This window comes from Curtobacterium sp. PhB190 (assembly GCF_004365385.1).
In the GTDB taxonomy this organism is placed as follows: Bacteria; Actinomycetota; Actinomycetes; order Actinomycetales; family Microbacteriaceae; genus Curtobacterium.
This window is the reverse complement of the sequence record NZ_SODN01000006.1, coordinates 57,539-115,209: the sequence shown is the minus strand read 5'-3', so window position 1 is coordinate 115,209 and position 57,671 is coordinate 57,539. Positions and strand designations below refer to the sequence as shown.

50 protein-coding genes and 1 other RNA gene (2 of these 51 running past the window's edge) are annotated in these 57,671 nt (G+C 70.8%); 13 read left to right on the top strand and 38 right to left on the bottom strand.

All coding sequences use genetic code 11. The annotated features are described in order from the left end of the window. The 4 genes from EDF47_RS11410 to EDF47_RS11400 all read left to right on the top strand — a co-directional run. Positions 1-1,703: the 3' portion of a LuxR family transcriptional regulator gene (locus tag EDF47_RS11410; RefSeq protein WP_123937714.1), read on the top strand. The gene continues 994 nt to the left of window position 1, outside the view; 1,703 of the gene's 2,697 nt are visible here — the last part of the coding sequence; the start codon falls outside the window, past its left edge; it ends in the stop codon at positions 1,701-1,703. 480 nt (positions 1,704-2,183) lie between these two features. Beyond that, positions 2,184-3,998 (top strand): glutamine--fructose-6-phosphate transaminase (isomerizing), encoded by a 1,815-nt coding sequence (gene glmS, locus EDF47_RS11405; protein ID WP_123294776.1) that lies wholly within the window; start codon positions 2,184-2,186, stop codon positions 3,996-3,998. Beyond that, positions 3,998-4,111: a Rax2 family protein gene (locus EDF47_RS20190; RefSeq protein WP_240347339.1), complete on the top strand. Its 114-nt coding sequence runs from the start codon at positions 3,998-4,000 to the stop codon at positions 4,109-4,111. Before glmS ends, EDF47_RS20190 begins: the two co-directional genes overlap by 1 nt. A 137-nt stretch (positions 4,112-4,248) precedes the next feature. Further along, on the top strand, positions 4,249-4,962 hold the full coding sequence (locus tag EDF47_RS11400; RefSeq protein WP_166673226.1) for a M50 family metallopeptidase: 714 nt from the start codon (positions 4,249-4,251) through the stop codon (positions 4,960-4,962). A gap of 90 nt (positions 4,963-5,052) precedes the next feature. On the opposite strand, the gene EDF47_RS11395 is transcribed toward EDF47_RS11400, so the two are convergent. Further along, entirely contained in the window at positions 5,053-6,315 is a 1,263-nt protein-coding gene (locus EDF47_RS11395; protein WP_133937125.1) for an amidohydrolase family protein, read from the bottom strand. Between the two features lie 135 nt (positions 6,316-6,450). On the opposite strand from EDF47_RS11395, the gene EDF47_RS11390 reads away from it, so the two are divergent. After that, positions 6,451-7,848 carry a PLP-dependent transferase gene (locus EDF47_RS11390; RefSeq protein ID WP_132100221.1) on the top strand — a complete coding sequence of 466 codons (1,398 nt, stop codon included), beginning with the start codon at positions 6,451-6,453 and terminating at the stop codon, positions 7,846-7,848. Between the two features lie 3 nt (positions 7,849-7,851). Then, on the top strand, positions 7,852-9,159 hold the full coding sequence (locus EDF47_RS11385) for an LLM class flavin-dependent oxidoreductase (RefSeq protein WP_132100220.1): 1,308 nt from the start codon (positions 7,852-7,854) through the stop codon (positions 9,157-9,159). 36 nt (positions 9,160-9,195) lie between these two features. Here the strand turns inward: EDF47_RS11385 and EDF47_RS11380 are convergent, their stop codons facing one another. The 8 genes from EDF47_RS11380 to EDF47_RS11345 form a co-directional block, all read right to left on the bottom strand. Then, positions 9,196-10,863, bottom strand: a complete 1,668-nt coding sequence (locus EDF47_RS11380; RefSeq protein WP_207906692.1) for an APC family permease — start codon at positions 10,861-10,863, stop codon at positions 9,196-9,198. Between the two features lie 129 nt (positions 10,864-10,992). Further along, on the bottom strand, positions 10,993-11,802 hold the full coding sequence (locus EDF47_RS11375) for a hypothetical protein (RefSeq protein WP_133937127.1): 810 nt from the start codon (positions 11,800-11,802) through the stop codon (positions 10,993-10,995). Between the two features lie 160 nt (positions 11,803-11,962). Further along, positions 11,963-12,339: a transfer-messenger RNA gene (gene ssrA, locus EDF47_RS11370) on the bottom strand. Positions 12,340-12,440: 101 nt separating this feature from the next. Then, positions 12,441-12,917, bottom strand: coding sequence for an SsrA-binding protein SmpB (gene smpB / locus EDF47_RS11365; protein ID WP_123294782.1), 477 nt, complete (start codon positions 12,915-12,917; stop codon positions 12,441-12,443). 89 nt (positions 12,918-13,006) lie between these two features. Continuing rightward, positions 13,007-13,921 carry a permease-like cell division protein FtsX gene (ftsX, locus tag EDF47_RS11360; protein WP_111086440.1) on the bottom strand — a complete coding sequence of 305 codons (915 nt, stop codon included), beginning with the start codon at positions 13,919-13,921 and terminating at the stop codon, positions 13,007-13,009. Continuing rightward, entirely contained in the window at positions 13,918-14,673 is a 756-nt protein-coding gene (gene ftsE / locus EDF47_RS11355) for a cell division ATP-binding protein FtsE (protein WP_111086441.1), read from the bottom strand. The genes ftsX and ftsE overlap by 4 nt, the downstream gene beginning before the upstream one ends. A gap of 61 nt (positions 14,674-14,734) precedes the next feature. Next, the gene (gene prfB / locus EDF47_RS11350; RefSeq protein ID WP_132100217.1) at positions 14,735-15,844 is read right to left on the bottom strand and encodes a peptide chain release factor 2; all 1,110 of its coding nucleotides are present in this window, start codon (positions 15,842-15,844) and stop codon (positions 14,735-14,737) included. Between the two features lie 60 nt (positions 15,845-15,904). After that, positions 15,905-17,086, bottom strand: coding sequence for a cysteine desulfurase family protein (locus EDF47_RS11345; RefSeq protein WP_132100216.1), 1,182 nt, complete (start codon positions 17,084-17,086; stop codon positions 15,905-15,907). Positions 17,087-17,145: 59 nt separating this feature from the next. Here EDF47_RS11345 and EDF47_RS11340 point away from each other — a divergent pair, with 59 nt between their 5' ends. From EDF47_RS11340 to glgB, 3 genes are all read left to right on the top strand, one after another. Further along, a complete protein-coding gene (locus EDF47_RS11340; RefSeq protein WP_133937129.1) occupies positions 17,146-19,209 on the top strand; it encodes an alpha-amylase family glycosyl hydrolase in 2,064 nt (687 codons plus the stop codon). 171 nt (positions 19,210-19,380) lie between these two features. Next, positions 19,381-21,381, top strand: coding sequence for an alpha-1,4-glucan--maltose-1-phosphate maltosyltransferase (locus EDF47_RS11335; protein WP_173168709.1), 2,001 nt, complete (start codon positions 19,381-19,383; stop codon positions 21,379-21,381). Then, on the top strand, positions 21,378-23,933 hold the full coding sequence (gene glgB / locus EDF47_RS11330; protein WP_208320948.1) for a 1,4-alpha-glucan branching protein GlgB: 2,556 nt from the start codon (positions 21,378-21,380) through the stop codon (positions 23,931-23,933). Before EDF47_RS11335 ends, glgB begins: the two co-directional genes overlap by 4 nt. Before the next feature lie 89 nt (positions 23,934-24,022). Here glgB and EDF47_RS11325 read toward each other — a convergent pair whose 3' ends face one another. Continuing rightward, positions 24,023-25,027, bottom strand: a complete 1,005-nt coding sequence (locus EDF47_RS11325) for a tetratricopeptide repeat protein (RefSeq protein ID WP_133937131.1) — start codon at positions 25,025-25,027, stop codon at positions 24,023-24,025. Next, positions 25,024-26,766 carry a hypothetical protein gene (locus EDF47_RS11320; RefSeq protein WP_133937133.1) on the bottom strand — a complete coding sequence of 581 codons (1,743 nt, stop codon included), beginning with the start codon at positions 26,764-26,766 and terminating at the stop codon, positions 25,024-25,026. Before EDF47_RS11320 ends, EDF47_RS11325 begins: the two co-directional genes overlap by 4 nt. A gap of 184 nt (positions 26,767-26,950) precedes the next feature. Between EDF47_RS11320 and EDF47_RS11315 the strand changes: the two genes are divergently transcribed. Beyond that, positions 26,951-28,789, top strand: a complete 1,839-nt coding sequence (locus tag EDF47_RS11315) for a hypothetical protein (protein ID WP_133937135.1) — start codon at positions 26,951-26,953, stop codon at positions 28,787-28,789. 91 nt (positions 28,790-28,880) lie between these two features. On the opposite strand, the gene EDF47_RS11310 is transcribed toward EDF47_RS11315, so the two are convergent. From EDF47_RS11310 to EDF47_RS11265, 10 genes are all read right to left on the bottom strand, one after another. Beyond that, a complete protein-coding gene (locus EDF47_RS11310; protein ID WP_133937137.1) occupies positions 28,881-29,627 on the bottom strand; it encodes an alpha/beta family hydrolase in 747 nt (248 codons plus the stop codon). Then, positions 29,624-29,926: a hypothetical protein gene (locus tag EDF47_RS11305; RefSeq protein ID WP_235035894.1), complete on the bottom strand. Its 303-nt coding sequence runs from the start codon at positions 29,924-29,926 to the stop codon at positions 29,624-29,626. Before EDF47_RS11305 ends, EDF47_RS11310 begins: the two co-directional genes overlap by 4 nt. Before the next feature lie 12 nt (positions 29,927-29,938). Next, positions 29,939-30,916, bottom strand: a complete 978-nt coding sequence (locus EDF47_RS20185) for a lytic transglycosylase domain-containing protein (RefSeq protein WP_243834047.1) — start codon at positions 30,914-30,916, stop codon at positions 29,939-29,941. 60 nt (positions 30,917-30,976) lie between these two features. Next, on the bottom strand, positions 30,977-31,525 hold the full coding sequence (locus tag EDF47_RS11295; protein ID WP_111086090.1) for a DivIVA domain-containing protein: 549 nt from the start codon (positions 31,523-31,525) through the stop codon (positions 30,977-30,979). Positions 31,526-31,615: 90 nt separating this feature from the next. Then, positions 31,616-32,560, bottom strand: a complete 945-nt coding sequence (locus EDF47_RS11290) for a phosphatidate cytidylyltransferase (RefSeq protein ID WP_123294841.1) — start codon at positions 32,558-32,560, stop codon at positions 31,616-31,618. Between the two features lie 65 nt (positions 32,561-32,625). Further along, a complete protein-coding gene (gene frr, locus EDF47_RS11285; protein WP_111086089.1) occupies positions 32,626-33,180 on the bottom strand; it encodes a ribosome recycling factor in 555 nt (184 codons plus the stop codon). A 47-nt stretch (positions 33,181-33,227) separates the two neighbouring features. After that, positions 33,228-33,947: a UMP kinase gene (pyrH, locus tag EDF47_RS11280; protein WP_111086088.1), complete on the bottom strand. Its 720-nt coding sequence runs from the start codon at positions 33,945-33,947 to the stop codon at positions 33,228-33,230. 126 nt (positions 33,948-34,073) lie between these two features. Next, on the bottom strand, positions 34,074-34,901 hold the full coding sequence (gene tsf, locus EDF47_RS11275; protein WP_133937139.1) for a translation elongation factor Ts: 828 nt from the start codon (positions 34,899-34,901) through the stop codon (positions 34,074-34,076). An 82-nt stretch (positions 34,902-34,983) separates the two neighbouring features. Next, positions 34,984-35,910, bottom strand: a complete 927-nt coding sequence (gene rpsB, locus EDF47_RS11270) for a 30S ribosomal protein S2 (RefSeq protein WP_111086086.1) — start codon at positions 35,908-35,910, stop codon at positions 34,984-34,986. A gap of 312 nt (positions 35,911-36,222) precedes the next feature. Then, the gene (locus tag EDF47_RS11265) at positions 36,223-37,665 is read right to left on the bottom strand and encodes a sugar porter family MFS transporter (RefSeq protein ID WP_235035896.1); all 1,443 of its coding nucleotides are present in this window, start codon (positions 37,663-37,665) and stop codon (positions 36,223-36,225) included. A 343-nt stretch (positions 37,666-38,008) separates the two neighbouring features. On the opposite strand from EDF47_RS11265, the gene EDF47_RS11260 reads away from it, so the two are divergent. After that, positions 38,009-38,599, top strand: a complete 591-nt coding sequence (locus EDF47_RS11260) for a M23 family metallopeptidase (protein WP_132100210.1) — start codon at positions 38,009-38,011, stop codon at positions 38,597-38,599. 205 nt (positions 38,600-38,804) lie between these two features. On the opposite strand, the gene EDF47_RS11255 is transcribed toward EDF47_RS11260, so the two are convergent. The 9 genes from EDF47_RS11255 to rplS all read right to left on the bottom strand — a co-directional run bounded on the left by EDF47_RS11255 (position 38,805) and on the right by rplS (position 46,019). Then, positions 38,805-39,743, bottom strand: a complete 939-nt coding sequence (locus tag EDF47_RS11255; RefSeq protein WP_131879810.1) for a tyrosine recombinase XerC — start codon at positions 39,741-39,743, stop codon at positions 38,805-38,807. A 25-nt stretch (positions 39,744-39,768) separates the two neighbouring features. Then, a complete protein-coding gene (gene dprA / locus EDF47_RS11250; RefSeq protein WP_165918814.1) occupies positions 39,769-41,016 on the bottom strand; it encodes a DNA-processing protein DprA in 1,248 nt (415 codons plus the stop codon). Continuing rightward, on the bottom strand, positions 41,013-42,536 hold the full coding sequence (locus tag EDF47_RS11245; protein WP_133937141.1) for a YifB family Mg chelatase-like AAA ATPase: 1,524 nt from the start codon (positions 42,534-42,536) through the stop codon (positions 41,013-41,015). The genes dprA and EDF47_RS11245 overlap by 4 nt, the downstream gene beginning before the upstream one ends. Beyond that, positions 42,533-42,922 (bottom strand): YraN family protein, encoded by a 390-nt coding sequence (locus tag EDF47_RS11240; RefSeq protein WP_123294793.1) that lies wholly within the window; start codon positions 42,920-42,922, stop codon positions 42,533-42,535. The genes EDF47_RS11245 and EDF47_RS11240 overlap by 4 nt, the downstream gene beginning before the upstream one ends. 152 nt (positions 42,923-43,074) lie before the next feature. Then, positions 43,075-43,422 (bottom strand): Lsr2 family protein, encoded by a 348-nt coding sequence (locus tag EDF47_RS11235; protein WP_111086073.1) that lies wholly within the window; start codon positions 43,420-43,422, stop codon positions 43,075-43,077. 105 nt (positions 43,423-43,527) lie between these two features. Beyond that, on the bottom strand, positions 43,528-43,851 hold the full coding sequence (locus EDF47_RS11230; RefSeq protein WP_111086072.1) for a DUF2469 family protein: 324 nt from the start codon (positions 43,849-43,851) through the stop codon (positions 43,528-43,530). 239 nt (positions 43,852-44,090) lie between these two features. Further along, positions 44,091-44,789: a ribonuclease HII gene (locus EDF47_RS11225; protein WP_131846402.1), complete on the bottom strand. Its 699-nt coding sequence runs from the start codon at positions 44,787-44,789 to the stop codon at positions 44,091-44,093. After that, positions 44,786-45,529, bottom strand: coding sequence for a signal peptidase I (lepB, locus tag EDF47_RS11220; protein WP_111086070.1), 744 nt, complete (start codon positions 45,527-45,529; stop codon positions 44,786-44,788). The genes EDF47_RS11225 and lepB overlap by 4 nt, the downstream gene beginning before the upstream one ends. 133 nt (positions 45,530-45,662) lie before the next feature. Next, on the bottom strand, positions 45,663-46,019 hold the full coding sequence (gene rplS, locus EDF47_RS11215; protein ID WP_123339832.1) for a 50S ribosomal protein L19: 357 nt from the start codon (positions 46,017-46,019) through the stop codon (positions 45,663-45,665). A gap of 167 nt (positions 46,020-46,186) precedes the next feature. Between rplS and map the strand changes: the two genes are divergently transcribed. Continuing rightward, the gene (gene map / locus EDF47_RS11210) at positions 46,187-46,978 is read left to right on the top strand and encodes a type I methionyl aminopeptidase (protein WP_133937143.1); all 792 of its coding nucleotides are present in this window, start codon (positions 46,187-46,189) and stop codon (positions 46,976-46,978) included. Between the two features lie 221 nt (positions 46,979-47,199). Here the strand turns inward: map and trmD are convergent, their stop codons facing one another. From trmD to aroA, 8 genes are all read right to left on the bottom strand, one after another. Then, positions 47,200-47,892 (bottom strand): tRNA (guanosine(37)-N1)-methyltransferase TrmD, encoded by a 693-nt coding sequence (gene trmD / locus EDF47_RS11205; RefSeq protein ID WP_133937145.1) that lies wholly within the window; start codon positions 47,890-47,892, stop codon positions 47,200-47,202. Between the two features lie 5 nt (positions 47,893-47,897). Then, a complete protein-coding gene (rimM, locus tag EDF47_RS11200; RefSeq protein WP_243648761.1) occupies positions 47,898-48,497 on the bottom strand; it encodes a ribosome maturation factor RimM in 600 nt (199 codons plus the stop codon). After that, positions 48,463-48,699 carry an RNA-binding protein gene (locus tag EDF47_RS11195; protein ID WP_111086067.1) on the bottom strand — a complete coding sequence of 79 codons (237 nt, stop codon included), beginning with the start codon at positions 48,697-48,699 and terminating at the stop codon, positions 48,463-48,465. Before EDF47_RS11195 ends, rimM begins: the two co-directional genes overlap by 35 nt. Before the next feature lie 3 nt (positions 48,700-48,702). Then, positions 48,703-49,116 carry a 30S ribosomal protein S16 gene (gene rpsP / locus EDF47_RS11190; RefSeq protein WP_111086066.1) on the bottom strand — a complete coding sequence of 138 codons (414 nt, stop codon included), beginning with the start codon at positions 49,114-49,116 and terminating at the stop codon, positions 48,703-48,705. 164 nt (positions 49,117-49,280) lie between these two features. Then, a complete protein-coding gene (locus tag EDF47_RS11185) occupies positions 49,281-51,401 on the bottom strand; it encodes an FAD-dependent oxidoreductase (protein WP_208320949.1) in 2,121 nt (706 codons plus the stop codon). A 4-nt stretch (positions 51,402-51,405) separates the two neighbouring features. Further along, positions 51,406-52,251: an SDR family oxidoreductase gene (locus EDF47_RS11180; RefSeq protein ID WP_133937147.1), complete on the bottom strand. Its 846-nt coding sequence runs from the start codon at positions 52,249-52,251 to the stop codon at positions 51,406-51,408. Positions 52,252-52,334: 83 nt separating this feature from the next. Beyond that, positions 52,335-53,492: an acyl-CoA dehydrogenase family protein gene (locus EDF47_RS11175; protein ID WP_208320950.1), complete on the bottom strand. Its 1,158-nt coding sequence runs from the start codon at positions 53,490-53,492 to the stop codon at positions 52,335-52,337. An 8-nt stretch (positions 53,493-53,500) separates the two neighbouring features. Continuing rightward, positions 53,501-56,794: a 3-phosphoshikimate 1-carboxyvinyltransferase gene (gene aroA, locus EDF47_RS11170; RefSeq protein WP_133937150.1), complete on the bottom strand. Its 3,294-nt coding sequence runs from the start codon at positions 56,792-56,794 to the stop codon at positions 53,501-53,503. A gap of 119 nt (positions 56,795-56,913) precedes the next feature. Between aroA and EDF47_RS11165 the strand changes: the two genes are divergently transcribed. Continuing rightward, positions 56,914-57,671, top strand: the 5' portion of a protein-coding gene (locus EDF47_RS11165; RefSeq protein ID WP_208326060.1) for a glutamate--cysteine ligase. Its footprint extends 382 nt past the window's final position; the window shows 758 of its 1,140 coding nt (coding positions 1-758); it begins with the start codon at positions 56,914-56,916; its stop codon lies off the right edge, out of view.

Here is a 57,671-nt window from a genome sequence, read left to right as displayed (position 1 = left end):
CGTGGCACCGGAGCTTCGTCGACGACGTCCCCGACGTGGTCGCGCTGCTCAGCGCCGCACGGTCCTACGTGGTGGACGGCAACGTGCACGCCGCGATCGCCCTCACCGAGCGTGCCCTGCACGTCGGTGGTGGCACCGAGGACGAGCTCGTCGCGCTGCTCGGGGTCGCTGAGGCCCTGCTCGGCAACCGGCTGCTCGGCTTCGCCGCGCGGTACCTCGCCGCGCTCCGTCCGTTCCGGACGACGGCGCACGAGGTCCGCCGGCTGCGCCTGCAGTACTCGGCGCAGTACCTCAGTGGCGACGCCGTGCACGCGGACGAACTCCTCGTGTCGGTGGACGCGACCGAGCCGGCCGACGTGGACGCGGTCGCCGGGCTGATGGCCATGGTGGCGTGCTTCCGTGCCGAGGCGTGGGAGCTCGACCAGGCGAAGGACCTGCTGCACCGCGTCGAGCCACTCGAGGCGTCGGCGTCTCCGCACACGTTGGAGATCACGACGACCGCGCGGGAGCTCATCGCCGCGATCGACGGCACCCTGCCGTCGGACACCGACCTGCACGACGGACTCGCGACGTCGGTGCTGCTGGCGATGTCCGACCCGGCCCTGCTGCTCCTCGCCCACGCGCTGAGCATCGCCGAGCGGTACCGGAGCGCGCGTCGGGTGTTCGCACTCGTCCTCGCCCGTGGCCCGCAGACGGCGCCGGTGTGGACCGAGGCAGCCCGCTACCTGACCGCCGAGAACGAGGTGCGCTCCGGGAACTTCCGGCAGGCGCTCCGCGCGATCGACGTCTGGGAGGCCGGTTCCTCGGTGGTCGAACGGCTCCGTGAGCCGTCGCGGGCCATCGCCATCGCCTGGCGGCACTTCGCCGAGGGGCGCTCCGCCGATGCCCTGGCGGTCGTGGACCGGTGCCTCGAGCACCGTTCGACGAGCCGCCTGTGGGGTGCGACGGCGAAGCTGCACGCGCTCCGCGGTCGGGTCCTGCTGCTCGACGGCCGACTGGAGGAGGCAGCCGCCGCACTCGAAGCGGCGGACGCCATCGGTCGGTCCCTGCGGAACCCCGCGGTGCTCCGGCACCTCGGCGACCTGGTCGAGGCGTACGCACGCCTCGGACGGATCGACGACGCCCGCACCATCACCGCACGGCTCGCTGCGGACCACCACGCCCGACCGGGTCGCTGGGGTGCGCTCGTGCTGGCGAGGAGCCTCGCGCTCGTCGCCGATGACACCACCCGGGACACCGCCCGTCGCCGCGCGTTGGAGCTGTTCCAGCCGCACGACTCGCAGTTCGAGCGGGCACGGACGTTCGCGGCCCTCGCGACGGTCGGCAACCCCGCCGAGCGTCCGCGTCTCGGTGCGGCAGCAGCAGCGGCGTACGAGGCGGCCGGCATGCGCCGTCCCCTCGTCACCCCCGCACCGGCAGCGGCCATGCCGCCGTTCGGCACGGGGCCGTCGCTCCGGTCCGCACCGGTGCTGTCCGCGTCGATGCCGGGGACGCCCCGGAGCGCTCCGGACGCCTCTGCGGTGCTCACCTCACTCACGGCCGAGGAGCGCGCCGTGGTGCAGAAGGTGACGGAGGGCTACCGCAACCGCGAGATCGCCTCGTCGCTGTTCATGTCGCAGCGCACGGTGGAGCTGCGGCTCACGCAGATCTACCGCAAGGTGGGCGCGCGGTCGCGCTCCCACCTGGTCGCGCTGCTCACGTAGTCGACGCGAGCACAAGGCGGACGGGAGGCCCGGTACCAGCTGGTACCGGGCCTCCCGTCCGCCTTTTCCCTGTTTTCACGCAACCGGCCTCGCAGGCTCGGTCGGCGCTGGCGCCGCGCGCCGCTGGCGCGTCGCTTCATGCGGAGCGCGCGCGCGCGTTGCGGGAGTCCGCACGCGACCGCACCGCGGCGTCCCCCGCACGCGGGGAACCGCAAGAGCAGTCGACGACTGTTGCCGTGGCGGCGTCGCCGGGTGAGGCTTCTCATGCACCGACCGCCGTGCCCCTCCCGAGGGGCCAGACCGCGGTACCCCGTCCGGTACCCGAACCTCGTGGCCCACCCACTCCGTCGTCCGTCCTCGCCTGATCCGAGGACGGGCGCCGGTCAGGACCGCGAGGGCCCGGACGCGCGGCAGACCCGACGGCGGTCGGTGCCGAACCCCGCTCCACTCCCCCACCCCGTTCCCCCGAAGGGACAGCCGATGTGCGGCATCATCGCGGCCCGCGTGTCTGACGACGCGACGCCCTACCTGCTCGACGGACTCGAACGACTCGAGTACCGCGGCTACGACTCCGCCGGCATCGCCGTCCGGACCGCCGCCGGACGCACCGAGACGATCCGCTCGGTCTCCCGCGTCGGGGACCTGCGCACGCTCGTCGCCGCCCGGTCCGGCGACGCCCTGACCGGCGTCGGCATCGGCCACACCCGCTGGGCCACGCACGGTGCCGTGCGCGAGGCGAACGCCCACCCGCACGCCGACTGCTCGCGCCGGATCAGCATCGTGCACAACGGCATCATCGAGAACGCCGACCGCCTGCGTGACATGCTCACGGCGCAGGGCCACCGGTTCCGCTCCGAGGTCGACTCCGAGGTCATCGCGCACCTCGTCGAGCGCGCCCTGGCCGTCGACCCGGACCTGATGCTCGCCGTGCAGATCGCGACCGCGCAGCTCGAGGGGTCGTGGGCGATCGTCGTCCTCGACGCCCGCGACGGCCGGATGGTCGTGGCCGCGGACCGTTCCCCGCTCGTCGTCGCCCGGTCCGCCCGCGGCGACTTCGTGGCGAGCGACATCGGCGCGATCGCCGAGTGGTGCGAGACCTTCGTGGCGCTCCGCGACGGTGACGTCGTCGAGCTCGGCGAGGCCTGGACCTGGTCGTCGAACGGGATCACCGTCCCCGTGCCGTTCCCCACCCCGTCGCCGTTCGCCGCCACCGCGCTGGACCTCGGCGACCACCCCGACCACATGGCGAAGGAGATCGGCGAGCAGGCCGACGTCGTCAGCACGATCCTGGACCGCATCGCCCGCCGCACCGCGGACGGCAGCATGTGGGTCGGCCTCGGGCTGCCCGCCTTCCAGCGCCTGGCGATCGTCGCCTGCGGCACCTCGCTCAACGCCGGCCAGGTGATCGCCACCGCGCTGCGCGGCATCGGCGGCGTCCCCACCGACATCGTCGTCGCCAGCGAAGCCGACCAGGCCGTCCTCGGCCCCGACACCCTGGTCGTCGCGATCAGCCAGTCCGGCGAGACCGCCGACGTCCTCCGCGCGCTCGACCGCTTCGAGGACCGCCACCCGGTGCTCGCGCTCACGAACAACATGCACTCCTCGCTCGCCCGTCGCGCCGACGCCGTGCTCGACTGCCACGCCGGTCCGGAGATCGGCGTCGCCGCGACGAAGACGTTCACCGCGCAGGTCGTCGTCGGCGTCGCCGCGGTGATCTCCGCGCTCGTGGCGTCCGGCCGCATCGAGGTCGCACGTGCCCACGCACTCGTCGACGAACTGCTCGACCTGCCGGCACGCATCGAGCACGCCACGCAGGTGTCCGCCGACCGGATGCCGCTCCTGGTGTCGAGCGTGAAGGAGGCCACCGGCTTCCTGTTCCTCGGCCGCGGTGCGGGCCTGCCGTACGCCGCCGAGGGCGCACTCAAGCTCAAGGAGCTCAGCTACCGCTGGGCCGAGGCGTACCCCGCGGGCGAGCTGAAGCACGGCCCGCTCGCCCTCGTCGACGAGGGCACCCCCGTCGTCGTGATCGACCACGGCGAGCCGAAGATCCAGTCGGCGATCGCCGAGGTCCGGGCCCGCGGCGGGTTCGTCATCACCATCGGCGGCGAAGGCTCCGACATCCCGGCGCTCGGCAGCCGCGGCACCGGCGGACTCGCCTGGGGCGCCATGGCGGCGCCGTGGGGTCCGCTCGAGGCCGTCGTGCCGCTGCAGATGCTCGCCCGCGAACTCGCGCTGCAGCTCGGCTGCGACGTCGACAAGCCGCGCAACCTGGCGAAGTCGGTGACGGTCGAGTGATGCGCGGCCGGATGAACCACCTGACGACGTTCCTGGTCGTGCTCACGGCGTTCGCGATCGCCATGACGACGGTGCTCGTCGTCGTGGTGGCCGGGCCGACCGTCCTGGGCTGAGCCCGGAGCGGTCGGGCGGGCGGGCGTCGACTCGGATCGACGTTCTCGATGTCGTACGACGTCGACGGTGTCGTTCCACATCGTCCTCGCCGCCGGGTCTCGGGCAGTTCGCGGGACACGGCTGCGATGCTGGTCCCTTGACCACCGCAGCCCCGCCCCTCGTGTTCGTCGCGCTCGTCGTCGGCGCGCTCCTGCCGTTCCTGCCGTTCGTCGGACGTGTCGCCCGGATCGCCGCGACCATCGCCCACGAGGTCGGACACTGCATCGTCGTCGTCCCGTTCGGCGGCCGCATCCAGCGCATCGACCTGCACCCGGACGGCTCCGGCGAGGCCTGGGTACAGCTCGGCCGGGTCCCTGGCGGCATCCGCTGGCTCGTCCGGATCCTCAACCTCTACGCCGGGTACAGCGCGCCGCTCTGGGCCGGGGTGCTGCTGGTGACCGGGGTGCTGCACGGCTCGCGGTGGCTGCCCGTCGCCGTGCTCGGGGTCATCGGGCTCGTGGCGCTGGTGTTCGTGCGGAACTGGTTCGGGCTGCTCGTCGTGCTCGGGTTCGACGTCCTGGCGCTGTGGGTGGCACTGCGTCCGTCCGAGACCACGGTGCTCGTGGTCGCCGCGGTCGGGGCGTTCTTCGTCGTCGACGGACTGCGGTCCGTCGTGCAGGTCGCACGGTGGCTGCTCACCGGCGCCCGCGTGCAGACGGACTTCCACATCGCCGCGGCCGAGATGCGGGTGCCGGCCGGGGTCTGGTTCGTGCTGTTCGTGCTGGTGAACGGCCTCGCGGTGTGGCTCGCACGGGTCCCGCTGCTCGAGGTCTGGGACACCGTGGTGGCGGGCGTGCGCGCACTCTTCTGACGATGCCAGATCGTGCTCGCACCACGTCCGCGACGATCCACGCGGTGATCGACTGGTGCAATGTCGCAGAACGGGTGCGCAGCCCTGCGTCTACTCCCAGGGGCGCTGCGCGAGCTCGGCGGGGTCGAACACCCGGCCGCCGGCGACGACGAGCGACCGCGGCACCCGTCGCACCAGCGCGTCCATCGGGTTCTCGGCGTCGAGCAGCACCACGTCGGCACGCGCCCCCGCCACGAGGTCGTGCGCCTCGTCGGTGACGAACCGGGCACCGTCGCGCGTGGCGAGCTCCACCACGCGGGTCAGGTCCTCGTCCCGCACCACACCGCCGGCCCGCGCGTACTGCCACGCGATGCCGAGCAGGTCGCCGTCGCCGTAGGGGCTCCACAGGTCACGGATGCCGTCGGTGCCGAAGCCGAACCGCACGCCGGCCTCGTCGAACTCGTGCAGGGGAAGCTGCCGCATCCGCACCGGGGCGACGGTGGTCATCGTGACGCCGAGCGACGCCATCCGGGCGAGCAGGTCGCGGCGACGCACGGGATCGACGTCGACGATCGCGAACCCGTGGGCGATGTTGACCCTGCCCGGTGCGATGCCGAGCCGCTCCACCCGGTCGAGCACCAGGTCGAACGCGAACGCACCGAGCTCGGCGGGCTCGTGCAGGTGGATGTCGATGCCGCACCCGGTGTCGGCGGCGATGGCGAACAGGCCGTCGAGCTGCCCGACCGGGTCGCGGTCGATGAGCGACGGGTCGAGCCCACCGATGTGGTCAGCTCCGGCCGTCGCCGCCTGCCGCAGCAGGTCGAGCACACCGGGCCGCCGCAGCACGCCGTCCTGCGGGAAGGCGACGATCGACACCTCGACCGCACCGTCGAGCGCGTCGGCCGCCGCACGCACGGCCTCGATCCCCCGCAGCCCGACGCCGAGGTCGACGTCGACGTGCGTGCGGACCCGGGTGGTGCCGGTGCGCAGCCCCTCGCGCAGCACCCGCGTGGCGACGGGTCCGCTCGGGATCCCGAGGGCGTCACGCCGAGCCCGTTCGTGCGCGATGCGCCCCTGCGTGCCGGGCTCGCCGCCGTACGACTCCCACTCGTGCCCCCACCAGCTCTTGTCGACGTGGGCGTGCGTGTTGACGAGCCCCGGCAGCGCGAGCTGGCCGCGCCCGTCGACGACCCGAGCACCAGCACCGGCACCGGCACCGGCACCGCCACTGGCACTGGCACCGCCCGCGACGCCGTCGCCCGCTCCGGTCGCGGTGACCGAGACGATGCGGCCGTCCGCCACCCGGATGTCCGACCGCGCACCACCCCACGGACGGACATCGCGGATGATCAGGGTCGCTTCGTCGGTCGCCATGCCCCCATCGTGGCAGCCGCCAGGGCTCCGCCGCGACCCCGCCGCACCCCGGTTCCGCGTAACGGAACGCCGCAATCGCCTGTCCACGCAGCGAAGGCTGCGAGGCTACCGCCAGACGACTCCCGGAGGTGTCCCATGGCGAACGACGATCACGGTTTCTCGACCGAACAGGTGCACGGCGGCTTCGTGCCCGACGCAGGGCACGGCGCACGGATCCCGGCCATCCACATGTCCTCCGGCTTCCTCTTCGACGACTTCGACCAGGCGCGCGACCGCTTCGCCGGCACCGAGGACGGCTACACCTACACCCGCCTCGGCAACCCGACGAACGCCGACGTCGAGCGCCGCGTCGCCCTGCTCGAGCGGGGCGTCGAGGCGATCCTCGTCGGCAGCGGCCAGGCGGCGGCCACCATCGCGTTCCTCGGGCTCCTGCAGGCGGGCGACCACGTCGTCGCCGCCCGCAGCATCTACGAGGGCACCAAGGGGCTGCTCGTGCAGAACCTCGGCCGCCTCGGCATCGAGGTCGACTTCGTCGCCGACCAGCGCGACCTCGACGAGTGGGCACGGCTCGTCCGCCCGAACACGAAGGCGTTCTTCGCCGAGACGATCCCGAACCCGAAGAACGACGTCCTCGACATCACCGGCGTCGCCGACACCGCGCACCGTGCCGGCGTCCCCCTGATCGTCGACAACACCCTGGCGACGCCGTACCTGGTCCGGCCGGTCGAGCACGGTGCCGACATCGTCATCCACTCGGCATCGAAGTTCCTGTCCGGCCACGGCGCGGGCCTCGGCGGCGTGGTCGTCGACGGCGGCACGTTCGACTGGTCCGCCTCCCCGGAGCGCTGGCAGCACCTCACCAGCCCGGAGCGGTCACTCGGCGGCGACAGCTACGTCGAGCGTTACGGCAACCGGGCGTTCGTCGTCTTCGCGCGTGACGTCGTCGCCTCGCGCATCGGCCCCACCCCGTCGCCGTTCAACGCGTTCCTGATCCGCCAGGGCATCGAGACGCTGAGCCTGCGCGTGGAACGCCACAGCGCGAACGCGCTGGCGGTGGCGCAGTGGTTGGAAGCACAGCCGGAGGTGACGAGCGTCGACCACGCGGGTCTGGCCTCCAGTCCGTTCCACGACCTCGCCCAGCGCTACCTGCCGCGCGGTGCCGGCTCCGTCTTCGCGTTCACGCTGGCGGGCGGCGAAGCCGCCGCGCACACCTTCATCGACAGCGTCCAGCTGTTCAGCCGCATGACCCACCTGGGCGACGTCCGCTCGCTGATCCTGCACCCCGCGACGACGACGCACGCCGGCAAGACCGCCGCGGAGCGCGCCGACCAGGGCATCGACGGCGGCCTGATCCGACTGTCGGTCGGCATCGAGGACGTCGCGGACCTGCTCCGCGACCTGGAACGCGGGTTCGCCGCGTTGCGTTCCGGGATCGACGGGGAGAGCCTGGAGGCCCGTGGCGCGTCCGACGCGGAGCGTGCGTCCCTGGAACACTCGGTCCCAGGCACGCACGTGATCTCGGAGGAGCTCTAGACGATGGCACGACCGCAACACTTCGGGTACTTCTTCTCGCGCGGGTTCGGCCCGCAGGCGTGGGGGCGCTCGGACTGGGACTGGGGCCACGACTGGACCAAGCCCGACCTGTACCAGCAGTCCGTCCGCACGCTCGAGCACGCCGGCATGGACCTGGTCATCGCCGAGGACGCCATCTCGCTCGGTAACCCGTCGACGCTCGACCTGCGCATCCGCCAGGCGTACGGCGGCCCGAAGCACGACCCGCTGCTGCTCGCGCCGTACCTGTTCGCGGCGACCTCGCACATCGGCATCGCGCCGACCGTGAACGCCGGCTTCACGCCGCCGTACCTGGCCGCACGACAGTTCGCAACACTGGCGCACCTGTCCTCCGAGCGGCTCGGCATCAACGTCGTGACCGACGTCGGCAGTGCCCGGCACGCCGGTCTGCCGCCGCTGCCGCACGACCAGGCGTACGACCGTGCCGAGGAGTGGATCACGCTGCTCCGCCGGCTCTGGGGGTCGTGGGAGTCGTCCGGGTACGTCGGGGACCCCTCCGACTGGCACTTCGCTGACGGCGACGCCCTCGACGCGTTCCACCACGAGGGCGCGTACTTCACCGCCGACGGCCCGCTCAACGCGCTGCCCCTCGACTCGGACCCGGTGGTCGTCTCCCCCGGTGGCTCCGGTCGGGGCCTCGCGTTCGCCGGCACCCACTCGGACGTGCAACTCGCGCTCGCGCCCCTGTCGGCCGCCGCGGTGGCGGACTACCGCGGTCGCGTGATCGCCGCAGCGCAGGCCGCCGGACGCACGGCCGCCGACCTGCGCATCCTGTTCGTCCTCAAGCCCGAGATCGTCTCGTCGTCCGACGAGGCCGACCGGATCGTCGAGGCGTCCCGGCACCCGTCCGACGACGACCTGCGGACCGCGGCGATCGCGTGGTCGAGCGACTCCGAGACGGACCTGCTCGCGCTCGACCTCGACGCGCCCGTGCCGGACGGGACCTTCGGCGACCACGTCTCCGCCGGCACGATCCGCGGGCTGCTCGGCGACACCCCGGACGCCCCGCTGCGCGCGCTCCTGGAACGCAAGGCCCGCAAGGGGCGGGTGTCCTCGCGCGAGGGCTTCGTCGGCACCGCCGACGAGTTCGCCGACTTCATCGAGGAGCTCGGGTCGGACGCCGACAACGACGGCATCATCTTCTCGGGCGACCTGCACCCGGCGCAGATCCACCGGATGTTCGGCGACCTGGTGCCGGTGCTCCGGCGCCGTGGGCTCCTGCGGCGGGAGTACGGCGCCGGGGGCATCCGGGCGAACCTGTTCGACTTCTAGTGGTGGACCGGCTCGACTAGTGGTGGACCGGCTCGACTAGTGGTGGACCGGCTCGACCACGCCTGATTCCTCGACGTCACGGACGTCGTCGGCCGTGCGGAGGATCTCCGCACGGTCCGAGGCGGAGTTGATCGCCCAGTAGTAGATCACCAGCGAGAACACCGCGACGACGACGATGTCGATCCACAGCGGGAACACCGGGTGCGTCAGCGGACCGAAGTCGCTGAGGAACACGATGAGCCCCATGCCGATCAGGTACGGCAGCAGCCACTGCGCCGCCTTCCAGTCCCAGCGCGGCCGGACGCTCGAGGCACCGCGGAACACGTTGTTCAGGATGATCACCACGGCACCGATGAGGATCGCGACGCCGAGCTTCCAGTCGGTGTCCCACCCGGTCCACAGGATGATGAGGTTCGCGACGATGAACGCGATCGGTGACAGCACCGCTGCGGCGGGCATCCGGTAGGGGCGCTCGATCTCCGGGATCCGCTTCCGGAACGCACCGAGCGCCAACGGGGCACCGGCGTACATCAGGACCGACGCGCTCGTGATGAGGCTCACCAGCCCCTGCCACGAGGGGAACGGTGCGAAGCACGCGCAACCGACGACGAACGCCGCGACGAGCCCGACCCACGGCACGCCCTGCTTCGTCGTCCACTCGAACGCCTTCGGGAAGTACCCGTTGCGACTGAGTCCGTAGGAGATGCGGCTCGTCGCCGTCACGTAGATCAGCCCGGTCCCCGCGGGCGAGATGATCGCGTCGATGAAGATGACCACCGCCAGCCACGTGATGCCCGCGGCCATCGCGATGTCGGCGAACGGCCCCGTGTACTTCGTGAAGTCGGCGGTGGCCCAGGACCCCTGGATCGCATCCGACCGGAGCACCCCGAGGAACACGACCTGCAGCAGCAGGTAGATCACCAGCCCGATGAGCACCGAGCCGATGACGGCGCGCGGGATGTCCCGCCGCGGGTTCTTCGCTTCACCCGCGAGCTGGTCGGCCTGCTCGAAGCCCAGGAAGGCGAAGATGATGCCGGAGGTGGACACCGCCGCCAGGACCCCCTTGGCACCCTCGGGCATGAAGCCGTCAGCCGCCGTGAAGTTCGAGCCGTGGAACCCGCTGAACGCCAGCACGATGATGACCAGCAGCGGGATGGCGACCTTCCACCACGTCGCCGCCGAGTTCGTGTTCGCGAGGATCCGGACGCTGAGCAGGTTGATCACGGTGACCACCGCCATGAGGACGACGGCGACCGCGATGCCCGCGCCGGTGAGCAGCTGCTGCGTCTCCCCGTCCACCGTCGTCGTGTGCAGCCACGGGTGCGCGAACTGCCAGTGCTGCGCGTACTTGATCATCGCCTCGACCTCGATCGGGGCGACGGTCACGGACTGCAACCAGGAGAACCAGCCGAACGACGCGCCGGCGATGCCACCGAACGCGATGTGCGGGAACCGTGCCGTCCCGCCCGCGATCGGGAACATGCCGCCGAGTTCGGCGTGTACGAGGGCGAGGACGAGGATCGCCACACCACCGATGAGCCACGAGATGATCGCGGCCGGGCCGGCGGTCTTCAGGGCCTCCTGCGACCCGAAGAGCCAACCGGAGCCGATGATCGACCCCGTCGAGGCCCAGATGAGCCCGATGAAGCCCACGTTCCGCTTGAGGCCGGAGTCCGGCAACGCCGGCGTCGTCGTTGTAGCCACTGCTGCTCCCGTCGAGTGAGCGGGCCCCACGAACGGGGGTCGCGCTCATCGACTCTGGCACCGGGACAGCGGCTTGGCCGGATTCTTTAACATGCCGGAAACAATTGTGCTGTATAAGCACTCAGGCTGCTACTTCTTGGACTTCTTCTTCTTGCCGTCGTCCTTCTTGTCCGACTTCTTCTTGTCGGACTTCTTCTTGCCGTCGTCCTTCTTGTCCGACTTCTTCTTGTCGGACTTCTTCTTGCCGTCGCTCTGCTTCTTGGACGGCTTCTCGTCCGACTTCTTCGGCTTCGCTTCCCCCGAAGGCAACGGCAGGACCGGTGCCTGCTCCGGCGACTCGACCCCGTCGATCGGCTCGACGACCACGGCGGAACCCGTGTCCAGCGCGACGTCGACCGCGTGTTCCTCGAGCACGGGCGCGAGCGCGTCCGTCACCCGCTCCACGGTGAGCACCGCGTCGTCCTCGGCGAGCCGCAACAGCGCCTGCGCGGTCCGCACCCGGGTCGTGGTCTTGCGTGCCAGGACGTCGGCGCGCGCACCCTCGAGGAACGTGCGGAGCGTGCGCTCGACGACCGACCGTCCACGCGGTGCAGCGCGGTCCAGGCGGTCCAGCTCACCGGCGACCCCGGCCACGTCATCGGCGACGTGCTCGTGCCGCACCGACTCGATCAGCGCCGCGATCGCTGCTGCACCCCGTTCGACAGCAGCCGAACGCTGGTCGAGCACGACGAGCATCTCGACGACCGAACCGTAGGTGACGGTCTCGAGGCGGACGGGCTCGGCACCCCGGCCGCGGACGACCAGGCGGGCGTCGGGCGTGGGCAGCCAGGCAGCGAGGGCGGCAACCGTGGCGACGGACCCCACGATCCGCTCGTAGTCGGCGAGCACCACTCGCTCCTGCTCGCGCAGACGGACTCGGATCGCGATCTCCTGCACCACGTGGGGGCCTTCCGTTCGGGGTCGGCGCGGGCGTTTCCCTGCGCCTCCTCCGGAGCGTAGTCCCCTGACGTGGCGAGACAGCGAACGCCCCGGCATCGTCCAGGGACGGTGACGGGGCGTTCGTGCAACACGTGGTGACAGCGGCTCGACGACCGGCGAATGGTGGAGATGGGGGGAATCGAACCCCCGTCCATCGCTGCAATTCGACGTCTTCTACGGGCGTATCCGGATAGTTCGTTCTGCTCGGCCCCGTCCTTTGCTACCGGCTTCTAGGACGACGGGCCCAGTCTCAGTGCAAGTCCCGCACGGCCCTGAGGCGCAACCGTGCAGCAAGTCCTCTGGATGACGCCGGGATCAGGTTAGGGGACGGTCACCTGGCCGACGGACTTCATGTGCTGGGCTGCTTACGCAGCGAGAGCGAAGTCAGTGCGCTTGGAATTGGCACTTGTTGTTTTCCACGGATCGTTCACGAGATAACCGTGGGTCCTCGGCCCGCTTCCCGTCGGCACACAGGCAATGTCGAAACCGATCATCCCCATGCGGGCCGGACGTGCGAGCCGCTGTCACGCTGTTGAGTTGTGTTGCGACTACTCCGATCGGAGCAGTCCCTCAGTCTAGCTGACCGAGGTGCGAGGCCGCTACTCGCCGACGCGGTTCTTCGTGCGCATGGCCCGCTCGGCCTCACGCTTGTCGGTCTTCTCCCGCATGGCCTGACGCTTGTCGAACTCGCGCTTGCCCTTGGCGACCGCGATCTCGATCTTGGCGCGACCGTCGTGGAAGTAGATCTGCAGCGGCACGAGGGTGTAGCCGCCCTGGGCCGTCTTGTGCGAGATCTTCACGATCTGCTGCTTGTGGAGGAGCAGCTTGCGCTTGCGCCGAGGTGCGTGGTTGTTCCACGTGCCCTCGGTGTACTCGGGGATGTGCACGGCATCGATCCAGGCTTCGCCCCGGTCGATGTAGGCGTACCCGTCGACCAACGAGGCGCGTCCCATGCGCAGGGACTTCACCTCGGTGCCGGACAGGACCATGCCGGCCTCGTACGTGTCCTCGATGAGGTAGTCGTGTCGGGCGCGACGGTTCGTCGCGACGATCTTCTCACCGCGTTCCTTCGCCATGACGACTCCTCTCGTACCGGGCACTGCGCTGCGCAGCCCTACAGACTACCCAACAGCAGGCGCCGCACGCACCTTCCCGGCGCGGCGGATCAGACCTTGAGGTAGCGGCGGATGGCGATCGACGCCGACACCGCGGCGAGCAACACCCCGATGACGATCACCGACGGCACCACGATGGCCGCATCCCCCATGCCGATGAAGGCTGTGCCGGTGAAGCGCTCGGCCAGGAAGTTCCGGACGAAGAACCACACCACCGCGGTGATGGCACCACCCGCCAGGACGGCACCGATGGCGGCGGCGATCACCCCCTCGAGCACGAACGGCGTCTGGATGAACCGGTTCGACGCACCGACCAGCCGCATGATGCCGAGCTCTCGCCTGCGACTGAAGGCGGACAACCGGATCGTGGTCGCGATGAGGAGCACGGCCGCGACGAGCATGAGCGCCGCGATGCCGATCGCCGTGTACGACGACGCGTTGAGCAGGTTGAAGATCGGTTGCAGGTAGCCGCGTTGGTCGACGACGCTCTGCACACCGGCGACCTTCGACAGGCTCTCGACGAGGACGTCGGCCTGCGACGGGTTCTTCAGGTTCACCCAGAACGTCTCGTTCAGGTACTCGGGCTTGACGAACTCGGTCGCCGCGGAGTCCTTGAACTGCTCCTTGAAGCGGGTGAACGCCTGGTCCTGGTCCTCGTAGTACGTCTTCTCGATGTACGGCTTGAGGGTGGACGACTCGAGCTGGGCCTGGACCTGCTTCCGCTGGTCCTCGGTGGCCTTGGCACCCGTGCAGTTGCCGGTGGTGTCGGTGTCGGTGCACAGGTAGACGGCGACCTGCGCCCGGTCGTACCAGTACCCCTTCATCTGGTTGATCTGCATCTGGAGCAGGATCGCTGTCCCGACGAAGGTGAGCGAGATGAAGGTCACGAGGACGACGGAGACGACCATCGACGCGTTGCGCCGCAGGCCCGAGCCGACCTCGGACATGACGAGCCCGAGCCTCATCGGATGAGCCCCGGGATGGTCTGGATGCCGGTGGTGTTCGACACGGTGCCGCGCTGGATCGGGACCGCCTGGGTCTGGTAGCCGCCGGACTGCTCGTCACGGAGGACCGTGCCGTTCGACAGCTCGATGACCCGACGCTGCATCTGGTTCACGATGCTGGCGTCGTGGGTCGCCATGAGCACGGTGGTGCCTCCCTGGTTGATGCGTTCGAGGAGCGCCATGATGCCGGCGGACGTGGTGGGGTCCAGGTTGCCGGTGGGCTCGTCGGCCAGCAGGATCGCCGGTTTGTTGACGACGGCGCGGGCGATCGCCACGCGCTGCTGCTCACCACCGGAGAGCTCGTGCGGCATGCGGGTCGCCTTGCCCGCGAGTCCGACGAGCTTCAGCACGTCCGTGACGGCCTCGCTGATGAAGCCCTTGCTCTTGCCGATCACCTGCAGCGAGAACGCGACGTTGTCGAAGACGTTCTTGTTGGGCAGGAGTCGGAAGTCCTGGAACACGACGCCGAGGTTGCGCCGGAAGTACGGGACCTTCCGCGACGCCAGGGACCCGAGGCGCTGCCCGAGCACGTGGATCTGGCCGCGGGAGGGCTTCTCCTCCTTGAGCACGAGGCGCAGGAAGCTGGACTTGCCGGAACCCGAGGCGCCCACGAGGAACACGAACTCGCCCTTGAGGATCTCGAGGGTGAGGTTGTCGAGCGCCGGACTCGGGTTGCCCGAGTAGACCTTGGTGACCTGGTCGAATTTGATCATGACCGGATCAGGGTAGGTCGCCCCGCTTGGAAAGCAAGCGAGGCGCGCGGCTCACGAACCCCTACGCGTCGACGGATTGCTTGCGCCAGCGGATGCCGGCGTTGATGAAGCCGTCCAGGTCGCCGTCGAACACGGCTGAGGGGTTGTTCACCTCGTGCTCGCTCCGCAGGTCCTTGACCATCTGGTACGGCGCCAGCACGTAGGACCGGATCTGGTCGCCCCAGCTCGCCGTGATGTTGCCGGCGAGTTCCTTCTTCTTCGCGTTCTCCTCTTCCTTCTTCAGGAGGAGCAGGCGCGACTGCAGCACGCGCATGGCGGCCGCACGGTTCTGGATCTGCGACTTCTCGTTCTGCATCGAGACGACGGTGCCGGTCGGGATGTGCGTCAGGCGCACCGCGGAGTCGGTCGTGTTGACGGACTGCCCGCCGGGGCCCGACGAACGGAAGACGTCGACGCGGATGTCGTTCTCGGGGATGTCGATGACCATCGTCTCCGGCATGAGCGGGATGACCTCGACCGCGGCGAACGAGGTCTGCCGCTTGCCCGCTGCGCCGAACGGCGACATGCGCACGAGTCGGTGGGTGCCGGCCTCGATCGACAGGGTGCCGAAGGCGTGGGGCGCGTCGACCTCGAACGTGGCGGACTTGATGCCCGCTTCTTCGGCGTAGGACGTCTCCATCACGGTGGTCTTGAAGCCGTGCTGTTCGGCGTACCGCAGGTACATGCGCATGAGCATCTCGGCGAAGTCCGCGGCGTCGACGCCACCGGCCCCGGCGCGGATGGTGATCACGGCGGGGCGGTCGTCGTACTCGCCGTCGAGGAGCGTCTGCACCTCGAGGTCGCCCATGGTCTTCTGGACCGCCTTGAGCTCGGCGACGGCTTCGTCGGCCGAGTCCTGGTCATCGCCCTCGTTCGCCATCTCGACCAGCACCTCGAGGTCGTCGATGCGTCGCTCGGTGTCGGTGATCTTCTTGAGCTCCGACTGCCGGTGCGAGAGCGCGCTCGTCACCTGCTGCGCGTGCTCGACGTCGTCCCAGAGGTCCTGGGCGCCCGCCTGCTCGCTGAGGTCGGCGATCTCACGCTGCAGGCGGTCGACGTCGACCACCGAGCGGATGTTGCCGAAGGTCTCTCGGAGGGCGGAGAGCTGCTCGGTGAAGTCCAGTTCGACCATGGTCACCGATCCTACCGGCGCGGCAGGCCGGTCGGCGTCGCACCCGCGCCGGCGGGCGCGCTACCGCCCCAGCAACGGCTCCCGTGACGCCATGCCCGCAGCCCCGGCCCGCGCGACCGCGTCCGGCAGCGCCGCCAGGAAGGCGTCGACGTCCGCATCGGTCGAGGTGTGTCCGAGCGTGATCCGGAGCGCGCCGCGGGCGTCCTGCTCCGACAGGCCCATCGCGAGCAGCACGTGCGACGCCTCGGGCACACCGGCCTGGCACGCGGATCCGGTCGAGACGGCGACCCCGGCCGCGTCGAGCAGGAACAGCAGCGAGTCGCCCTCGCAGCCCGGGAACGTGAAGTGCGCGTTGCCGGGCAGCCGGTCGTCGGGGTCCCCCATCAGCACGGCGGACGGCACGGCCGCACGGACTCCGGCGACGAGCCGGTCGCGCAGGGCGACGAGCGACGGGTGCGGCATCGGCTCGGCGGCGACCATCGTGGCCGCGACGCCGAACGAGGCCGCAGCGGGGGCGTCCTGGGTGCCGCTCCGCACCTGGCGCTGCTGCCCGCCGCCGTGGATGAGGGGCTCGACGGTGGCCTTCCGCCCGAGCACCAGCGCACCGATGCCGACCGGTCCGCCGACCTTGTGCGCGGAGACACTCAGGGCGTCGAGGCCGGACGCGGCGAACGACACCGGCACCTGGCCGTAGGCGGCGACGGCGTCGCTGTGCACGGGCACGCCAGCGGCGTGCGCCAGCTCCACGATCCGTGCCACGGGCTGGATGGTGCCCACCTCGTTGTTCGCCCACAGGAACGTGACCAGGGCGACGTCGTCGGCGGAGGCGAGCCGTGCCTCCAGTCCGACGAGGTCGACGCGACCCTGCGCGTCCAACGGGACCACGTCGATGACGGCCCCCTCGTGCGTCTCCAACCAGGTCAGGGTGTCGACGGTGGCGTGGTGCTCGCCACCCGGCACGACGATGCGGGGGCGGGCACGGTCGCGTTGCCGGGCCCAGAACAGGCCCTTCACGGCGAGGTTGATGCTCTCCGTGCCGCCGGAGGTGAAGACGACCTCGACGGTGTCGGCGTCGAGCGACCGGGCGACCGCGGCGCGACCGTCCTCGAGCAGCATCTTGGCGCGCTGCCCGGCGCTGTGGATCGACGACGGGTTGCCGACGGTGCCGAGCGCATCGGTGAACGCGGCGAGCGCCTCCGGCAGGATCGGCGTCGTCGCGGCGTGGTCGAGGTAGACCGGCATCTGCACCCCCTGGAACGAGCGGTGTCCAGGATACGCGCCGGTCCTCGTACCCTTGTCGGGTGCACGAGACAGCGATCGACCACACCCCGGGGTTCGACCTCGGGGCCGACGTCCCGCGGTTCTCCCTGCGGTCCGCCACCGCCACGGCCGTCGTCGTGGTCGTCGAGCGAGCGGACGGGCAGCCGGTCCGGTACCCGCTCGAGCGGCTGCCGGCGACCGACCTGTGGACGGCCGAGACCCCCGGCGCCGCCCCGGGTGACCGGTACCACCTGCTCGTCGACGGGCCCGTCGGACCGCGGAACGAGTTCGACCCGACACGGCCCCTGCTCGACCCGTACGCCCGCGGCATCGCCCCGACCGGACTCGGCACGCCCCGCTGGACGAGCGTCGTCGTGGACGACGCCTTCGACTGGGGCGGCGTCGTCAAGCCCACGGTCCCGCTCGACCGCGCCGTGGTCTACGAGGCGAACGTCCGCACCCTGACCGCCGCGAACCCGCACCTGCCGGAGCACCTGCGCGGCACGTACGCCGGGGTGGCGCACGAGAGCACCATCGCGCACCTGCACCGGATCGGTGTCACGACGCTCGAGCTCCTGCCGGTGCACGCGTTCGACACCGAGAACTGGTTGCGGGACGCCGGCCGCGAGAACGCCTGGGGCTACAACACCCTCGGGTTCTTCGCGCCGCACGCCGCGCACGCTTCCGCACCCGCACGGGCCGAGGGCGCGTCCGCGGTCCTGCGCGAGTTCAAGGGCATGGTCCGGCTGCTGCACGAAGCGGGCATCCAGGTGGTGCTCGACGTCGTCTACAACCACACGGCGGAAGAGGGCCTCGGCGGGCCCACCACCAGCCTGCGCGGCATCGACGGTGCGGAGCGGTACCGGTGGACCCAGGCCGCGCCGCCGTTCCGGGACACCTACTACGACACCACCGGCTGCGGGAACACCCTGGACACCTCGGTGGAGTCCACGGCGGACCTGATCGTCGACAGCCTGGTCTACTGGGCGCGCGAGGTGCAGGTCGACGGCTTCCGCTTCGACCTGATGGCCGCGCTCGCCCGCGACGCCCACCACGTCTTCGATCCGCAGCACCCCCTGCTCGAGCGGATCCGGAACCACCCCGACCTGCAGGACACCCTGGTCATCGCCGAACCGTGGGACGTCGGACCCGACGGTTGGAAGACCGGCTCGTTCGGGGCGGCCGGCGACCGGACCAGTGAGTGGAACGACGCCTTCCGCAACACGGTCCGCCAGTTCTGGCTGACGGACATCGCCGAGGAACGCCGCAACGGCATGCCCCGCACCGGCATCGGCGCCCTCGCCGGCGCCCTGACCGGCTCGCGCCACGTCTTCGGTGCCGACCGCGGTCCGCTCGCGAGCGTCAACTTCGTCACCGCCCACGACGGCTTCACGCTGCTCGACCTGGTGTCGTACGACGGCAAGCACAACGAGGCGAACGGCGAGGAGAACCGCGACGGTTCGAACGACAACCGCTCGTTCAACCACGGCATCGAGGGCGACACCGCCGACCGCGGCGTCCGGGCAGCGCGCGGCCGGTCGATGCGGAACCTCGCGGCGACGCTGCTGCTCTCCGCCGGCGTGCCGATGCTCACCGCGGGTGACGAGCGGAGCCGCACGCAGCACGGCAACAACAACGCGTACGTCGTGTCCGACGACCTCACCCCGGTGGACTGGTCCGACGACGAGGACGCCGAGTCGATGACCGAGGCCGTCGCCGCGCTCGCCCGGTTCCGGCAGGCGCACCCCGCACTCCGGCCGACGCGCTTCGGCGTCGAGGGGCAGGAGACCCCGGGTGCCTCGCGGATGTCCTGGTACGGGCCGGACGGGCACCCGATGACCATCGAGGGCTGGGACCAGCCGGTGCACCGCGTCCTGCAGTACTTCGCCGAGTCGACGCCCGAGCACGAGCCGTACGACCGCGTGCTGGTCGTGGTGCACGGCAGCGGGCGCACCCGTGACCTGACGCTGCCGGTGCGCGAGGACGTGCTCGGCTACCGCCTCGCGTGGTCGAGCGAGAAGCACCGTGACCACGAGCGGCTCCGCCCCGCCGGTCAGGTGTTCACCGCGTACGGCCCCGGCATCCACCTGTTCGAGCCGGCGTAGCGCGCGATCCGGCCCGCGCCCGGCACGTGACCAGCGGGCGGACGGGAGGCCCGTGGCGGCCCCGCCACGGGCCTCCCGTCCGGTTCCTCCACAGGTCCACGGCGCGCCCGACCGCCCACAGCGGGCGGATTCCGGGGAACGCGGAGGCGCTCGCCGGGTAGCGTCGGCTCCGTGGCCACCGCAGACCGACCCCGCCGACCGAAGATCGGGCGCATCCCGATCACCGAGCTCGCCCCGAGGACGCCGAACGGGTTCCCCGGCAAGGCGTTCGACGGCGAGGTGATCACGTTCGGTGCGACCGTCTTCCGAGAAGGACACGGCATCATCGGCGCCGACCTCGTCCTCGAACGCCCGGACGGGGGCACCAGGACCGTCCCCCTGGCCCTCGGCGCGCCCGGGACCGACCGGTACGAGGCGACCGTCCAGGTCGACCACGTCGGCGTCTGGACCTGGCACGTCGAGTCCTACTCCGACGACTGGGCCACGTGGCTGCACGCCGCGCGGCTGAAGATCGCGGCCGGGGTGGACACCGAGGCGACGCTCCTCGACGGCGCCCTGCTGCTCGACCGGCTCGCCGACGAGACCGACTCCCCCGCCGCCACCCGTGCGGCAGCCAAGGTGCGCGACACCGACCTCGACCCGGCCGAGCGCCTGGCCGCCGTCGACGACCCGCGCATCGTGGCCGAGGTCGAGGAAGCCCCGCTCACCTCGCTCCGGACGCACTCCCCGACGCAGCTGCTCGACGTCGAACGCACCCGTGCCGGGGTCGGCGCCTGGTACGAGTTCTTCCCCCGCAGCGAAGGCGCGAAGAAGAACCCGGACGGCTCGTGGAAGAGCGGCGACTTCCGGACCTCGGCCCGTCGTCTGCCCGCCGTCGCCCGGATGGGCTTCGACGTCGTCTACCTGCCGCCGATCCACCCGATCGGCACGACCGCGCGCAAGGGGCCGAACAACACGCTCACCCCGGGGCCGCACGACCCCGGCAGCCCCTGGGCGATCGGCTCCCCCGAGGGCGGGCACGACGCGATCCACCCCGACCTCGGGTCCGAGGACGACTTCCGCGACTTCGTCGAGACCGCCAAGAACACCGGCATGGAAGTGGCGCTCGACTTCGCGCTGCAGTGCTCCCCCGACCACCCCTGGGTCACCGAGCACCCGAACTGGTTCACGCAGCGCGCCGACGGCTCGATCGCCACGGCCGAGAACCCGCCGAAGCGGTACCAGGACATCTACCCGATCCAGTTCGACTCCGACCCCGAGGGCCTGGTCGCCGAGGTCCTGCGCGTCCTGCGGCACTGGATCGACTTCGGCATCCGGATCTTCCGGGTCGACAACCCGCACACCAAGCCGCTCTGGTTCTGGGAGCGCGTCATCCGCGAAGTCCGCGACGAGCACCCGGACACCGTGTTCCTGGCCGAGGCGTTCACCCGGCCGGCGATGATGCGCGCACTGGCCGAGGTCGGGTTCCAGCAGTCGTACTCGTACTTCACGTGGCGGAACACGAAGGAAGAGATCGAGTCCTACTTCGAGGAGCTGTCGCACGAGACGAGCGACTACCTGCGCCCGAACCTGTTCGTGAACACACCGGACATCCTCACCGAGTACCTGCAGTTCGGCGGTCGCGCCGGCTACAAGGTTCGTGCCGCGCTCGCTGCGACGGGCGCCCCGACGTGGGGCATGTACTCCGGGTACGAGCTGTTCGAGGACGTCGCCCGACCCGGCTCGGAAGAGAACATCGACAACGAGAAGTACGAGTACAAGCCGCGTGACTTCGCCCTGGCTGAGGCCGAGGGCGCGTCGCTCGCCCCGTACGTGACGATGCTCAACCGGCTCCGTGCCGCGCACCCCGCGCTCCGCCAGCTGCGGAACCTGCACGTGCACGCCGCCGACGACCCGGCGACCGTCGTGTACTCGAAGCACCTGTCCGGCGAGTTCATCCGCTCCGGGCACGCCGACACCGTGATCGTCGTCGCGAACGTCGACCCGCACTCGGCGCGTGAGACCACCGTGCACCTGGACCTCGCTGCGCTCGGCCTGCCGGCCGACAGCCGGTTCGACGTCCGTGACGTCGTGACCGGGCAGCGCTGGGTCTGGGGCGCGTCGAACTACGTCCGCCTGGACGCGTTCCAGGAACCCGTGCACCTGCTCGTCGTGGAAGGACTGCACCGATGACGAACGACCCGACCGCACCCCAGCCGACCCCGCCGTCGCGCCGCGGCCCTGCCGTACCGCCGGTCCCGCCCCCGCCGCCGCCCGTGCCCGCGCGGACACCGTCCGACGCGAAGCCGGAGCCGCGCTACGAGCCGCGGGTCTCCGCCCCCGACGAGGACCTGCCAGGCGCTCCCGCTGCACCGCGCGAGGCGCCCGACCGCGGGGTCGCCGAGTCCGCCACGCTGGCGGGGCACCCCGCCGACGCGACGCACCCGCGGGTACCGTCCGTCGACGCCGTCGCGTCCTCGGGCGCTCCGACCGGAGGCCCGTCCACCGTCGCGCCGTCGACCGCCCTCCCGACGCCGCCGGCTCCCGAGCCCGCCACCGCCGACAGCACGGGCCCGCGCCCGGCTCCGGTCGAGCAGTGGCTGCGCCAACAGGTCGCCGAGGGCCGCTGGTCCCAGCCCCACGACGTCCTCGGCCCGCACGCCGTCGACGGTGGCACGAGCGTCCGCGTGGTGCGCCATCTGGCGCAGGCGGTCCGGCTCGTCCGGCTCGACGGCGACGACGTCGAGCTGACCCACGAGGGCGACGGTCTCTGGGCCGGTGCCACCGCCGAGGAGCTCGGGCGCTACCGGGTCGAGGCCGACTACGACTTCGACGAGTCCTCGGAAGAGGACGACGCCACCTGGACGACCGACGACGCGTACCGGTTCGCCCCGACGCTCGGCGAGCTCGACCTGCACCTGTTCGGTGAGGGCCGCGACGAGCAGCTCTGGCACCACCTCGGCGCGCACCTCCGCACGATCGACGGTGTCGACGGCGTCGCGTTCTCCGTGTGGGCACCCCGAGCCACCGCCGTGCGCGTCATCGGCGACTTCGAGGGCTGGGAAGGCCGCACCACCGCGATGCGCCGCCTGAGCGACCTCGGCGTCTGGGAGCTGTTCTGGCCCGGAGCCGTCGCGGGGCAGCGGTACAAGTTCCAGATCCTCACCGACTCCGGCTGGGTCGAGCGCGCGGACCCGTTCGCCCGCGAGGCCGAGATCGCCCCGGCCACCGCCTCGGTCATCACCGAGTCGAGCTACACCTGGTCCGAGGGCGACCTTGCCTGGATGGAACGCCGCGCGGAGACGACCACGCACGATGCGCCGATGAGCGTCTACGAGGTCCACCTCGGCTCGTGGCGCCCCGGGCTGTCCTACCGCGAGGTCGCCGACCAGCTCATCGGGCACGTGCAGTACACGGGCTTCACGCACGTGGAGTTCCTGCCGCTCGCCGAGCACCCGTTCGGCGGCTCGTGGGGCTACCAGGTCACCGGGTACTACGCCCCGACCGCACGCTACGGCTCCCCCGACGACCTGCGGTACCTGATCGACCGTCTGCACTCCGCCGGCATCGGCGTGATCATGGACTGGGTCCCCGGACACTTCCCGAAGGACGAGTGGGCACTCGGACGCTTCGACGGCCACGCACTGTTCGAGCACCCGGACCCTCGCCGCGGCGAGCAGCTCGACTGGGGCACCTACGTGTTCGACTTCGGGCAGCCGCAGGTCCGGAACTTCCTGGTCGCCAACGCCCTGTACTGGCTCGAGGAGTTCCACATCGACGGCCTGCGGGTCGACGCCGTCGCCTCGATCCTGTACCTCGACTACTCCCGCACCGACTGGCTGCCGAACATCCACGGCGGCCGCGAGAACCTGGACGCCGTCGCGTTCCTGCAGGAGACGAACGCCACCGCCTACAAGCGCTACCCGGGCATCGTCATGATCGCCGAGGAGAGCACCTCGTGGCCCGGCGTGACCCAGCCGACGAGCGCCGGTGGGCTCGGGTTCGGCCAGAAGTGGAACATGGGCTGGATGCACGACTCGCTCGAGTACGTGCAGCGCGACCCCGCGTACCGCAGCTACCACCACGACGAGATCACGTTCTCGCTCGTCTACGCCTTCAGTGAGCAGTTCACCCTGCCGATCAGCCACGACGAGGTCGTGCACGGCAAGGGTTCCCTCTACGGCAAGATGCCCGGCGACGAGTGGCAGAAGCTCGCGAACGTCCGGGCATACCTGGCGTTCATGTGGGCGCACCCCGGCAAGCAGCTGCTCTTCATGGGGCAGGAGTTCGCCCAGCCCGCAGAGTGGTCCGAGGCGAAGGGGCTCGACTGGTGGCTCCTCGACCAGCCCGGGCACCGCGGCGTGCAGGACCTCGTCGCCGCCCTGAACCGGGTGTACAAGGACACGCCCGCGCTCTGGACGCACGACAGCACGGCCGACGGCTTCGAGTGGATCGAGGGCGGCGACGCACCCCACTCGACGCTCGGGTTCCTGCGCAAGGACGGCGACGACCGGCTGGCGGTGTTCGTGAACTTCTCGGGCGTGCCCGTGGAGCGTCGGTTCGGCCTGCCGAGCGCCGGCGAGTGGCACGAGGTGCTCAACACCGACGCCGCGGAGTACGGCGGCTCCGGTGTCGGCAACCTCGGAGTCGTCACCGCCGAGGACACCCCGTGGGCCGGCCGACCCGCATCGGCGCACCTCGTGGTGCCGCCGCTCGGGGCTGTCTGGCTCAAGCTCGAGCGCTAGCTGTGGCCCGCGTCCTGGACGCGGCCGCAGACGGACGGGAGGCCCGGTGCCAGCTGGCACCGGGCCTCCCGTCTGCTCGTTGCAGGCGTCTAGTACAGAGCGCTCGCCAGGCGACGGCGGGCCGCGACCACGCGCGGGTCGTCGGTCCCGATGAGCTCGAAGTACTCGACCAGGCGGACGCGCAGGGCTTCACGGTCCTCGCCGAACACCGTCGGCACCAGGTCGAGCAGGCGCCCGAAGGCGTCCTCGACGTGGCCACCGGAGATGTCGAGGTCGGCGACCGCGAGCTGCGCCTGGACGTCCTTCGGACCCGCACCGGCGGCGGCACGGATGTCGTCGGCGGTGTGGCCGTTCAGCCGGTCCAGGAGCGACACCTGCGCGAGCCCCGCGACGGCCATCTGGTCGTTAGGGTCCTGCAGGATCGCGGTCTTGTACTCGGTGATCGCCGTGGCGTAGTCGCCCTGCTCGATCGCGTCGTACGCGGCCTGGTGGTGCGGCGGCAGCGCTTCCGGCTCCGGCTCGCCCTGCTCGGCGGGGTCCTCGGGCGCGGCACCGTCCACGGTGACGCGACCGGAGACGCCGTTCTGCTCGGCTGCCTGGAGCACCTGCTCGTAGACGTCGCGGACCTGCGCCTCGGGCAGCGCGCCGACGAAGAGCCCGAGCGGGCGTCCGCCGATCAGCGCGGCCACGGTCGGGATCGACTGCGCCTGGAACGCCTGCACGAGCTGCGGGTTCGTGTCGGCGTCCACCTTGGCGAGCAGCACGCGCCCGCCGTACTCGGCGGTCAACTGCTCGAGGATCGGCGAGAGCTGCTTGCACGGCCCGCACCACTCGGCCCAGATGTCGACGATGACCGGCACCACGGACGACAGCTCCAGGACGTCCTGGAACGTGTCGTCGGTGACGTCGAGCACGAGCGACGGGACGGTCAGGTCGCCGCCGGTCTCGGTGCCCGGCGCTGCTGCACCGGTCGGGCTTCCCGCCTGCGCCGGAGCACCGGCGGGCGGCTGGGGCGGCCGCTGTGCGCGGTCGACGAGGGACGACAGGTCCACGGCTCCGCGGAGCCCGGACGGGGTCGGGGGGATGTTGCTCATTGCACCTCACTCGCTGCGGTCAGGCCCTGCGTGAACCCGAGCAGGACCACTTTGTCATCCGAGGCGACCGGCGGCACGTAGAAGAGCAGCTGGACGCCGTACGTGGCGCTGATGCCCTTCTTGCTCGTGTCGACCCCGGACAGTGCCTTGACGGCACCCTCGGTGTTGACCTCGGCGCCGGAGGCGGTCGGGGTCACCTTCTCGATCTCGTTGAGGTCGGCGGAGACGAGCGCGCCGGCGTCGTCGGTCGCGATCGCGACGGCGGAGTCCTCCGGGGCCTCGGACGAGTACTCGATCTTCGCCGTGTCCGGCAGGGACTTCGCCTTCTTGTCCTTGTACGCCTTGCCGATGGTGGTGCGGAGGCCGTCACCCTCGGTGGCGAACAGGTCGGCGTACTCGCTCTTCGAGTCCTTGGACAGGATGTCGCCGTAGGCGGTCGCGACCTGGTCCGGGGCGATCGCGAGGAGCTTCGACTGCGGGGCCAGGAGCGCCGCGCCGATCGACGTCGGCGCGAGGCTCGGGATCTTCGCGTCGGCCTCGAGCGAGACGTCGTAGGCGACCTTGTACGGGTCGCGCGCAGTGTCCTGCACGAGCGTCAGGGCCTGCGGTGCCGACTTGGCGTCGCAGTCCTCGGCGACGATCACGAAGACCGTGCGCGGCCACGTGTCGGTCTGCTGGGGCAACGCGACGCACACCTGACCGGCCGAGATCGCCGGCGGTGCCTTGGCGTCGGAGTCCTTGCCGCGGATGGAGTAGTTCGCCAGGCGCAGGTCGAGCGCGGCACCGGTGAAGCGGGTCTTCGCCAGGTCACGGTCGCGGGCGCCGTCGGACTGCTTCGCCACCGTGGCGACCCGCTCGACGACCCGGGTGATCTGCTGCTTGGTCGCCGCCGTCGGCTCGGTCGTCTCGGCCGCGCCGGTGGCGCTGGCCGTGGGGGTCGGGGTCGCGAGCGAGGGGTCCCCGCCCTGCGGCCAGTAGTCGGAGGAGCAGCCGGCCAGTGCGAGCGTGCCGACGAGCACCACGGGGACCGCGATGAACGCGCGCGATCCACGGCGGCCCCGGGTCGGGACCTGTGCACCGGCAGCGGCGGCACGGCGCGAGGCTCGCACGCGCGGCGGTCGGGTGCCACCGCTGCGACGACGCGGCCCACGACCGCGGCGCTGGTGCAGGAACGCCAGGACCAGCAGCACGATGCCGCCGAGTGCGAAGACGCCACCGGCGACCAGCAGGGGGCCGACGGACGGCGTCGCGGTGTCCTTCGGCCAGGTGACCGAGACGTCGCTCGGGGCGGCGGCGGTGCCGTCGCTGACGATGAGGACCGAGACGTCCTGCGGCAGACGGACCGTGAACTGCCCGGAGCCGTCGTACTCCTGGTACCAGAGGTCACTGCCCTTCGGCGACGGGACGGACGCCTCAGAGCCGGTGGTCTTGCCCACCAGCTTCGCGCTCTCGGCGTCGAACCGGAGCGTGGTGTGCTCGGCGTCACCGACCCACGCGTCGACGTCGGCCGTCTTGCCGTACGCCGCGAAGACCTTGCCGGAGCCGGACACGTTGATGCGCTGGTAGCCGGGGTTCGCGTTGAGCGTCGACCCGGGGATCACGGTGACCGGAGCAGAGCTGGTGGTCGAGCTGTCCGCGACGAGCGAGGACGGCGGAGCGAACACGGTCCGCTGTCCAACCGCCAACGCGACGAGCAGCAGGCCGATGACGAAACTGACGATCGCCAGGACGAATCGCACGAACACTCTCCCTACCGCGCCGGGGTGGGGATGTCGGCGCGCGAATCAGCGACTCAGGATAGCGAGCATGGCTGAGCAGCGCATCCATCCGGGCTGTCGTCGGACTCAGACGACCCCGTCGGGCCACCACTACACTCGACCGCGGGCCGGATCGGGCCCTCCGCCGAGCACCCAGGAGCGACACGTGGCGAACGACGAGGCAGAGTTCGGGACCGAGCTGCGCGGGTACCGCCGCGACGACGTCGACCGCTCACTGAACGACCTGCGCCGTGAGCTCATCAAGTCGAACACCGACCGTGCCGACGCCGCGAAGGAGATCCGTCTCCTGCAGTCCCGCGTCTCCGAGCTCCAGGGCGAACTCGACGAGGCCGGCACCCCCACCTACAGCGGCCTGGGCACACGTCTCGAGTCGACCCTGCGCGTGGCGGAGGAGCAGTCCACCCGTCTCATCAGCCAGGCGGACATCGACGCACAGCGCCTGCGGGCGTCGAGCCGGGCCGAGGCCGACCGCACCGTGCGCGAGGCACAGGAAGAAGCCCGCGACACCCTCGAGGACGCGCGCACCCGCTCCACCAACGAACTCACCCGTGCTCGTGCCGAGGCCGCCGACACCGTCGAGCGTGCCCGTGCCGAAGCCGGCCTGCTGACCCAGGACGCCCGCAACGAGGCCGCCGCCATCCGGGGTGCCGCGGTGACCGAGGCCGCCGAGGTCCGCTCCGTCGCCATCCGTGAGACGAACGCCCTGCGCGCCCAGGTCGAGCACGAGGTCGCCGAGCTGCGCGAGATCGCCCAGCGCGAATCGGCCGACTCCCGCACCGCCGCGGCCGACCTCGACCGCGAGACCGAGCACCGCCGCTCGGTGTTCGAGGCCGACCACGCCCGCCGGGTCGAGGACCTCGACCACGAGGAGTCCACCCGCCGTCAGGCGCTCGAACGCGAGGTCGCCGAGGGGCGTGCTGCGTGGCACCGCGAGCGCGACGAGCAGCAGCAGGCGCACACCCTGGCGATCGAGACCGGCCGCGCCGAGCTGCAGGCCGAGGTCGACCGACGTCGCGCCGAGATCGACGGCGAGTTCGCCGACCGCCGCCGTGTCGTGGACGAGGAACTCGCCGCAGCCCGTGCCGAGTGGGACCGGGAGCTCGCCTCGGCGCGCACCGCCCTCGCGCAGGAGGCCGAGGCGCTGCGTGCGCAGCTGCGCGTCGACGAGGAACAGACGCGCGTCGAGAACGAGCGGCTCGTGCAGGAGACCGCCGACCGCATCGCACGCGAGCTCGAGGAGCACGACACCCGCATCGAGCGGGAGCGCGCCGAGGCCGACGCCGCCGCCGAACGCGCGGACCGCGAGCACGAGAACGCCCTCGCCGCCCGACGCGAACGCGAGCACGCCGAGGTCGACACCGAGATCGCCGACCGTCGCTCCACCGAACTCGACACGCTCGAGTCCGAGCGCACCGCTCTCCGTCAGGAGATCGACACCGCCCGCGCGGACCTGGCGAAGGAACGTGACGAGGCCCGTGCCGAGGTCGCCCGTGAGCGTGACGAGGCCCGCACGACGCTCGAGTCCGAGCTCGCCTCACGCCGGGACGACGCCGAGCAGGACTACCTGCAGAAGCACCACGACACCGTCACCGAAACGCAGAAGTACCTCGACGAGGCGAACCTGCAGCTCGCCGAGGCCACGCGCCGTGCCACCGAGGCCCGTGAGCGCGCCGAGCGGCTCCAGCAGGAAGCCGACGACCTCGAGCGCACCAGCACCGCCGACGCGCAGGAGCACGCCCGCACCATCGTCGCCGATGCCCAGGACCGCGTGCACCGGATGGTCTCCGATGCCGAGGAGCGCACGGCTGCCATCACCGCCGAGGCCGAGGACCGACTGTCGGCGATCCGCACCGAGCGCGAGGCCGTGGCGGGCTACCTGGAGAACCTGCGCGGCGTGCTCACGCACGCGACCGGCCTGCTCGGGACCGCACCCGGCACCGCGCCCGGAGCAGCCGACGACGCAATGGACGCGACCGAACGCTGACGCGAGCCGACCAGGAGGCGCGGGTCGCGCCTCCTGGTCGGCCCACCGCACCGAGGTGGGCACGCACCGTGCGTCGGACCGGCGAGTGCCGTCAGACCGGCCAGTGCGTCGGCAGCGGCGCGCTGCCCGGCACGACGAGGTCGGCGACGGCGTCGAGGACGATCCGGACGTAGCGCTCCCCCACCCACAGGTGCTTCGCGCCCTCGATCGGGACGACCCGGACGTTCGGGGCGACGGCGAACCGGGCCAGCGCTTCGTCGGGCTGCAGGAAGTCGTCGTGCTCGGGCACCAGGGCCACCACCGGGACGTCCACAGCTGCCCAGCGCGCGAGCTCGTCCTCCGTGGTGCGGTGCAGCGGCGGCGAGAGCAGGACCACGCCCGCCACGGTGCCGGCCTCGACGTGTTCCAGCGCGTGCTTGAGGATCACCTCGGTGCCGAAGGACCACCCGACCAACCACGGCGTCGGCAGGCCACGGTCGACCACCTCGGCGACGGCGGCGCGCAGGTCGAAGCCCTCGGAGACACCCTCGCCGAACACACCCTCGGACGTGCCGCGTGGTGACGTCACCGACCGGAAGTTGAAGCGCAGGACCGCGATGTCCGCCAGCGCCGGCAGACGCGCGGCGGCCTTCTTGAGCACGTGCGAGTCCATGAAGCCGTGCGCGGTCGGCAGTGGGTGCAGCGTCACGACGGTGCCCCGTGCCGGGCGCGACTCCGGTTCGGCGAGTTCCCCGACCAGGGTGAGGTGGTCGTCGGTGACGAGCTCGAGGTCGGTGCGGCGAGCGGGCAGCTGCGTGGCGGAGCGGATCTCGCCGTCGGGCTCGGTGTGCTCGCTCATGCAATGCTCCAGCAGTGGTTGTGCCAGTGTCGGCGTGATGCCAGGTCGGCAGCGTCGCCGAGGACCCCGTCGGAACGCCAGACCACCACGTGTGCGGTGCCGGGCAGGACCGTACCGCCGCACCCGGGGCAGACGTACTCCTTCTGCGCCGAGGCCGCGGAGACGGGCTGGACGAGGTACTCCCGCCCGCGACGCACCTCGGTGCGCTTCCACGAGCTCATCAGCCGATCGAGGCCGGTGTCCTCGTCAGGCTCGACGTCGCGACCACGGGGACGCCGCGGCCGGTTGCTGCGCGGCACCCCAACTGCCGATCAGTACCAGTTGTTCGCCTGGCTGTGGCCCCAGGCGCCGCAGGGAGTGCCGTAGACACCGGCGATGTAGTTGAGACCCCACGTGATCTGCGTCGCGGGGTTCGTCTGCCAGTCGGCACCGGCGGTCGCCATCTTGCTGCCCGGGAGCGCCTGTGGGATGCCGTACGCACCGCTGGGGTTGTAGGCGTTCACCCGCCACCCGGACTCCTTGTTCCACAGCGAGACGAGGCAGTTGTACTGGTCGGTTCCCCAGCCCCGGGCCGTGACGAGCTGCAGGGCGATGGCCTGTGCGCTGCCCGCGTCGGGCGTCGCGGCCACGGCGGCCAGCGTGTTCGCGGCGGAGACGCTCTCGGTCTCGGTCGCGGCGGCGTCGGTCGTCTCGTCGGTGGTGGCGTCGTCGGCTTCTTCCTCGACGACGGGCTTGACGACCTTGGGCGCCGGCACGGTCACGCCGTAGCCGTCACGGTCGGCAGCGGCGTCGCCGTAGGTGCCGTGCGCGGTGTACTGCTGCGGGGCCTGCGGCGTCTTCACGAGCACCGGGGTGTCGACCGCGGCCTGCGCGACGTCGGCCTGGAGCGGGTTGAAGAGCGACGCCCCGACGAAGAGGAAGACCCCGACGAACGAGAACGCCGGAACCGAGGAACGCTTCCGTGCGAAGGCGTTGACCGCGGCGGCTGCGCCACGGCTCGGCTGCTGCGCCGTCGCGGTGCGCTGCTTCGCGGCACGCGGGTCCACCCGGGCCGCGGGGGCCTCGTGCGCGAACGCGGCGATGCGTTCGTCGGACACGCGGTTCGCTGCGACGGACTTCGGCGTCGCGACGGGACCGGTCTCCGGCAGGACCTGCGGGTTCGCCTGGAGCACCGAGGTGTCCGCCGTACGGGTTCGGTTCAGTGCCGCGCGGCGCTCACCCGAAGCCTGGAGGCTGAGGTGCTCGCGGGGATCGCGGTCGGAGCTGTGGTCTGCCGTGTGCCTGCCCATGAGTAGGACCAGGGTAACGGAACGATCACGGAAAGCGAAGCATCTGGGTGCAGCGCGTCGTCAGCGGACGGCGAGCATGACCTCGACGACGGCGTCGAGCAGCGCGTCCACCTGGCCCTCGCGGTAGCCGCCGTGCTTCGGGCGGAACACGATCGACCGCACCTCGGTGAGGCTCAGCGGCTTGCCCTCGCGGAAGTAGCCGCCGAGGCGGGCCGCGAACGCGTCGACGTCCTTCGGGTGGTAGCCGGTGCCGAGCACGCTCACCCGGTTGAACCGCTGTCCGTCCGGGCGCTCGAGGCGGGCCACGACGTCGGAGGCCTTCGTGCGGGCCTCGGCGTACCAGGCCTTCTGCCCGGCGTCGCCGATTTCCCGCTCGCGCTCCCGGGCCGCGAAGGCGTCCTCGAGGCGCTCCAGCGCTGCGTCGACGTGCGAGGTGGAGTAGCCGCCCTTGCGCATCGAGAACGCGGTGGCGCGGATCTTCGCAGCCTCGATGCCGGGGGCGCTGTCGTCGGCGGAGTACGCACGACGGGCGTCCTCGAGGAAACGCTCGACTTCGTCGACGTCGTATCCGAGGGCGGAGCGGGCTGCGGTCGGGAAGGTGGTGGCCACGGCGTCATTCTGCCAGTCCCGACCCGTGGCACAACCTGGACGCGCTGAGGGCGGCGCTCAGGGTGGGCCGACGAGGTCGATCGAGGTCGGTCAGTGGTTGACGATCAGGTACAGCACGTAGGCGACGGCAGCCGACGGCAGGATGCTGTCGATGCGGTCGAGCAGTCCGCCGTGCCCGGGCAGGAAGGACGAGATGTCCTTGATGCCGAGGTCGCGCTTGATCATCGACTCGGTGAGGTCACCCAGGGTCGCGGACCCGGAGATCAGCACGCCGAGCACGACGCCGGTCCACCACGGCAGGCCGAGCATGAGCCAGGCGACCAGGATGCCGACGATGATGCTCGCTGCGACCGATCCGGCGAAGCCCTCCCACGTCTTCTTCGGGCTGATCCGCGGCGCCATCGGGTGCTTGCCGAGGTTCAACCCGGTGGCGTAGGCACCGGTGTCGACAGCGACGACGACCAGGATGAAGCCGATCACCCACAGGTTGCCCTGCGACTGCGCGGAGAGCAGGACGACACAGGCGCCGAGCAGCGAGATGTACGCCTGCACGAACAGGCCGTTCGTGACGTCGCGGAACACGTCGCCGGCCGACGGCTTCTGCCGCGAGAGCGCGACCTCGACCAGACGCCAGAGGCTGATCAGGACGATGCCACCGAGCAGCGTGAAGAGTGCCGCGACCTGCCCGAGCAGGAACGCCGCCGGCACGATCGCGATCGCGACGGCGACGCTCGGGATCCGCGGGACGTCCCGGCCGGCGAAGCGCATGGCGCTCGTGAGCTCGTAGACGCCCACGCCGAGCAGGAACGCCGCCACGACCATGAACGACGGCGGCCAGATGAGGAGCGTGCCGAGCATGACCACGGCGAACGCGAGCGCGATGCCGATCGCCGCCGGCAGGTTGCGCCCGGTGCGCGCCGTCAGGGCCTCGTTGCGCGCACCGAAGTCGGCCTTGCGCTGCCGGAGCTGCGCCTCGAAGTCGGTGCGGGCCGCTCGGGCACGCGCATCGAAGTCCTGGCGGAGCCCCTTCTTCACGGGCCCGGTGTGGTCGGGTCCGTGCTCTGCTGTGGGGCGTTCACCGCCCTGGTCCGGGCGGCGCATCAGACCTCGAGGAGTTCGGCTTCCTTCTTCTTCAGCGACTCGTCGATCTGGTCGACGTGCTTCTTCGTCAGGGCCTCGAGGTCCTTGTCACCGCGCGAGATCTCGTCGTCCGAGATCTCACCCTTGAGTGCGTCGAGGTCGTCCTTGGCCTTGCGGCGGATGTTCCGGATGACGACCTTGTGGTCCTCGCCCTTCGTCCGCACCAGCTTGACGAACTCCTTGCGGCGGTCCTTGGTGAGCTCCGGGATCGTCACGCGGACGATGTCGCCGTCGTTCGTCGGGCTGGCGCCGAGGTTCGGGAACGTCGCGATGGCGCGCTCGATCTCCTTGAGCGCCGTCTTGTCGTACGGCGTCACGATGAGCGTGCGGGCCTCGGGCGTCTGCAGCGACGCGAGCTGCGCGAGCGGCGTCGGCGTGCCGTAGTACTCGACCGGGATCTTCTGGAAGAGCGCCGCGTTGATGCGGCCGGTGCGGACGGTCGAGAAGTCGTCCTTGGCGACCTCGACAGCCTTCGCCATCTTCTCGGTGGCTTCGGTCAGGACATCACTGATCACGGTGTTACTCCTTCGGTACTGGCGTCGAGTCTAGTCAGCGGTGCGGGTCAGTTGCTGACCACCGTGCCGATGCGCTCGCCACGGATGGCGGCCTGGACGTTGCCGTCGCCCTCCATGCCGAAGACGTGCATCGGCATGCCGTTGTCCATGCAGAGCGAGAACGCGGTGGCGTCGACGACCTTCAGGCCCTTCAGGAGCGCGTCCTGGTAGGTCACGTGGTGCAGCTTCTCGGCCGTGGCGTCCTTCTTCGGGTCCGCCGTGTACACGCCGTCGACACCGTTCTTGGCGACGAGGACCTCGTCGGCCTTGATCTCGAGTGCTCGCTGCGCGGCCACCGTGTCGGTCGAGAAGTACGGCAGACCGGCGCCGGCGCCGAAGATGACGACGCGGCCCTTCTCGAGGTGCCGCTCGGCGCGCCGCGGGATGTACGGCTCGGCGACCTGGGTCATCGCGATGGCCGACTGCACGCGTGTCGCGGCCCCGGCCTGCTCGAGGAAGTCCTGCAGCGCCAGCGCGTTCATCACGGTGCCGAGCATGCCCATGTAGTCGGCACGGCCGCGGTCCATCCCGCGCTGCGAGAGCTCGGCGCCGCGGAAGAAGTTGCCCCCGCCGACGACGATCGCGATCTCGACCTCGCGCGCGGCGACGGCGATCTCCTTGGCGATGGCCCCGATCACGTCGGGGTTCACGCCGAGCGATCCGGCCCCGAAGGCCTCTCCCGACAGCTTCAGCAGTACGCGGCGTCGTCCGGTCTTCTCGTCGGTCATCTGATCGCACCCTTCGTCGTGGTCTCGTGGAAATGTACTCGCGGATGTGTCGCGTGTGTGTCGCGCCCGGAGGCGCGAAAAACGGGGCCAGGAACCTGGTTGGTTCCTGACCCCGTCACGGGTTCGTTACGCGCCGACCTTGACGCGGGCGAAGCCCTGGATCGTGATGCCGGCTTTCTCGGCGGCCTTCGCGACGGAGATCTTGTTGTCCTTCGCGTAGTCCTGGTCGAGGAGCGACACCTGCTTGATGTAGGCGTTCACCCGACCCTCGACGATCTTCGGGAGCGCAGCCTCGGGCTTGCCCTCCTCGCGCGTGATCGCCTCGACGGTCGCACGCTCCTTGGCGATCTCGTCGGCCGGGACCTCGTCGCGGGTCAGGTACGTCGGGTTCGCGAACGCGACGTGCTGGGCGATCGAGCGGGCCTCGGCAGCGTTGTCACCCTCGTACGCGATGACGACGGCGATCTGCGGCGGCAGGTCCTGGCTGGTCTTGTGCAGGTAGATCTCGAAGGCCGAGCCCTCGACACGGCGGACCGTGCGGACCTCGAGCTTCTCGCCCAGTGCGGCGGCCGACTCGTTGACGACCTCGAGGACGGTCTTGCCGTCGACGGGGGCGGCGTTCGCGGCGGCGACGTCAGCTGCACCGGCGGCCGCGACGGCCCCGAGCACCTTGTCGGCCAGCGTCGTGAACTTCTCGTTCTTCGCGACGAAGTCGGTCTCGCTCGCGAGCTCGACGACCGTGGCGGCGCCGTTCTCGGAGCTCGCGACGACGACGCCCTCGGAGGTGGCACGGTCGTCGCGCTTGGCGACGGCCTTCGCACCCTTGATGCGGAGCAGCTCGACGGCCTTGTCGTAGTCGCCGTCGGCCTCGACGAGCGCGTTCTTCGCGTCCATCATGCCGGCGCCGAGGTCCTCGCGGAGCTTCTTCACGTCAGCAGCGGTGAAGTTTGCCATTGACTGTCCTTTCTGGACGGTACGTGTGTGGAGAGTGGTGACGCAGGCGCCGGACCCGATCGGGTCCGGCGCCTGCGACAGGTCACTCGGCGGGGGTGGTCTCCGCGGCTGCCTCGGCCTCGGCCGTCGGCTCCGCGTTCTTCGCGTCGTCGGCGATCGGCTCGCCGATCTCCTTCGCGGCGACCTGCGCGTCAGCGTTGTTCTCCTCGACGGTCGCACCCTCGGGAGCGGCGTCGGCGGACGGCGTCGCGGCGTCGCCACCGAGGAGCTCCTGCTCCCACTCGGCGAGGGGCTCTGCGGCCTCTTCGTCGTCGCCACCGTTGTGGCGGGTCTTCAGGCCCTCGGCCGCGGCGTCGGCGACGATGCGGGTGAGGAGACCGACGGAGCGGATCGCGTCGTCGTTGCCCGGGATCGGGTACGTGATCTCGTCGGGGTCGCAGTTGGTGTCGAGGATGCCGATGATCGGGATACCGAGCTTCTGCGCCTCGTCGACGGCGAGGTGCTCCTTCTTGGTGTCGACGATCCAGAGCGCGCTCGGGGTCCGCGTGAGGTTGCGGATACCACCGAGGGTCTTGTGGAGCTTGTCCAGCTCGCGCTTCTTGATGAGGAGCTCCTTCTTGGTGAAGCCCTTCGTCGTGTCGTCGAAGTCGATCTCCTCGAGCTCCTTCATGCGCGCGAGGCGCTTGGAGACCGTCTGGAAGTTCGTGAGCAGACCGCCGAGCCAACGCTGGTTGACGTACGGCTGGCCGACGCGGGTCGCCTGCTCGGCGATGGAGCCCTGCGCCTGCTTCTTGGTGCCCACGAAGAGGATCGTGCCACCGTGCGCGACCGTCTCCTTGACGAAGTCGTACGCGCGGTCGATGAAGGCCAGCGACTGCTGCAGGTCGATGATGTGGATGCCCGAGCGCTCGGCGAGGATGAAGCGCTTCACCTTCGGGTTCCACCGACGGGTCTGGTGTCCGAAGTGGACGCCGCTGTCGAGCAGCTGGCGGATGGTGACGACGGCCATGTGCCGTCCTCCTTCTGTGTTCTCGGAGCGCAGCTGTGCTGTGCCCCTGTTGCGGTTGTGTCGAGCACGACCGGAGGTCGTGATCCCTGGCGTCCTGGCACGCGACCGCCCGCTCGTGAGAGCGGGACCGGTGGTCGGGTGCCGGGTCGGAGACGGCGAACCGTTGACGACCCTTTGGACACGCGAAGTCAGCGCGCATCAGCGCACTGCTGGAGAAATGCTAGCAGACAGGAGGCCCGGATCACGCGCGCCGACCGGCTGACGTGATCCGGGCCTCCTGTCCGGTGTTCTGGGTGTCTCAGACGCGTCTGATCACGCCTTCGCGTTCACCGTGTCGCCCTCGGCGGAGATGCCCATCTCCTCGAGCGAGCGACCCTTGGTCTCCGGGATCTTCGCGATGACGAAGAAGAACGAGATCAGCGCGAACAGCGCGTAGATGCCGTACGTGACCGTCAGGTTGAAGCCGGACAGCACCGGGAAGGTGATCGTGACGATGAAGTTCGCGACCCAGTTGGCGGCCGAGCCGATGCCGAGCGCCGTGGCGCGGATGCGGTTCGGGAACATCTCGCCGAGCAGCACCCACATGAGCGGACCCCACGTCGCACCGAACGACACGACGAACAGGTTCGCGAAGATGAGGGCGATGACGCCCCACGCGCCGGGCAGGCTCGGGTTGCCGTCCACGATCGTCGACTGCGAGAACGCGATCGCGACCATCGCCAGCGACACGAACATGCCGGCGGAACCGGTGACGAGCAGCGGCTTCCGACCGACCTTGTCGACCAGGAAGATCGCGATGAACGTGACCGCGACGTTGACCACCGACGTGATCGTGGAGATGAGGAAGGAGTCGCTCTCCTTGAACCCGACGGCCTGCCAGAGCGTCGTCGAGTAGTAGAAGATCACGTTGATGCCGACGAACTGCTGCAGCACGGCCAGGATGATGCCGACCCAGACGATGGGCTGCAGGCCGAAGCGGTTGCCCCGGATGGAGCCCTTCTTCTCGTTGGCTTCCTTCTTGATGCCGTCCTGGATCTCCTCCAGGCTCGTGTTCACCGTGTCGCGCGGGACGATCTTCGTCATGACCGCGCGGGCGTCCTCCGTCCGCCCCTTGGCGAGCAGGTAGCGCGGCGACTCCGGCAGCGTGATCGCGAGGATGCCGTAGACCACCGACGGGATCACGCCGACCAGGAACATCCAACGCCAGGCCGGCAGGCCGAAGACCTCGGCGGACGCGCTGCCTGCCGTGACGGCGAAGAACTGGTCGGAGAGCAGCGCGGCGAAGATACCGAGCGTGATCGCGAGCTGCTGGAACGAGGCCAGGCGCCCGCGGATCGCCTTCGGCGACACCTCGGAGATGTACGCCGGCGCGATCACCGAGGCCGTACCGATGCCGAGGCCGCCGACGAGACGCCACAGGACGAAGTCCCACGTGGCGAACGCGAAGCCGGAGCCGATCGAGCTCACCAGGAACAGCACCGCGGCCCAGAACATCACCCGGGTGCGGCCCCAGCGGTCAGCGAGTCGACCGGCGAAGTAGGCGCCGAACGCACAGCCGATGAGGGCGGACGCGACGGCGAAGCCGCTCGCCGCCTCGGACAGGCCGAACTCGCCCTTGATGGCCTCGACGGCGCCGTTGATGACCGACGAGTCGAAGCCGAAGAGGAAACCGCCCACCGCTGCTGCGATGGCGAACGCGGTGACCTTCCCCTTGAACGCACGGTCCTCGCCGTGCCCGGTGGCTGTGTTGGACACGATGCTCCTGGGTTCTGCCGGCCGTGCTGCTGTGGGCACGGTGCCCCGGCGGTCGGCTCGTTCGCCGTCCGTGCGGCGTTGCGTGGTCCGGAGCGGCCCCGACTGTACTCCTCGTGGTGGATGTGGTCATAACCGGGTGCGCTCGGTGCGCGGGGCGGGGCGCGGGGCGCGGGCGGGTCGGGAGTCGCCTCGACTCGGAACGACACCGTCGATGTCGTGCGACATCGAGGACGTCGTTCGTTGCGGTCGCGTCGTCCCTCCACAGGCCGGGAGGCCCGCCCCACCCTCCACGGACCGCCTCACCTCGGTCGTGTAGCCGGTCCGTGGCGGACAGAGTGACGGCATGCTCCTGTTCCCCGGCTCCGGCACTCGGCTCCCTCCGGTCGCCGCGATGGTGGTGGTGATCGGGATGCTCGGGGCGTTCTGGACGGCCACCGCGTCGTTGCCCGAACCCGTGCCCGCGCCGGAGGACCTGCGCGACCACCGGTATGGCACGGCGGCGACTCGTGCTGCCGAACCGTGGATCTGGCCGACCGGAACGCGGGTGGTCGAGCGCGGGTGGGAGCCACCGTCCGACGACTACGCCGCCGGTCACCGCGGGATCGACGTGCCGGCGCCGCTCGGCACGAGTGCGGCGGCGGTCGACGACGGCACGGTGGCGTTCGCCGGACCCGTTGGCGGCAGGAGCGTCGTGACGGTCGACCACGGCGGCGGGCTCGTCAGCACCCTCGACTCGGTGCAGCCGCTCGTCGCCACTGGGGACGACGTCCGACAGGGTGATCAGGTCGGCTTGGTGTCCGTGGGGCACTGCCCGGCCTCGGCCCCGTGTCTGCACCTCGGCGCGCGGATCGACGGCCGCTACGTGGACCCGACGCCGTACCTTCCCGTGGCCGAGTGGCCCGTGCTGTTGCCGGAGTCCGCCTGGCCGGGGTGAGCGTCGGCGACGAGCGGTGGGCGACGTGCAACTTCGACGTGCGACGTAACGGTCGCGCCGTTCCAACGTTCCGACGTTCCGACGCCGCGCAACCGCACGAGTGCGCGGCGCCGGTCCGGCGGTCGCTCGGCGCCGGTCCGACGGTCGCTCGGCGCCGGTCCGACGGTCGCTCGCGGGGCACGGCGCCGGTCCGGCGGTCGCGCCGTCAGGCGCGCGGGTGGGCCGTCCGGTAGACCTCGCGCAGCCGTGCTGAGGACACGTGCGTGTAGATCTGCGTCGTCCCGAGGCTCGCGTGCCCGAGCAGTTCTTGGACCGCCCGCAGGTCCGCTCCCCCGTCGAGCAGGTGCGTCGCCGCGGTGTGCCGGAAGGTGTGCGGTCCGCTCGGCCCTTCGCCGGGAAGGTCCCCGAGCAGCCGAGCCACCACGCGGTACGCACTCCGCACCCCGAGCCGGCCACCCTGGTCGCCGAGGAACAGTGCCGTGCTCGGTACGTCGGCCCGCGCCGCGAGGGTCGGACGCCCCCGCGACGTCCACGCCTCGAGTGCGTCACGGGCCGGGACACCGAACGGCACGACCCGCTCCTTCCCGCCCTTCCCGAGCACGCGGACCGTAAGCCGCCCGCGATCGACGTCGGCGACGTCGATGCCGACGAGCTCGCTCACCCGGATCGCCGCGGCGTACAGGAGCTCCACGAGCGCCAGGTCCCGCAGCGCACCGGGATCGTCGGTCGCTGCACGGGCCGCGAGGCCGTCGAGCAACCCACGGACCTGGTCGGCCGACACCACCCGCGGCAGGTGCGAGCCGCCCTTCGGTGCACGGAGCCGCACGCCGGCGTCCGTCGCGGTCACCCCGGTCTCGCTCGCCCACCGGGTGAACGCCCGCACCGACGACGACCGGCGGGCGATCGTGGACCGTGCGAGCCCCCGCTGGTCGGCTTCCCACAACCAGTCACGGAGGAGTTCGAGGTCGACCCCGTCGATGCCGACGACGTCGCGTCGCGCGGCGAACTCGACGAACTGCTCGAGGTCGTTCGCGTACGCGCGGAGCGTCTGCTCGCTGAGCCCCCTGGCGTGTCGAGCGTGCCCGAGGAACGAGTCGACCGCTGCCACGAGTCGCTCTTCCTTCTGCTCTGCTCGGTCCGCCACGTCGTCAGCGTACGGCTGGCCGACGTCATGCGCGGCCCCACCCGCCGCTGCTGTGCGCCACGAGCCCCTGCAACTGCGCGAGCGCGAGGGCGTCCGCCACCGCAGCTCCGGACAGCCCGGACCGTCGAGCGATCTCGGCCTCTGGCAGGGCACGACGGCCGAGCGCGTCGAGGACCCGGACGACCTCGGGATCGCGCTGGACCGACACGAGGGGTTCGTCCGCCGCCGCGGTCGCAGCGGATGGGGGCACGGGACGCATCGCGGCGACCGGGTCCCCCGGGTGCACGACGAGCTGCGCCCGGCCCTGCGCCACGAGCCGGTGGCACCCGACCGACGCCGAGGACGCGAACGCTCCCGGGACGGCGAACACCGGGCGACCGAGCTGCCCGGCGTGGTGCGCGGTGTTGAGCGCACCGGACCGCGCACCGGCCTCCACGACGACCGCAGCATCGGCGAGGGCGGCGATCAACCGGTTCCGGGCCAGGAAGCGCCACCGGGTCGGGCGGGTCCCCGGCGCCGACTCCGCCACCAGGGCGCCCTGCCGAGCGACGTTGTGGAGCAGCTGGACGTTGCCGGCGGGGTAGAGCTGATCGATCCCCCCGGCCAGGACCGCGATCGTCGGGACCCCTGCGGCGATCGCCACCCGGTGTGCGACCGCGTCGATCCCGTAGGCGCCGCCGCTGACGATCGTGCAGCCGGCGTCCGCGGCGGACGAGGTGATCTCGGCGGCTGCTTCGGCCCCGGCGATGGTGTTCGCCCGCGACCCGACCACGGCCAGGGCGGGTGCCCCGTCGCCGACACCCGCCGTGGCGCTGCGAGTCCAGAGCACGAGTGGTGCGTGGGGGCCGAGGTCGTCGATCGCCGTCGGCCACCCAGCGGACCCGGGCACGAGCAGTCGTGCCCCGACGGCTTCGGCCGAGGCGACGACGTCGGCCACGTCGGACCGGACCAAGCGCGGTCGCCACCGGTCGATGGCCGTGTGCAGGACACCGGCGAACGCATCGGGATCCTCCGCACCGGGTACGCCGGCCTCCACACACCCGTCGAGCAGATCCTCGAACGCACCGTCGGCTGCCAGCAGGACCGAGCCGAGGGCGCGCTCCGACCCGAGGGCCGCCATGAGCTCACCGGCGACGGAGTCCCCGGGCTCCACGATCACGGACCACGCGACCCGAGCGGCGGTCTGGACCGGGTCCGACGCACCGTCAGTCCCGAGGACCCGCCGGATCGCGGCGAGCAGTTCGCTGCCGTGGCCGGGCCCCACGCCGCTCACAGCGCGCTCCGCAGGGCAAGAGCACCCCGGACGTGTGCTCTGCTCGGACGGTCGACCGCTTCGAGGTCGGCGAGGGTCCACGCGAGCCGCATCACCCGGTCCCATCCCCGCATGGTCAGGGTGCCGAGGTCGAGCGCCCGGTCGAGCTCGGTGGTCGAACCGGGTTCGATCCGACCGTCCGCCCGCAGCCAGGCTCCGGTGACCTCGGCGTTCTTCGTCCACCCGGTGTCCCGGAGGCGTTCGGCCATCCGAGCGCGGGCCGCGGCGACGCCGGCGCGGGCCTCGGCCGTCGTCGGCGTGCTCCCGTCGGTACCACGCATCTTCCCGGTCGTCACCCGGGGCACGAGCACCCGGATGTCCATCCGGTCGAGCAGCGGTCCGGACATCCGCCCGAGGTAGCGCCGGACCGCACTCGGCGGACACTCACACGGTTGGCCGTGCGCTCCGCCGGCGTTGCCGCACGGGCAGGGATTGGCAGCGAGCACGACCTGGCACCGCGCGGGGAACTCGGCGGCGCCCGCAGCCCGGTGGATGGTGATCCGACCGGACTCGAGCGGCTGGCGGAGCGCGTCGAGCACCGCACGGGGGAACTCCGGTGCTTCGTCGAGGAACAGGATGCCGCCGGTCGCCCGCGACACTGCTCCGGGTCGCAGCACACCGGAGCCGCCGCCGATCAGGGAGATCGCCGACGCGGAGTGGTGCGGGGCCTCCCACGGGGGCTTCGTGCTCCACGACGCCGGCCCGAGTCCGGCGACGGACCGGACGGCGGCGACCTCGAGCGCGGTCGCGTCGTCGAGGTCGGGCAGGAGCCCGGGCAGGCGCTCCGCGAGCATCGTCTTGCCGGCACCGGGTGGACCGAGCAGGAGCGCATGGTGCCCACCGGCCGCCGCGGCGACGACGGCGCGCACCCCGATCGGGTTCCCGACGACATCCGCCAGTTCGGCCACCGGGCGTTGGACCGAGGGCACCGGCACCGGCAGCACCGCGTCGACCTCGACCGGCGGCAGCAGCGCGCCGGCGTCGATCGCAGCCGCACGGAGTGAGTCGACCCCGGTGGTGCGCACGCCGTCGACCACGCGGGCCTCGGGCAGGTTGCCGATCGGCAGCACGACTCGGTCGGCCCCGGCGTCGCGGGCGGCGAGCAACATCGGGATGACTCCGGCGACCGGTCGGACCCGACCGTCCAGACCGAGCTCCCCGATGTAGACGATCCGTTCACTGACGTCGGGTGCGAGTCCGGCGCCGGCGAGCACGGCCATCGCGATCGCCAGGTCGAACCCGGAACCCCGTTTCGGGATCGCCGCGGGCGTGAGGTTCACCGTGATCCGACGAGCCGGCAACGGACACCCGGCGTTCGCAGCGGCGGCACGGACTCGCTCGCGCGCCTCGCCGAGCGAAGTGTCCGGCAGTCCGATGATGCTGAAGGCGGGCAGCTGGCTGGTCAGGTGGGCCTCGACCTCGATCCGGCGCCCGGTCACGCCGAGCAGGGCGACGGCCGCAGCACGGCCGATGCCCGTCACAGCACACCCGCCACGTGTTGCACGGCCGTCCGCGGGCCGTCGACGTGGACCGCGACCACGTCGATGCGGATCGCGCGTGCCGACACCTCCGGATGGGCGTCGAACCACTCGGCCACGAGTCGTCGCATCCGGGTGAGCTTCGTCGCCGTGATCGCCTCGAACGGATGCCCCGTCGTCGTACCGGATCGCGTCTTCACCTCGATGAACGCGAGTGTGCAGGAATCCCACGCGACGATGTCGATCTCGCCCCGGGCGCACCGCCAATTCCGCTCGAGGACCCGGAAACCCCGTTCGTGCAACCACGCCACGGCCTGGTCCTCGCCGAACCGCCCCAGGCGGCCGTTCCGGAGTGTTCGTCCAGGGCGATCGTGCAGCTTCTGTTCCATGTCATTGCCTCCACGGCAACGATCGCGGGAACGGCAGCGAGGATGTGCACCGACGAAGACTCTGTGGAATCAGACGACGACGATCGCCCTTGGGGAGGAATGACGAAGGACCCGGGTGATCGCGATCATCCGGGTCCTTCGTCGACAGCGGCTCAGTGTGCGGCTGCGTACGCTTCCTGCACCTGGGTCGAGATACGACCACGGGTCGAGACCTCGTAGCCGTTCTCCTTCGCCCACTCGCGGATCTTGCCGAGCTCTTCGGAGTTGCCACGCTTCGGGGCCGACTTCGGCGCCGTGCTGCCGGTGCGACGACCGGAGACCTTGCGCGCTGCGGCGATGTAGTCGGAGATCGCTTCGCGGAACTTGTCGACGTTGTCGTTCGTCAGGTCGATCTCGTACGACGAGCCGTCGAAACCGAATTCGACCGTGCGACCTTCACCGGTGGTGATGGGGGAATCGTCGAGGTCGTCGACGAGCTGGACGGTGACCTTCTGTGCCATGCGCGGCTCCTGTTCATTGGACGGGAAATCCCGACCAGAATAGCGCGTGGAATTCCGGCACGTCACCGATCACCGGCGATTCGCCGAATGCACCGGAATTGACGATCACTCGTCGAGTGCGAGTTCCTTCGGCAGTTCGAGTTCTCGCGATGTCAGTTCTTCGACATTCACGTCCTTGAACGTGAGGACGCGGACGCCCTTGACGAACCGGTCGGAACGGTAGACGTCCCACACCCAGACGTCGTTCATCGTCAGTTCGAAGTAGAAATCGTGTTCGGTGTCCCGGCGCACGAGTTCGACCTCGTTCGCCAGGTAGAAACGCCGCTCGGTCTCGACCACGTAGCGGAACTGCGACACGACGTCGCGGTACTCGCGGTACAGGGCCAGCTCGACCTCGCGGTCGTAGTCGTCGAATTCGTCCTCATCCATTGCGCCCACAGTCTACGGCGGCAGCCGCACCAGTGTGCGACAGCAGCTCGAGGGATGCACCCGAAGACGGAAGTGCGAGCAAGCTCGGCATCCGCTCCCGATCCGAGCCCACCGAGGTTCCACAACACGCCGTGTGCGCTCCGCCGAGGTTCCGCGGCGGCACCGGGCATGGGCCGAGATGCCGAGATTTCGGAACCTCGCGGGCCACAGGCACGGCAGGCGGGCGCGACCGCAGCGCGTCAGCCGACGAGCGCGTCGAAGCCCTCGAGTGACACGCTCGACGCCTGGTGCAGCCATGACTTGCGGTGCAGTGCGTGTGCTCCGACCGCGCGGATGGCGTCGTAGTGCACGGTCGAGCCGTAGCCCTTGTTCGACGCCCAGGCGTAGTGCGGTGCCTCGTCGTGGGCTGCGATCATCAGGGCATCCCGCGCGACCTTCGCCACGATCGACGCCGCGGCGACCGAGGCGCAGTCCCGGTCGGCCTTGACCTGCACGACGACCTCGAGCGGGTCCGTCGTCGGACGGAGCGACGCGGGGACGGCACGGGTCAGCCAGTCGAAGGACCCGTCCAGCACGACGACGGCGCCGTCGAGCGACAGGCCCCCGGCGACCAGGGACTCGAGCGCCTGCGCCCCTGCAGCTCCGAGCGCCGGGACGATCCCCTGCCGATCGACGTACTCGGCGGACGCCATGCCGACGGCGGTGCGCGCCCACCGGGTGACGACGGGGACCAGGTCCGTCCGGCGGGTGGCGGACAGCAGCTTCGAGTCGGCCAGACCTTGCGGGACCCGCCCGACGTCGATCGTCACGGCCGCGACGCCCACGCCGACAGGACCGGCGATCGCACCGCGTCCGACCTCGTCCATCCCGATGACCGTGACACGGCCTTCGGCCAGCAGCCGCTTCTCGACGCGGAGGGAGGGGCGGACGGCGGTCACTGGTCGCGCTCCTCCACCCCGGCGAACACCTCGGGGTGGTCGTCGAGCCACGTCCAGCGGCTCGTCGGCCAGGAGATCACGAAGGCCCGGCCGGTCACGTCGGACAACGGCACGAACCCCTTCGACGGCGTGTCCCCGTTGTAGCGGGAGTCCTTGGAGTCGTTGCGGTTGTCGCCCATCACCCAGATGGTGCCCTTCGGCACGGTGACGGAGAAGTCGGTCGCTGAGGCAGGGGCGCCGGCCGGCAGCTTGAGGTACGGCTCCTTGATCGGGACGCCGTTCACCGACATCTGCCCGAGGTCGTTGCAGCAGGAGACCTTGTCCCCCGGCAGACCGATCACGCGTTTGATGAGGTGGTCGTCGCTGTCGCCCGTCCCGAGGCCGATCTGCGTCAGGACCCAGTCGATCGCCTTCGCGGGCTGGGTGTCCGGCGTGACGCTCGGCACCTCGGACCCGGCGAGCCATCCACCCGGGTCCTTGAACACCACGACGTCGCCGCGTTTCAGTGCCACGACACCCGGGACGAGTTCGTTGACGATCACGCGGTCGTTGATCTGCAGCGTGTTCTCCATCGACGCCGACGGGATGTAGAACGAGCGGATCAGGAACGTCTTGACCAAGAACGACACGAGCAGCGCCGCGATGAAGATGATGACGAGGTCGCGGAGGAATGTGAGGATCCCGTTGCGCTGCTTCTCGGGCCGGGGCCTGCGCCCGGATTCCTCAGTCGTGTCCGTCATTTCCGCTCTCGTTCACACCGTGCCCGCCCGGGTTGAGCGGGCGCAAAGGGAAAGCCCCCCGTCGATGCACAACCGTACATCGGCGAGGGGCCAGCAGCGGCGTCCGGCTCGCGGACGCTCACTGTGAAGGCGATCAGGCGTCGCGCTTCTCCTTGATCTTGCGGCGGGCCGCCTTGCCGCGCAGTTCGCGCAGGTAGTAGAGCTTCGCGCGACGGACGTCACCCTTGGTGACGATCTCGATGTGGTCGATGATCGGCGAGTGCACCGGGAACCAGCGCTCGACGCCGACCTGGAAGCTCACCTTGCGGACCTTGAAGGTCTCGCCGATGCCGTGGCCCTGACGGCCGATGACGACACCCTGGAAGACCTGGATACGCGAGCGCGTGCCTTCCACGATGTTCACGTGCACCTTGATGGTGTCACCGGCGCGGAAGTCCGGGACGTCGGTCCGCAGCGATGCTGCGTCGACGTTGTCGAGGAGCTGGCTCATGGCTGTTCTACTCTCTGCGGACGCACACGGGTCGCCGCGGATCGATGTCTGATGAAGTGGTGGTGCGTGCCCGGTGTCGGCGACTCCCCCGTGGCAGAGTCCAGCCAGGGCACAGCGATCCATACTGCCACACGGAACGCCGGGGGCAAAACAGCGAGGATGGACCCATGATCGAACTGCGCACCCCCACGGAACTCGACGGACTGCGCGTCGCCGGTCGGTTCGTGGCCGACGTCCTCGACGAACTGCTCGCCACGGTGGACGTCGGCGTGAACCTGCTCGAGCTCGACCGCGTCGCCGCGCGGATGATCGCCGACCGGGGCGCCGAGAGCTGCTACGTCGACTACCACCCCTCGTTCGGCAAGTCGCCGTTCGGCAAGAACCTGTGCACCTCGGTGAACGACGCGGCGCTGCACGGTCTGCCGTTCGACCACGTGCTGCAGGACGGCGACCTCGTCAGCCTCGACTTCGCCGCGAGCGTCGACGGCTGGGTGGCGGACTCCGCCGTGTCGGTGCAGGTCGGGACGCCCCGCGACGAGGACCAGACGCTCATCTCGACCGTCGAGCGTGCCCTCGCAGCCGGCATCGCGCAGGCTGCTCCGGGCAACAAGCTCGGCGACGTGTCGCACGCGATCGGGCACGTCGCGCACGAGGCCGGCTACGGCGTCAACCTGCAGTTCGGCGGACACGGCGTCGGTCGCACCATGCACGGCGACCCGCACGTGCCGAACGACGGACGTCCGGGCCGCGGCCTCAAGCTCCGGCCGGGCCTGGTGGTGGCCATCGAGCCGTGGCTCATGCAGGGCACCGACGAGCTGTACCAGGACGACGACGGCTGGACGCTCCGGAGCGTCGACGGCTCACGTGCTGCGCACGTCGAGCACACGGTGGCGGTCACCGAGTCCGGACCCGAGGTCCTGACCCTGCGTCGCGCCCAGCGCGCCGACCCGACCAGCTGACGGACTAGAGGCGCGGTGCGGTCCCGCCCCGCGCCTCCCATCCGTCACTGGTCGCGACCAGTACCCCAAAGCGACAGATCTCGGCTGTGGCCGCCGTCATGTGCGCGACAGCGACAGTTGCCCGCGGATGTTCCGCGGCAGACTGTCGCTTTCGCGAAAGCGACAAAACAGCCGGCAGCCGGCAGCCGGCAGGCGTCAACCGGCAGCCGGACGCGCCCCGGTCAGGCAGGCGGCAGCAGGTCCGGCCGGACGCGCCGCGTCCGCTCCACCTGCTGCTCGTGCCGCCACGCGGCGACCTTGCCGTGGTGGCCGCTGAGCAGCACCTCGGGCACGGCGTGGTCACGCCACACGGCGGGCTTCGTGTACGAGGGGTACTCGAGCAGGCCGTCCTCGTGGGACTCCTCGACCAGGGACTCGGGGTTGCCGACGACGCCGGGGACGAGTCGCCCGACGGCCTCGATCATGGCCATCGCCGCGACCTCGCCGCCGTTCAGCACGTAGTCACCGAGCGAGAGCTCGACGACCGAGCAGCGTGACGCCGCCCACTCGAAGACGCGGGCGTCGATGCCCTCGTACCGCCCGCAGGCGAACACGAGGTGGTCGGAGGTCGACGCGAGCGAGCGCGCGATGGACTGCTTGAACGGCGTGCCGGCGGGCGTCGGGACCACGAGGGTCGACGAGCCGTCCGGCCGCAGCAGGGCGTCCAGCGCCTGCGCCCACGGTTCCGGCTTCATCACCATGCCGGCGCCGCCGCCGTACGGGGTGTCGTCGACGGTGCGGTGCCGGTCGGTCGTCCAGGAGCGCAGGTCGTGCACCTGCAGGTCGAGCAGCCCACCGGAGCGGGCCTTGCCGAGCAGGGACACGTCCAGCACGGAGAAGAACTCCGGGAAGATCGTGACGATGTCGATCCGCACGGCAGCTAGTCCGTGACCGTCTCGGGCCGGGAGGTGTCCTCGGGGTCCTCGAACAGACCCTGCGGCGGCGTGACCGTGACGGTGCCGGAAGCGATGTCGACCGCGGGCACGATCGCCGCGACGAACGGCACGAGGACCTCGCCGCGCGACGGGGTGTCGATCGCGAGCAGGTCCTGCGCCGGCATGTGGTCGACCCGGGCGACGGTGCCGACCTCGACGCCGTCGCGCAGCACCTTCAGCCCGACCAGCTGGTGGTCGTACCAGGCGTCGTCCTCGCCGGTCTCGGCGTCGGCGTCCTGCTCGACCCAGAGGATGATCCGGGCGAGCGACTCGGCGCCGGTGCGGTCGTCGATCCCCGCGAAGAACGCGACGGGGTGACCGTTGTACCAGCGGAGCTCGTCCAGCTCGAGGGTCTTGCCCGACCACGGTGAGTCGTCGGGCACCTGGAGCGTGAACGTGGCACCGGGGGTGAACCGACGATCCGGGTCGTCGGTGTAGAGCTCGAGCTTGATGCCGCCCTTGAGCCCGTGTGCCTTCGTGATTCGACCCACCCGGAGCTGGGTCGTCTCCCTAGGAATCGGTGTCGACCACGTCGACCCGCACACGCTTGCCGTCGGCCAGGGCCGAGACGAGGGTGCGGAGTGCCTTGGCGGTCCGCCCGGCACGACCGATCACGCGGCCGAGGTCCTCGGGGTGCACGCGCACCTCGAGGACCTCGCCCCGCGGGGAGGTGGAGCTGGCGACGCGCACGTCGTCAGGGTGATCGACGATCCCCTTGACGAGGTGCGTCAGCGCGGATTCGAGCAAGGACTACGCCTCGGTCGTCTCGTCGGCGGTCTCGGCGTCGTCGGTCTTGGCGGCGGGAGCCGTCTTCTCCGACTTCGGCTTGAGGACGGCCTTCTTCGAGGAGTCGACCTGGAAGGCCTGCTTCGGCTCGGCGACCTTGACCTTGGACGCGGTGTCCTTCTCGCCCTTGAACTTGGCCCAGTCGCCGGTCAGCTTGAGGAGGGCCGCGACCTGCTCGGTCGGCTGTGCGCCGACGCCGAGCCAGTAGAGCGCACGCTCGGACTCGATCTTGATGACCGAGGGCTCCTCGGTCGGGTGGTACTGACCGATCTCCTCGAGGACACGACCATCGCGCTTGGTGCGCGAGTCGGCGACGACGATGCGGTAGTAGGGCGCACGGATCTTACCGAGACGCTTCAGACGGATCTTGACAGCCACAATTGCTCCTGTTTGCTTACGTTGTGGTTGAACTGGAACCGCGGGCGTGGGGGCACACACGGTGAAAGCTCGAGAGAGATCGCTCACAGCTGGATAGAGGGTCGAGCTGCGGCGATTCGACCGTTCATTCTTACAGATTCCGGGCCGCGATGCGAGCCGACGCGCTACGGCGCGAGTCGCCGGACCGCTTCGAGGGCCTCGGACGTCGCGCGGACCGCGTCCACGCTCCGTGCGTCGCGTGCGCCGCCGACGACGGCGAACGGCACACCGGCTGCCTGGAGGCCCGTCACGAGTCCGTCACGCACGTCGCCCTCGGTGTCGATCGCGCGTTCCTGCCCGGCGCAGACCACGACGTTGTCCGCCGGGATCGCGCGCTCCTCGCCGTGCTCGTCGCGGATCCAGAGGGCACCGGGCTCGATGCTCAGGTACTCCTGCACGCCGCCGACCATTCGCACCCCCGCGTCACGGAGGCGACCGATGGCGACCCAGCGCGAGGTGATCCCGACGCCCTGCCCGAACTTGCCCGATCGACGGAGCACGGTGACGTCGGAGCCCGGCCGGATCGTGCGCGACGCGGCGGGCAGCCGTTGGGGGACGTCGCCGACGAGCTCCTCGGAGACGTCGAGGTCCCAGCGCGCCGCGAACTCGGTGGCGCGGACCGACTCGTCCGGCGACTCGGTCAGGAACGCTGCGGTGTCGACGCCGATGCCGCCGCCGCCGATGAGCGCGACGGTGCCGGCGGGCACGCCCTCGCGCAGAGCCCGCTCGTACGACAGGACGTGCGGCAGGTGTGCTCCGGGGACGTCGACGTCGCGCGGGACCACCCCGGCGGCGAGCACCACGGCGTCGCTGTCGGCCAGGTCCGCGGGCGTCGCCGGGCGGCCGAGGTGCACCGTGGCCCCGCGCTCGTCGAGCTCGGCGCGGGCAGCCCGCACGGTGGCGGCGTAGTCCTCCTTGCCGGGCACGAGCGCGGCGAGGCCGAACTGGCCGCCGAGCCGGTCGGCGGCTTCCCACACGGTGACGTGGTGGCCGCGTCGGGCGGCGTCGACGGCTGCGGCGAGACCGGCCGGTCCTCCGCCGACGACGTCGACGCGCTTCGGGTCGGTGGTCGGACGCGCGGGGAAGGCGACCTCGCGGGCGGCGCGCGGGTTCACCAGGCAGGACACCGGCGCGCCGATGATCGAGCGGTCGAGGCAGGCCTGGTTGCAGCCGATGCAGGTGTTCACCAGCGCGAACCGGCCCGCCAACGACCGGTTCACGAGCGCGGGGTCGGCGAGGAACGGTCGGGCCAAGGCGACGGCGTCGATGGTCCCGTCGGCGAGGACGGTCTCACCGTCGCGCAGGTCGGTCATCCGGTTCGACGCGATCACCCGGACGTCGGGGTACGACGAGGCGCGCACGACTCCGGCGATGCGCGCGGCGTAGGCGAGCCAGGCCCCGTGCGGCACGGCGGCCTGCACGGTCGGGGTACGGGACTCATGCCAGCCGATCCCGACCGAGATGCCGTCGAGCCCGAGTGGCAGCAGGTCGTGCACCAGGGCGTCGACGTCGTCCTCGGTCGACGAACCGGGCATCAGGTCGGCGCCGGAGAGCCGGATCGTCACGGCCAGGTCGGGCACCGCCGCACGGACGGCCTCGACGACCGCCACAGTGAAGCGCCGTCGACGCTCCGGCGAACCGCCCCACTCGTCGTCACGCAGGTTCGTCAGCGGCGACTGGAACTGGTTGATGAGGTAGCCCTCGGACGCCATGATCTCGACGCCGTCGAACCCGATGTCGCGCGCGGACCGGGCCGCGGCGGCGAAGTCCTCGATGGTGCGCTCGATCTCGGCCGGCGTCAGCTCGGTCGGCACCACGCCACGGGCGGCCGCCCAGGGCAGGGCCGACGGTGCCACCACGCGCTGGGGGTCCCCGTGCCGGTCGACCATCCCCGCGGCGAGCGCGTACCGCCCGGCGTGGAACAGCTGCGCGAGGATCGTGGAGCCCTCCTCGTGCACGGCGTCGACCGCGGCGCGGAACCGCTCGTCCGCTCCCCCGACACCGAACACGGCGAAGTCGGGGCCACCACGGGCCTCGTCGTTCACCGCGATGCCGCCGGTGATGATGCAGGCGGCGCCGCCGGCGGCACGTTCGCGGTAGAACGCCGCCATGCCGGCCCCACCGTCGTCGTGCACCTCGAGTCCGGTGTGCATCGACCCCATGACCACCCGGTTCGGCAGGGTCAGGGGGCCGAGTGTCCACGGCGAGGAGACGACGGCGAGCTCGGGCATGGCGACGGTGCTCATGCCCCTACTCTGCCGCGTCGACAGCCGCGTCGTCAGCAGGGAGCACCGCGTCGCGCAGCGGCGACGTCGTGTCCGCCCAGAACGGCGGGGCGATCACGGTCAGGCCGCCGTCGACCGACAGCACCTGCCCGGTGATGTACCCGGCCTTGTCGGACAGCAGGAAGTCCACCGCGTCGGCCATGTCGTCGGCGGTGCCGGGGCGCTGCAGCGGGAGCTTCTCGAACACCGAGTCGATCGGCGCCTGGCCGGGGACCTTCGTGTAGAAGTACTCGAGCGAGTCGGTGTCGATCAGGCCACCGTTGACCGCGTTCACCGTGATCTGGCGCGGACCGAACTCGACCGCCATGTACTTCATGTACGACTCGCTCATGGCCTTCGCCGCGCCGAGCGCGGCGTAGGTCGGGAACGCGCGGAGCGATCCGTACGAGGTCACGACGACGATGCGCCCACCGCGGTCCATCAGCTCGGCGGCACGCTGCGCCCCGAGCACGAACGAGCGGGCGTTGGTGGCGTAGCTGCGGTCCAGGTGGTGCAGCTTCAGTTCCTTGACCGGCTTGAACGCGCTGGCGGCGGCGTTCGCGACGAAGTGGTCGAGGCGACCGTAGGTGTCCCGCACCAGGTCGAACAGGGCGTCGATCGACTCCGGCTGCTCGATGTCGACCTGCGCGGTGATCCCGTCGCCGCCGGCGGCCTTGACGTCGGCCAGCGACTCCTCGGCCAGGTCGGCGTTGCCCTTGTACGTGACCACGACGGTCACGCCGCGCTGGCCGAGCTTCTGCGCGAGCAGGCGGCCGATGCCGCGCGAAGCGCCCGTGATCAGTGCGATGGGTGCGTTGGTGGTGTCGGTCACTGCGGTCCTCTACGTGCGTGGGGAGGGACGGGAGGCGCGTGGCGGGCCCGCCACGGGCCTCCCGTCCGGTGGGTGGTTGTTGTCTAGAACCCGGCCTTGCCGGTGACGACGGCGCGGCCGACGACCAGCTTCTGGATCTCGTTGGTGCCCTCTTCGAAGCGCTGCGCGCGCGCGTCGCGGTAGACGCGCTCGATCGCGTTGCGCTTCCAGTAGCCCTGGCCGCCGTGAACCTGCAGGGCCTTGTCGGTGACGCGGGCGAGCATGTCGACCGCGACCATCTTCGAGGCGCTGGACAGCGTGCCGGCGTCCGGGCGGCCCTCTTCGTAGGCGCGCGCGGCCTCGAGCACCAGGGCGCGGGCGGCGGCGATGTCGGCGTAGTTCTCGGCCAGGTAGAACTGGATCGCCTGGCGGCTGGACAGCTGCTTGCCGAAGGTCTCCCGCTTGTTCGCGTACTCGACGGCGAGCTCGTTCGCACGCTCGGCGAGGCCGACGGCGCTCATGGCGACGGACACGCGACTCGGCAGCAGGAAGCCGCCGAGCGCGACCTCGAGCCCCTGCCCCTCGGCGCCGAGCAGCGCACTGGCCGGCACGGGCACGTCGGTGAAGCGCAGGATCGCGTGGTCGGTGCCCCGGATGCCCATGGTGTCGGAGTCGTCGATCACCTCGGCGCCCGGCAGCCCGCTGTTCGGCATGAGGAACGCGACCGTGCCGTCCTGGCCGCTGGTGCCCTCGAGGCGGGCGGCGATGAGCCAGTAGTCGGCCTGCACGCCGAACGTGATGAGGTGCTTCTCACCGTTCATGACGTAGGTGTCGCCCTCGCGGCGGACGGTGGTGCGGATGTCCGCGCCGGTGCCGGCCGTGGCCTCGGTCAGGGTGAACGCGACGAGCTTGTCACCCGCGACGCTCGGCTTGACGACCTGCTCGATCTGCTCCGGCGTCGCGTAGGGGGCCATCGCGCGCCAGGTGCCGTTGATGACGTGCACGAGCATCCGGATCGACGCGTGCGAACGCGAGACGATCTCCATGATCTCGAGGTAGCGCGAGAACGGGATCGCCCGTCCGCCGAGCTCGGTCGGGGCGGCGAGGCTGAGCCACCCGTTGTCCTTGAGCTCCTGGAACAGCTCCGGGGCGACCCGGCCGGTGCGCTCGATCTCGTCCGCCCACTCCTCACCGCGGCCCCGGACCCACTCGGTGACCTCGGCCTTGAGCTGCTGGAAGGCGGATTCGGTGGCGGTTTCCATGACCAGCGTCATCGTGTCTCGTTCTCCTTCGTGGTGCTCGCGGCGACGAGCGCGGCTGCCTGCTCACGCAGGAGGTTCTTCTGGACCTTGCCGACGGCGTTGCGCGGCAGTTCGTCGATGGACTCGAGCCGCTCTGGCCAGTAGTACTTGCTCACGCCCGCCTTGTCGAGCGCCTGCTGCATCGCCGCGAAGTCGAGCCGCTCCACCCCGGCGGCCGGCACGACGAACGCGCAGGCACGCTCACCGAGTCGGGCGTCCGGCATCGCGACGATCGCCACGTCGGTGACCAGGGGGTGCTGGTACAGCAGGTTCTCGATCTCGACGACCGGGATCTTCTCGCCACCGCGGTTGATGACGTCCTTGATCCGGCCGGTGATCGACAGGAAGCCGTTCGCGTCGACCTTCGCCAGGTCGCCGGTCTTGTACCAGCCGTCCTCGGTGAAGACGTCGTCGGTCAGGTCCTGGCGGTCGAGGTACCCGTCGAACATCGTCGGCGAGTGCAGCTCGAAGTTGCCCTCGGTGTCGGCGGGGAACTCGTGGCCCTCGTCGTCGACGATCCGGATCCGGATGCCCGGCAGCGCGCGACCGTCGTGCCCGTACGCTGCCGCCGGGTCGTCGATCGGGCTGGACAGGGCGCCGAGGCAGGTCTCACTCGTACCGAACGCGCCGAGGATGGCCGTGCCGAGCACCGTCGCGGCCCGCTGGGCGAGGGCCCGGGGCACCGCGGCACCGGTCGGCACGAAGATCCGCAGCGACTCGGGCTGGGCGGCACCGGCTTCGACCAGGTCGACGAGGTCGGTCAGGAACGGGGTCGCACACTGCACGAACGACGCCTTCGCGACGCCGAACGCCTGCTCGAGCGCGACGGTGCCGTCCCACACCGGCTGGATGACCTGCGGCGCACCGAGCCGGAACGCCAGCAGCATGCCGTACAGGAACCCGGTCTGGTGCGCGAGCGGCGACGGGATGTAGATCCGGTCCGCGCTCGTCAAGCCCGACTGCGCGACGTGCATGGCCGTGGCCAGACCGAGGGTGCGGTGCGGGTGCTGCACGCCCTTCGGCTCCCCCGTCGTGCCGCTCGTGAACAGCAGCTGGCAGACGTCGTCGGGGCCCGGCGCGCGCGAGGTGATCTCGTCGACGTCCACGTGCACGGCGTCGAGGGCGTTGTCGAAGTAGCGCCAGTGCCAGTCGCTCGTGGCCACCCGGTCCAGGGCGTCGGCCGGCAGCGGCGGCTGGTTCGTCGGGGCGTCGACCTGGCCGCGCGCCTCGGACCGGAGCACGATCACGTGCTCGACCGACAGCCGGCGCTGCTGGGCCTTCGCCTCGTCGATGACGTCGAGGAGCTCGAGCGCGGGCCGGCGCTTGCGGAACACGTTCGGCAGGAACACCACACGGGCGCGGGACCGGGCGAGCGTCATCGTCGTCTCTCGCGGACCGAACACCGGCATGATCGGCGTCGCGACGGCCCCGATCTGGATCGCCCCGAGGGTGATGGAGACGAACTCGCGCCAGTTCGGCAACTGCATGGCGACCGACTCGCCCCTGCGGACCCCGAGCTCGAGCAGGAGCGCGGAGACCTTGTCGGCCTCGTCCTGCAGTTCCCGCCACGTGGTGTTCACGGGTGCTGCGCCGCCGACCTCGATGACCGCGAGGCCGTCGGGATCGGTCGTCGCGAGCGCGCGGACCTTCTCGCTCAGCACGAGGGGGTCGGCGTCGACACCGGCGAGCGCGAGCGGCTCCGGGGTCGTGGGCGCGGCCAGCTGCTGCTCGTCGAGGTCGGCGCGCTCGCCGTCGGCGCGCTCACCAACGGTGCGCTCGCCATCGGCGCGCTCGCCATCGGCGCGCTCGCCATCGGCGCGCTCGCCATCGGTGCGCTCGCCGAGGTCGGTGCGTGCGTCGGCGATCGCGGCGGCCTCGGCCGCGTCGGCCCGGTCGTCGCGGGCGATCTGCGCGGCGAGGGCGTCGCCGACCTCCATGTCGAGGCCGACGGAGTTCATCGCCTCGAGGAACGTCGGGTACGAGATCCGGTAGGCCCGCGGGTAGGTCAGCCCCGAGGTGCCGCGCGCCTTCGAGGCGGCGACGGCGAGCGACATCAGGACCCGGTGGTCGTTGAACGACGACATCTGCGCGCCGTGGAGTCCCTCGGCCCCGACACCGGTGACGCGGAGTTCGTCCGCGCCCTGCTCGGCCCGGCCACCCATGCGGTTGAGCTGCAGCATCGCCGCGACGCGGTCGGACTCCTTCAACCGGATGTGGGCGACGTTCCACAGCCGGGTGGTGCCCTCGGCGAAGGTGGCCATGGTCGACAGGACCGGCAGCAGGTCGGGGATCGGTTGGCAGTCGATGTCGAGCGGTCGCAGCGGGGAACCGTCGTGTTCGATGCGCACGAACCCGGTCTCCTCGTCGATCCGCATCGGGACGCCCATCGCCGTCGCGAGGTCGAGGAACTCGCTCTCCGGGTGGTCGGTCTCGGCGGTGGTGAAGGCCGTCATGCCGCGCAGGAGCAGGTTCGACTCGCGGATGCCGGCCGCGGCGATGCCGAACGCGGCGGAGCCGATGTCCGGCGGGATGACGTAGTCGTGCGGGGTGGCCTGCTGGTTCGCCGGGATCCGGTACTCGAGCCAGTCGTCGGAGACCTCGACCGTCAGGCCGAACTCCCGCATCATCCGGACGGTCAGTTCGACGTAGGGCTGCTCGTTGAGCCGGTCGCCGGTGATGTGGATCCGGGTCTCCTGCTCGGCGAACGGGGCCACGAGGAGCAGGCCGGAGACCCACTGCGACAGGGTGCCGGCGATCGTGACGTCGCCGCCGCGGGGGCGCCTCGGCTGGACGGTCACGGGCGGGCAGTCGTTCGTCGCCTCGAGCTCGATGCCCATCTGGGTCAGCGAGGTCAACAGCGCCTTGATGGGCCGGCGCTGGAAGTACTTCATGCCCACGAGCGTCATCGGCTTGTCGGCGAGCGACGCCAGACCCGTCATGAAGTACAGGGTGGTGCCGGAGGACCCCATGTTCAGGATGCCATCGGCGCCACGGGACCCGTGGTCGACGACATCGGTGGCCTCGTACCGGCCGCCGAGCCCGGTGACGTGGTACTCGTCCCCGCGACGCTTCACGTCGACGCCGAGGGCGCGGAGCGTGCCGACGGTCCACTCGACCTGGCGGGTGGCGCTGATGCCGGAGACGATGCTCGTCCCCTTCGCCAGCGACGCGAGCACCAGCGCGCGGTGCGCGTGGTACTTCGAGACCGGGACGTCGAGTTCACCGACGAGTGGTGCGGACGTGCCGCGCACGACCAACTGCATGCGTACCTCTTCCTGATCTGTATATATCAACGGTACGCCCGGTGTGGAACTACTGTGAATCGGATCCGCACGACCAGAAGCCGCCGTCGTTGTGCGTGTCCGACAACCTTCCGGGCAGGATGTACAGCATGGACATCCGCTTCACCGAGTCCCCTCCGTCGACCATCGGCGTCGAGTGGGAGCTCCCGCTGGTCGATCTGTCGACCGGCGACCTCGCGCCCCGTGCCCCTGCCGTCATCGCGGCCTTGCACGAACGACTCGGCGATCGCGAGCGGGTGACCGAGGAGCTCCTGACCAACACCGTCGAGGTCGTCTCCAGCGTGCACTCACGGGTCCGCGACGCCACGAGCGAGCTGTCCGGCATCATCGGCGAGGTCATCGACGCCGCCGAACCGCTCGACGCCCAGGTCATGTGCTCCGGCACGCATCCGTTCGCCGTCTGGGACCAGCAGGAGATCACCCCGGACAGCGAGCACTACACGACCCTGATCGACCGGACGCGCTGGTGGGGTCGGCAGATGCTCATCTGGGGTGTGCACGTGCACGTCGGCATCGACGACCGCGACAAGGCCCTGCCGATCCTCGGCGCGATGCTCGCGTACGTCCCGCACCTGCAGGCCTTCACCGCATCGAGCCCCTTCTGGGCCGGCATCGACACCGGGTACGCCTCGAACCGGGCCCTCATGTTCCAGCAGCTCCCCACCGGTGGACTGCCGCCGGCACTCGGTGCCTGGGCGAACTTCGAAGAGGTGGTGAGCGACCTCACGCACACGGGCGTCATCGACAGTGTGAAGGACCTGCGCTGGGACATCCGCCCGTCGCCGAAGTGGGGGACGCTCGAGAACCGGGTCTCCGACGGCATCTCGACCCTGCACGA

Bases quoted from the DNA above. Each gene is read 5' to 3' on its own strand.
- EDF47_RS20185 (WP_243834047.1), bottom strand. From the start codon at position 30,916: ATGGGCAGGCACACGGCAGACCACAGCTCCGACCGCGATCCCCGCGAG.
- pyrH (WP_111086088.1), bottom strand. From the start codon at position 33,947: ATGACCGACGAGAAGACCGGACGACGCCGCGTACTGCTGAAGCTGTCG.
- EDF47_RS20190 (WP_240347339.1), top strand. From the start codon at position 3,998: ATGCGCGGCCGGATGAACCACCTGACGACGTTCCTGGTCGTGCTCACG.
- ftsE (WP_111086441.1), bottom strand. From the start codon at position 14,673: ATGATCAAATTCGACCAGGTCACCAAGGTCTACTCGGGCAACCCGAGT.
- prfB (WP_132100217.1), bottom strand. From the start codon at position 15,844: ATGGTCGAACTGGACTTCACCGAGCAGCTCTCCGCCCTCCGAGAGACC.
- EDF47_RS11310 (WP_133937137.1), bottom strand. From the start codon at position 29,627: ATGAGCGAGCACACCGAGCCCGACGGCGAGATCCGCTCCGCCACGCAG.
- EDF47_RS11325 (WP_133937131.1), bottom strand. From the start codon at position 25,027: ATGAGCAACATCCCCCCGACCCCGTCCGGGCTCCGCGGAGCCGTGGAC.
- aroA (WP_133937150.1), bottom strand. From the start codon at position 56,794: ATGCAGTTGGTCGTGCGCGGCACGTCCGCACCACTCGTCGGTGAACTC.
- glgB (WP_208320948.1), top strand. From the start codon at position 21,378: ATGACGAACGACCCGACCGCACCCCAGCCGACCCCGCCGTCGCGCCGC.
- EDF47_RS11385 (WP_132100220.1), top strand. From the start codon at position 7,852: ATGGCACGACCGCAACACTTCGGGTACTTCTTCTCGCGCGGGTTCGGC.
- EDF47_RS11175 (WP_208320950.1), bottom strand. From the start codon at position 53,492: ATGGAAACCGCCACCGAATCCGCCTTCCAGCAGCTCAAGGCCGAGGTC.
- tsf (WP_133937139.1), bottom strand. From the start codon at position 34,901: ATGGCAAACTTCACCGCTGCTGACGTGAAGAAGCTCCGCGAGGACCTC.
- EDF47_RS11345 (WP_132100216.1), bottom strand. From the start codon at position 17,086: ATGCCGGTCTACCTCGACCACGCCGCGACGACGCCGATCCTGCCGGAG.
- EDF47_RS11240 (WP_123294793.1), bottom strand. From the start codon at position 42,922: ATGGAACAGAAGCTGCACGATCGCCCTGGACGAACACTCCGGAACGGC.
- map (WP_133937143.1), top strand. From the start codon at position 46,187: ATGATCGAACTGCGCACCCCCACGGAACTCGACGGACTGCGCGTCGCC.
- smpB (WP_123294782.1), bottom strand. From the start codon at position 12,917: ATGGCGAAGGAACGCGGTGAGAAGATCGTCGCGACGAACCGTCGCGCC.
- EDF47_RS11395 (WP_133937125.1), bottom strand. From the start codon at position 6,315: ATGGCGACCGACGAAGCGACCCTGATCATCCGCGATGTCCGTCCGTGG.
- glmS (WP_123294776.1), top strand. From the start codon at position 2,184: ATGTGCGGCATCATCGCGGCCCGCGTGTCTGACGACGCGACGCCCTAC.
- rpsB (WP_111086086.1), bottom strand. From the start codon at position 35,910: ATGGCCGTCGTCACCATCCGCCAGCTGCTCGACAGCGGCGTCCACTTC.
- EDF47_RS11235 (WP_111086073.1), bottom strand. From the start codon at position 43,422: ATGGCACAGAAGGTCACCGTCCAGCTCGTCGACGACCTCGACGATTCC.
- EDF47_RS11185 (WP_208320949.1), bottom strand. From the start codon at position 51,401: ATGAGCACCGTCGCCATGCCCGAGCTCGCCGTCGTCTCCTCGCCGTGG.
- rplS (WP_123339832.1), bottom strand. From the start codon at position 46,019: ATGAGCCAGCTCCTCGACAACGTCGACGCAGCATCGCTGCGGACCGAC.
- EDF47_RS11260 (WP_132100210.1), top strand. From the start codon at position 38,009: ATGCTCCTGTTCCCCGGCTCCGGCACTCGGCTCCCTCCGGTCGCCGCG.
- ftsX (WP_111086440.1), bottom strand. From the start codon at position 13,921: ATGAGGCTCGGGCTCGTCATGTCCGAGGTCGGCTCGGGCCTGCGGCGC.
- lepB (WP_111086070.1), bottom strand. From the start codon at position 45,529: ATGACGGACACGACTGAGGAATCCGGGCGCAGGCCCCGGCCCGAGAAG.
- EDF47_RS11390 (WP_132100221.1), top strand. From the start codon at position 6,451: ATGGCGAACGACGATCACGGTTTCTCGACCGAACAGGTGCACGGCGGC.
- EDF47_RS11230 (WP_111086072.1), bottom strand. From the start codon at position 43,851: ATGGATGAGGACGAATTCGACGACTACGACCGCGAGGTCGAGCTGGCC.